Source organism: Coprococcus sp. AM97-35, assembly GCF_027697525.1.
Classification (GTDB): Bacteria; Bacillota; Clostridia; order Lachnospirales; family Lachnospiraceae; genus Allocoprococcus; species Allocoprococcus comes.
The window spans coordinates 1-57,671 of the sequence record NZ_JAQESL010000008.1 but is presented as its reverse complement, the minus strand read 5'-3'; the positions used below and the strand labels follow the sequence as shown (position 1 = coordinate 57,671).

54 protein-coding genes and 2 pseudogenes (1 of these 56 running past the window's edge) are annotated in these 57,671 nt (G+C 41.9%); 54 read left to right on the top strand and 2 right to left on the bottom strand.

Translation table 11 applies throughout. The features are described 5' to 3' along the window. On the top strand, positions 1-534 hold the final stretch of the coding sequence (locus PG840_RS08360) for a sensor histidine kinase (RefSeq protein ID WP_270613507.1). The gene continues 1,551 nt to the left of window position 1, outside the view; the window shows 534 of its 2,085 coding nt (coding positions 1,552-2,085); its start codon lies off the left edge, out of view; the stop codon is at positions 532-534. 96 nt (positions 535-630) lie between these two features. Here the strand turns inward: PG840_RS08360 and PG840_RS08355 are convergent, their stop codons facing one another. Then, the gene (locus PG840_RS08355) at positions 631-1,617 is read right to left on the bottom strand and encodes an FAD:protein FMN transferase (protein ID WP_270613506.1); all 987 of its coding nucleotides are present in this window, start codon (positions 1,615-1,617) and stop codon (positions 631-633) included. 411 nt (positions 1,618-2,028) lie between these two features. Here PG840_RS08355 and PG840_RS08350 point away from each other — a divergent pair, with 411 nt between their 5' ends. The 46 genes from PG840_RS08350 (at position 2,029) to PG840_RS08125 (ending at position 47,535) form a co-directional block, all read left to right on the top strand. After that, positions 2,029-2,433, top strand: coding sequence for a NusG domain II-containing protein (locus PG840_RS08350; RefSeq protein ID WP_117823227.1), 405 nt, complete (start codon positions 2,029-2,031; stop codon positions 2,431-2,433). Positions 2,434-2,436: 3 nt separating this feature from the next. After that, entirely contained in the window at positions 2,437-2,940 is a 504-nt protein-coding gene (locus PG840_RS08345) for a Gx transporter family protein (RefSeq protein ID WP_055155576.1), read from the top strand. Positions 2,941-2,954: 14 nt separating this feature from the next. Next, positions 2,955-3,566, top strand: coding sequence for a Holliday junction branch migration protein RuvA (gene ruvA / locus PG840_RS08340; protein WP_270613505.1), 612 nt, complete (start codon positions 2,955-2,957; stop codon positions 3,564-3,566). Positions 3,567-3,576: 10 nt separating this feature from the next. Next, positions 3,577-4,578 (top strand): Holliday junction branch migration DNA helicase RuvB, encoded by a 1,002-nt coding sequence (gene ruvB, locus PG840_RS08335; protein WP_270613504.1) that lies wholly within the window; start codon positions 3,577-3,579, stop codon positions 4,576-4,578. A gap of 14 nt (positions 4,579-4,592) precedes the next feature. Further along, positions 4,593-5,390, top strand: a complete 798-nt coding sequence (locus PG840_RS08330; protein WP_270613503.1) for an FAD binding domain-containing protein — start codon at positions 4,593-4,595, stop codon at positions 5,388-5,390. Beyond that, a complete protein-coding gene (locus PG840_RS08325; RefSeq protein ID WP_117556023.1) occupies positions 5,380-5,847 on the top strand; it encodes a (2Fe-2S)-binding protein in 468 nt (155 codons plus the stop codon). The genes PG840_RS08330 and PG840_RS08325 overlap by 11 nt, the downstream gene beginning before the upstream one ends. Beyond that, positions 5,844-8,126 carry a xanthine dehydrogenase family protein molybdopterin-binding subunit gene (locus tag PG840_RS08320; protein WP_195501826.1) on the top strand — a complete coding sequence of 761 codons (2,283 nt, stop codon included), beginning with the start codon at positions 5,844-5,846 and terminating at the stop codon, positions 8,124-8,126. Before PG840_RS08325 ends, PG840_RS08320 begins: the two co-directional genes overlap by 4 nt. Further along, positions 8,116-9,540 carry a selenium cofactor biosynthesis protein YqeC gene (yqeC, locus tag PG840_RS08315; RefSeq protein WP_270613502.1) on the top strand — a complete coding sequence of 475 codons (1,425 nt, stop codon included), beginning with the start codon at positions 8,116-8,118 and terminating at the stop codon, positions 9,538-9,540. Before PG840_RS08320 ends, yqeC begins: the two co-directional genes overlap by 11 nt. Before the next feature lie 136 nt (positions 9,541-9,676). Then, positions 9,677-11,008: a uracil-xanthine permease family protein gene (locus PG840_RS08310; RefSeq protein WP_055155574.1), complete on the top strand. Its 1,332-nt coding sequence runs from the start codon at positions 9,677-9,679 to the stop codon at positions 11,006-11,008. After that, positions 11,009-11,797, top strand: a complete 789-nt coding sequence (yqeB, locus tag PG840_RS08305) for a selenium-dependent molybdenum cofactor biosynthesis protein YqeB (RefSeq protein WP_330663225.1) — start codon at positions 11,009-11,011, stop codon at positions 11,795-11,797. A gap of 128 nt (positions 11,798-11,925) precedes the next feature. Beyond that, complete coding sequence (locus PG840_RS08300; protein WP_117834130.1) at positions 11,926-12,963, top strand: molybdopterin-binding protein; 1,038 nt, start codon at positions 11,926-11,928, stop codon at positions 12,961-12,963. A gap of 4 nt (positions 12,964-12,967) precedes the next feature. After that, the gene (gene modA, locus PG840_RS08295) at positions 12,968-13,864 is read left to right on the top strand and encodes a molybdate ABC transporter substrate-binding protein (protein ID WP_055247201.1); all 897 of its coding nucleotides are present in this window, start codon (positions 12,968-12,970) and stop codon (positions 13,862-13,864) included. A 12-nt stretch (positions 13,865-13,876) separates the two neighbouring features. Next, positions 13,877-14,581 (top strand): molybdate ABC transporter permease subunit, encoded by a 705-nt coding sequence (modB, locus tag PG840_RS08290; protein ID WP_270205268.1) that lies wholly within the window; start codon positions 13,877-13,879, stop codon positions 14,579-14,581. Continuing rightward, complete coding sequence (locus tag PG840_RS08285; RefSeq protein WP_270205269.1) at positions 14,575-15,624, top strand: sulfate/molybdate ABC transporter ATP-binding protein; 1,050 nt, start codon at positions 14,575-14,577, stop codon at positions 15,622-15,624. The genes modB and PG840_RS08285 overlap by 7 nt, the downstream gene beginning before the upstream one ends. Before the next feature lie 55 nt (positions 15,625-15,679). Beyond that, positions 15,680-16,354 carry a Crp/Fnr family transcriptional regulator gene (locus PG840_RS08280; RefSeq protein ID WP_117556007.1) on the top strand — a complete coding sequence of 225 codons (675 nt, stop codon included), beginning with the start codon at positions 15,680-15,682 and terminating at the stop codon, positions 16,352-16,354. A 94-nt stretch (positions 16,355-16,448) separates the two neighbouring features. Further along, complete coding sequence (gene zapA, locus PG840_RS08275) at positions 16,449-16,862, top strand: cell division protein ZapA (RefSeq protein WP_008375194.1); 414 nt, start codon at positions 16,449-16,451, stop codon at positions 16,860-16,862. A 101-nt stretch (positions 16,863-16,963) separates the two neighbouring features. Then, positions 16,964-19,378 (top strand): U32 family peptidase, encoded by a 2,415-nt coding sequence (locus PG840_RS08270; protein WP_270205271.1) that lies wholly within the window; start codon positions 16,964-16,966, stop codon positions 19,376-19,378. A gap of 8 nt (positions 19,379-19,386) precedes the next feature. After that, positions 19,387-20,919, top strand: a complete 1,533-nt coding sequence (locus PG840_RS08265) for an FtsW/RodA/SpoVE family cell cycle protein (RefSeq protein ID WP_117556003.1) — start codon at positions 19,387-19,389, stop codon at positions 20,917-20,919. A 76-nt stretch (positions 20,920-20,995) separates the two neighbouring features. Further along, positions 20,996-22,333, top strand: a complete 1,338-nt coding sequence (locus tag PG840_RS08260) for a peptidoglycan D,D-transpeptidase FtsI family protein (RefSeq protein ID WP_270205284.1) — start codon at positions 20,996-20,998, stop codon at positions 22,331-22,333. A 20-nt stretch (positions 22,334-22,353) separates the two neighbouring features. Then, the gene (locus tag PG840_RS08255; RefSeq protein WP_270205273.1) at positions 22,354-22,680 is read left to right on the top strand and encodes a hypothetical protein; all 327 of its coding nucleotides are present in this window, start codon (positions 22,354-22,356) and stop codon (positions 22,678-22,680) included. Continuing rightward, positions 22,677-23,792 (top strand): DUF2953 domain-containing protein, encoded by a 1,116-nt coding sequence (locus PG840_RS08250; protein WP_195250243.1) that lies wholly within the window; start codon positions 22,677-22,679, stop codon positions 23,790-23,792. The genes PG840_RS08255 and PG840_RS08250 overlap by 4 nt, the downstream gene beginning before the upstream one ends. Positions 23,793-23,828: 36 nt before the next feature. Further along, positions 23,829-24,236 (top strand): GerW family sporulation protein, encoded by a 408-nt coding sequence (locus PG840_RS08245; RefSeq protein ID WP_055155563.1) that lies wholly within the window; start codon positions 23,829-23,831, stop codon positions 24,234-24,236. 53 nt (positions 24,237-24,289) lie between these two features. Then, a complete protein-coding gene (locus PG840_RS08240; protein WP_008375213.1) occupies positions 24,290-24,427 on the top strand; it encodes a hypothetical protein in 138 nt (45 codons plus the stop codon). A gap of 187 nt (positions 24,428-24,614) precedes the next feature. Further along, a complete protein-coding gene (gene rpsB / locus PG840_RS08235) occupies positions 24,615-25,358 on the top strand; it encodes a 30S ribosomal protein S2 (protein ID WP_044999249.1) in 744 nt (247 codons plus the stop codon). A 45-nt stretch (positions 25,359-25,403) separates the two neighbouring features. Then, entirely contained in the window at positions 25,404-26,336 is a 933-nt protein-coding gene (gene tsf / locus PG840_RS08230) for a translation elongation factor Ts (RefSeq protein ID WP_044999250.1), read from the top strand. A 576-nt stretch (positions 26,337-26,912) separates the two neighbouring features. Then, a complete protein-coding gene (locus PG840_RS08225) occupies positions 26,913-28,133 on the top strand; it encodes a hypothetical protein (RefSeq protein WP_195484239.1) in 1,221 nt (406 codons plus the stop codon). A 120-nt stretch (positions 28,134-28,253) separates the two neighbouring features. After that, positions 28,254-29,081, top strand: a complete 828-nt coding sequence (locus PG840_RS08220) for a ParA family protein (RefSeq protein ID WP_195484238.1) — start codon at positions 28,254-28,256, stop codon at positions 29,079-29,081. After that, complete coding sequence (locus PG840_RS08215) at positions 29,035-29,970, top strand: ParB/RepB/Spo0J family partition protein (RefSeq protein ID WP_195484237.1); 936 nt, start codon at positions 29,035-29,037, stop codon at positions 29,968-29,970. The genes PG840_RS08220 and PG840_RS08215 overlap by 47 nt, the downstream gene beginning before the upstream one ends. Positions 29,971-30,235: 265 nt before the next feature. Next, on the top strand, positions 30,236-33,304 hold the full coding sequence (locus PG840_RS08210) for a VaFE repeat-containing surface-anchored protein (protein WP_207733046.1): 3,069 nt from the start codon (positions 30,236-30,238) through the stop codon (positions 33,302-33,304). Continuing rightward, the gene (locus PG840_RS08205; RefSeq protein WP_082432805.1) at positions 33,276-33,590 is read left to right on the top strand and encodes a hypothetical protein; all 315 of its coding nucleotides are present in this window, start codon (positions 33,276-33,278) and stop codon (positions 33,588-33,590) included. Before PG840_RS08210 ends, PG840_RS08205 begins: the two co-directional genes overlap by 29 nt. Before the next feature lie 98 nt (positions 33,591-33,688). Continuing rightward, positions 33,689-34,165 carry a JAB domain-containing protein gene (locus PG840_RS08200; RefSeq protein ID WP_195484236.1) on the top strand — a complete coding sequence of 159 codons (477 nt, stop codon included), beginning with the start codon at positions 33,689-33,691 and terminating at the stop codon, positions 34,163-34,165. A gap of 241 nt (positions 34,166-34,406) precedes the next feature. Further along, positions 34,407-35,798, top strand: coding sequence for an AAA family ATPase (locus tag PG840_RS08195; protein WP_195484235.1), 1,392 nt, complete (start codon positions 34,407-34,409; stop codon positions 35,796-35,798). Then, the gene (locus PG840_RS08190; protein ID WP_055181143.1) at positions 35,791-36,471 is read left to right on the top strand and encodes a hypothetical protein; all 681 of its coding nucleotides are present in this window, start codon (positions 35,791-35,793) and stop codon (positions 36,469-36,471) included. The genes PG840_RS08195 and PG840_RS08190 overlap by 8 nt, the downstream gene beginning before the upstream one ends. An 82-nt stretch (positions 36,472-36,553) precedes the next feature. Beyond that, a complete protein-coding gene (locus tag PG840_RS08185) occupies positions 36,554-37,747 on the top strand; it encodes a DUF4062 domain-containing protein (protein ID WP_195484234.1) in 1,194 nt (397 codons plus the stop codon). Positions 37,748-37,868: 121 nt separating this feature from the next. Further along, a complete protein-coding gene (locus PG840_RS08180; RefSeq protein ID WP_207733044.1) occupies positions 37,869-38,861 on the top strand; it encodes a DUF3991 and TOPRIM domain-containing protein in 993 nt (330 codons plus the stop codon). A gap of 8 nt (positions 38,862-38,869) precedes the next feature. After that, on the top strand, positions 38,870-39,181 hold the full coding sequence (locus PG840_RS08175) for a hypothetical protein (protein ID WP_006426180.1): 312 nt from the start codon (positions 38,870-38,872) through the stop codon (positions 39,179-39,181). Positions 39,182-39,350: 169 nt separating this feature from the next. After that, positions 39,351-39,458, top strand: a complete 108-nt coding sequence (locus PG840_RS08170) for a DUF3789 domain-containing protein (protein ID WP_006426179.1) — start codon at positions 39,351-39,353, stop codon at positions 39,456-39,458. 120 nt (positions 39,459-39,578) lie between these two features. Continuing rightward, complete coding sequence (locus PG840_RS08165) at positions 39,579-40,565, top strand: DUF5688 family protein (RefSeq protein WP_270206080.1); 987 nt, start codon at positions 39,579-39,581, stop codon at positions 40,563-40,565. Continuing rightward, positions 40,562-40,900, top strand: coding sequence for a plasmid mobilization protein (locus PG840_RS08160; protein ID WP_195484232.1), 339 nt, complete (start codon positions 40,562-40,564; stop codon positions 40,898-40,900). The genes PG840_RS08165 and PG840_RS08160 overlap by 4 nt, the downstream gene beginning before the upstream one ends. After that, positions 40,891-42,336 carry a relaxase/mobilization nuclease domain-containing protein gene (locus PG840_RS08155; protein WP_195484231.1) on the top strand — a complete coding sequence of 482 codons (1,446 nt, stop codon included), beginning with the start codon at positions 40,891-40,893 and terminating at the stop codon, positions 42,334-42,336. The genes PG840_RS08160 and PG840_RS08155 overlap by 10 nt, the downstream gene beginning before the upstream one ends. After that, positions 42,311-43,192, top strand: a complete 882-nt coding sequence (locus PG840_RS08150; protein ID WP_021740714.1) for a DUF3801 domain-containing protein — start codon at positions 42,311-42,313, stop codon at positions 43,190-43,192. The genes PG840_RS08155 and PG840_RS08150 overlap by 26 nt, the downstream gene beginning before the upstream one ends. 5 nt (positions 43,193-43,197) lie before the next feature. Continuing rightward, positions 43,198-44,202 carry a hypothetical protein gene (locus PG840_RS08145; RefSeq protein WP_021740713.1) on the top strand — a complete coding sequence of 335 codons (1,005 nt, stop codon included), beginning with the start codon at positions 43,198-43,200 and terminating at the stop codon, positions 44,200-44,202. Between the two features lie 26 nt (positions 44,203-44,228). After that, on the top strand, positions 44,229-44,432 hold the full coding sequence (locus PG840_RS08140) for a hypothetical protein (protein ID WP_006426173.1): 204 nt from the start codon (positions 44,229-44,231) through the stop codon (positions 44,430-44,432). Next, a complete protein-coding gene (locus tag PG840_RS08135; RefSeq protein ID WP_195484229.1) occupies positions 44,419-46,215 on the top strand; it encodes a VirD4-like conjugal transfer protein, CD1115 family in 1,797 nt (598 codons plus the stop codon). The genes PG840_RS08140 and PG840_RS08135 overlap by 14 nt, the downstream gene beginning before the upstream one ends. Positions 46,216-46,249: 34 nt before the next feature. After that, positions 46,250-46,615 (top strand): hypothetical protein, encoded by a 366-nt coding sequence (locus PG840_RS08130; RefSeq protein ID WP_006426171.1) that lies wholly within the window; start codon positions 46,250-46,252, stop codon positions 46,613-46,615. 83 nt (positions 46,616-46,698) lie between these two features. Next, positions 46,699-47,535: a hypothetical protein gene (locus tag PG840_RS08125; RefSeq protein WP_021740711.1), complete on the top strand. Its 837-nt coding sequence runs from the start codon at positions 46,699-46,701 to the stop codon at positions 47,533-47,535. Between the two features lie 54 nt (positions 47,536-47,589). Here PG840_RS08125 and PG840_RS08120 read toward each other — a convergent pair whose 3' ends face one another. Then, entirely contained in the window at positions 47,590-47,970 is a 381-nt protein-coding gene (locus tag PG840_RS08120; RefSeq protein WP_021740710.1) for a hypothetical protein, read from the bottom strand. An 82-nt stretch (positions 47,971-48,052) separates the two neighbouring features. On the opposite strand from PG840_RS08120, the gene PG840_RS08115 reads away from it, so the two are divergent. The 7 genes and pseudogenes from PG840_RS08115 to PG840_RS08085 all read left to right on the top strand — a co-directional run. Continuing rightward, entirely contained in the window at positions 48,053-48,445 is a 393-nt protein-coding gene (locus tag PG840_RS08115) for a PrgI family protein (RefSeq protein WP_021740709.1), read from the top strand. Further along, positions 48,426-50,486: pseudogene (locus PG840_RS08110) on the top strand (VirB4-like conjugal transfer ATPase, CD1110 family); the annotation flags it as partial. The gene PG840_RS08115 and the pseudogene PG840_RS08110, both read left to right, overlap by 20 nt. Before the next feature lie 564 nt (positions 50,487-51,050). Continuing rightward, the gene (locus PG840_RS08105; protein WP_009296951.1) at positions 51,051-52,841 is read left to right on the top strand and encodes a reverse transcriptase domain-containing protein; all 1,791 of its coding nucleotides are present in this window, start codon (positions 51,051-51,053) and stop codon (positions 52,839-52,841) included. 120 nt (positions 52,842-52,961) lie between these two features. Continuing rightward, positions 52,962-53,237 (top strand): annotated as a pseudogene (locus tag PG840_RS08100) (VirB4-like conjugal transfer ATPase, CD1110 family); the annotation flags it as partial. 88 nt (positions 53,238-53,325) lie between these two features. After that, positions 53,326-53,733, top strand: a complete 408-nt coding sequence (locus PG840_RS08095; protein ID WP_028087880.1) for a DUF6075 family protein — start codon at positions 53,326-53,328, stop codon at positions 53,731-53,733. 25 nt (positions 53,734-53,758) lie between these two features. Continuing rightward, the gene (locus PG840_RS08090) at positions 53,759-55,480 is read left to right on the top strand and encodes a lysozyme family protein (protein ID WP_195484228.1); all 1,722 of its coding nucleotides are present in this window, start codon (positions 53,759-53,761) and stop codon (positions 55,478-55,480) included. A 129-nt stretch (positions 55,481-55,609) separates the two neighbouring features. Then, a partial coding sequence (locus PG840_RS08085) for a penicillin-binding transpeptidase domain-containing protein (protein WP_270613500.1) occupies positions 55,610-57,671 on the top strand: 2,062 nt, incomplete at its 3' end.

The window sequence follows — 57,671 nt, the reverse complement described above, 5'->3', positions numbered from 1 at the left end:
CTGATCGAAGACCTCTTTGAGATCAGCAAAGCAAGCAGCCAGAATGTAAAGCTGAATTTGATGAACGTGGATATCGTCAATCTGTTTAAACAGGTAAAATTTGAGCTGGAAGATAAGTTCGAAGAAAAAGGTCTGGAGTTCAGGATCACTTTCCCGGAGGAAAAGGTGATTCTTCGACTGGACAGTCAGAAGACCTACCGGATCTTTGAGAATCTTCTGAATAACATTGTAAAATATGCACTTCCGGGAACAAGAGTTTATGTGGAAATCGAAAAGACGGAGAAAGATGTATTTATCCGCCTGAAAAATATTTCCGCAACCGAGCTCACCTTCAATCCGGAAGAAATTACAGAACGCTTCGTCCGCGGAGATGAGTCCCGCAATACCGAAGGCTCCGGTCTTGGTCTTGCAATCGTAAAAAGCTTCGTAGGTCTCCAGGGTGGAAGCTTCCACATCGAAACCGAGGCAGACCTCTTCAAAGCCGAAATCCGCTGGGCTTTGCCGGGAGAAGAGACAATGAAGCAGGAAGCATAAGAAAAATAAATGGTACCGGATTCAATTTTTTTTACAACTGAATCTGGTACCATTTATTTTTCTGATTTGTCTCACAACCTACATCATTCAACTTTTTTACTTTGGAAATCCGCTGGAGTAATGAATCTCATAATCATCCGTGATAAAGAGTGCCTCTGCCCCCTTGATTTCTTCGATATATTTCAATCCATCATCTAACCCCATCGCAAAGCAGGTTGTACTAAGTGCGTCCGCTTCCGTAGAAGAGTCACAGACAATACTCACCCCAAGCAGATTATTTTTATAAGGATACCCGGTTTTCGGATCTAAGATATGGTGATAAATCTTGTCGCCCACCTTAAAATACCGCTCATAAATACCGGAAGAAACCACAGATTGATCCTTGATCTTTACACTGGTGATCGCTTCTCCATTCTGTGCAAACGGCTTCTGAATCCCGATATTATAATCCGAGCCATCCGGTTTGCCGCCAAGAGCCAGCACATTTCCGCCCAGATTGATCAGCGCATGGGATACATTCTGCTCTTTCAGATATGCTTTCAGCTGATCCGCAATATATCCCTTTGCAATTCCGCCAAGATCAATAGCCGCCTTCGGATCCAGAAGCTGAACCGTATTTCCATCAACCCTCACATTCTCATATCCGATATGACTTTTCGCTTCCTGAATCGCCGCATCATCCGGAACGGTCCCCGTATTATTCTTAAAATCCCACAAGTCACTAAGTGGAGCGATCGTAATATCAAACTTTCCATCTGCCAGACGGCTGTATTCCACGCCTTTCTGAATCAAATCCACCGTATCACCCGAAAGTGTCACAGGTTCCCCGTTTGCATGGTTCAGCTCATAAATCTCGCTTCCTTCCGAAGTTCGGCTAAACCGCGCATTATAATCCTCGCATTTCGCCACACAAGCATCCAGAACATCCTCTGAATCCTTATCATAAACCGTAATCGTCACCACCGTATCAAACACCGTCACCGTCCGCGACACCGGCTGCGGCGAACTCACAGAACATCCCCCCAGACAAAAAGTCCCAAACAAACTCAAACAAATACCAATTCCCAAACTTTTTATTTTCATCGCAAACCTCCTCAAACCATAACCTACAGCATTGTTTTTTTCATAAACTTCCTAAAAACGACATAATGAAAATTTACGAATCTCAGGTCTGTGCAATCAGCCAATGCACAGCCGTGAGGGAAGCGAAAGTCCTGCACGCCTCTATTTTGTGCAATGGAGATGAAACACAAAAATCGTGGAAGCCATTGCTGAACACGATTTTCGCCCTAAGTGGTTCATCGGAATGGTTTGCACAACTTGAGGCGTGCAGGACTTTCGCTTCCCTCACGGCGTCCCCATTCTCTTCTTCCACAAACCGTCCCATTCGTCAATTACCACATTATACGTTCCCCTATGAAAAAAATCAATCGAACACTTGATTGCATTAGATAAAATGATGTGTTAGAATAAACAAAGAAAAAGGAGAACCCTATGAGCCATAAAGAAAATAAGAGCCATGAGGAGAAAGCATCCGGTTTCAAAAAGAATGATCTGATTCTTGTCCTCCTTGTATTTGCTGCGGCAAGCATTTTTTTTGCAGGACATCTATTCACGAGCCAGAAAAGCGCAGGCGTTGTAGAAATACAGATTGACGGGAAAGTGGTAGAGACACTGGATCTACAGAAAGAGCGTGCATTTAAGATCAATGGAGGAACGAACACCGTGCAGATCGAGAACGGAAAAGTGAAAATGGCAGCGGCCAACTGTCCGGATCAGATCTGTGTGCACCAGAAAGCAATTTCAAGGAACGGAGAGAGTATTATTTGCCTTCCGAATAAGATCGTTCTGAAAATTGTCGATGGAGAAGAAGCCGAACTGGATGCGGTGACGAATTAAGATATGAAGAAAAATACAGTCAGAATAGCGTGGTTTGGTGTATTTACTGCCCTTGCGCTGATATTTAGTTATGTAGAGACTCTGATCCCGTTTCAGATCGGGATTCCGGGGGTTAAGCTTGGACTGGCGAATCTGATCGTTGTGGTGGCACTGTACAAGATGGGTGGAAAGGATGCCCTGTTGCTTTCGGTGACGCGTATCGTGCTGTCCGGATTTATTTTTGCCAGTCTGTTTAGTATTTTATACAGTCTGGCAGGCGGACTTTTAAGCCTTGCAGTGATGGTGATTTTGAAAAAGCGGGGATCATTCAGTGTTTTTGGAGTCAGCATGGCAGGTGGTGTCTTTCATAATGTCGGTCAGCTGATCGTAGCGATGCTGGTCGTGGAGACATTCAGCGTCGCCTATTATGTGCCGGTGCTTCTGATCGCAGGAGTGATCACCGGATTTATTATCGGAGTTGTGGCAAATGAAATGCTCAAAAGACTTGGCAGCATCGTATTGTCATAGCATGGGAGGAAGAGATGATTTCATATATAAGAGGGGAGCTTGTAGCTCTCGAAGAAGATAAAGTGATCGTAGATGTAGGCGGCATGGGCTACGGGATTTTTATGTCCGGACAGGCGATGGGACAGCTTCCGCCGGTTGGGAGTAAAGTGAAGATCCACACCTATCTGAATGTCAAAGAAGATGCCATGCAGCTGTATGGATTTTTAAACCGTGATGCGCTTTCTGTGTTCAAGCTTCTGATCGGTGTCAGTGGGATCGGACCGAAAGGAGGTCTTGGGATTCTGGCGCAGCTTACACCAGACGAACTTCGATTTGCCGTGATGTCGAAGGACATCAAGGCAATTTCAGCAGCACCGGGAATTGGCAAGAAGACGGCGGAGAAGCTGATCGTGGAACTGAAGGATAAGCTGAAGATTGAGGACGTACTGGATCACCAGGTGGAAGCGGCAAATGGAGCCGCTGAAGATACGGTAAATGCACAAGGACTTCAGGCAGATGCGGTACAGGCACTTACGGCGCTTGGCTATGGAAGTACTGAGGCACTGCAGGCAGTACGAAAAGTGGAAATGGATGAGAGCACGACGGTGGAAGATCTGCTGAAGGGTGCACTCAAATATTTGATATAAGAGGATTAGGATGGGAAGAAGAATTATTACCACAGAGAATCTGGAAGAGGATGTAAAAATTGAGAGCCATTTAAGACCTCAGCTTCTGGAAGATTATATTGGACAGGCGAAGGCAAAAGAGACTCTTAAGATTTATATAGAAGCGGCAAAAAGCAGGGGAGAGGCGCTGGATCATGTGCTGTTTTACGGTCCGCCGGGACTTGGAAAGACAACCCTCGCCGGGATCATTGCGAATGAAATGGGCGTAAATATCAAGATCACGTCAGGCCCTGCGATCGAGAAACCTGGGGAAATGGCGGCAATCCTTAATAATCTCCAGGAAGGAGATGTGCTATTTGTAGATGAGATCCACCGACTGAACCGGCAGGTGGAGGAAGTACTTTATCCGGCGATGGAAGATTTTGCAATCGATATTGTGATCGGAAAAGGGGCTTCGGCAAGGTCGATCCGTCTGGATCTGCCGCATTTTACACTGGTAGGGGCAACCACCCGTGCCGGAATGCTGACAGCTCCGCTCCGGGATCGTTTCGGGGTTGTGAACCGTCTAGAATTTTATACGGAAAAAGAACTGCAGACCATCATCATCCGTTCAGCAGGCGTGCTGGATGTGGAGATCGATGAAAAGGGAGCCCTTGAGATGGCAAGACGTTCCAGAGGAACGCCAAGGCTTGCCAACCGGCTTTTGAAAAGAGTCCGGGATTTTGCCCAGGTCAAATACGAGGGGGTGATCACCGAAGAGGTGGCAAGGCAGGCACTGGATCTTCTGGATGTGGACCGGCTTGGACTTGATCATGTAGACCGTAATCTTTTGACGACCATGATTGAAAAATTTCAGGGAGGTCCGGTAGGACTGGATACCCTTGCGGCAGCGATCGGGGAAGATGCCGGAACCGTAGAAGATGTCTATGAGCCATATCTTCTGAAGAATGGCTTTTTACAGAGAACACCAAGAGGAAGGGTGGTCACAGATCTTGCGTATACCCATCTTGGATTTGACAAGAACGAAGAATAGAAAGGAAAGAGACGATGCTGAAGATAAAACAATATGTGAAAGCAGAGAGTCTGGAGCAGGCGTATGAACTGAATCAGAAAAAGACGAACCGGATCGTCGGTGGAATGCTTTGGCTGAAAATGAGTACTGCGCAGATCCAGACTGCGATCGATCTGTCCGGACTCGGACTGGATCAGATTGAAGAGACGGAGGATGCATGGAAGATTGGATGTATGGTATCCCTTCGTGATCTGGAGTTACACGAAGGATTAAATGAATTGAGCTGCAACATGATCAGAGAAAGTGTGAGAAGTATTGTCGGTGTACAGTTCCGGAATCTTGCGACGATCGGCGGAAGTATTTTCGGACGGTTTGGATTTTCGGATGTACTGACCTGTTTCCTTGCACTGGATACAGAAGTAGAACTTTATAAAGGTGGGATCATTTCTCTGGAAGAGTTTGCAAAGATGGAGAGAGATAATGATATCCTTGTCCGTGTGATCGTAAAGAAAACACCAGGAAAGGGAAGCTATCAGTCACACCGTAATACCAAGACGGATTTTCCGGTACTGGCGGTTGCTGCTGACCGTTATGGAGATGAACTGAAGGTGGCAGTTGGGGCAAGACCGATGAAAGCAGTCTGTATTCACGTTCTGGCAGAACAGCTGGATGCGTGCACAGATCTGAAAAAATTTGCAAAAGAGCTTGCAGCCCAGGTGCCGATGGGAAGCAATATGCGTGGAAGTGCAGCGTATCGTACCCATCTTGCAGAGGTTCTGATCCGCAGAGCATTAGAGAGAATCACAAACGGAGGTGAAAAGAATGCAGATTAGTCTGACACTGAATGGAAAAAAGATTACAGAAGAGATCGCAGCTGATCTGCTTCTGATCGATTTCGTGAGAAATCATGGATGTTACAGCGTAAAGCGCGGCTGTGAGACTTCCAACTGTGGACTTTGTACCGTATTTTTAGATGAGAAGCCGGTACTTTCCTGTTCCGTGCTTGCTGCAAGAGCAGACGGGCACAAGGTAGATACGCTGGAAGGACTGCAGGAGGAAGCAGAAGAATTTGGCTCTTTTATCGCAGGACAGGGGGCGGAGCAGTGCGGATTCTGTAATCCGGGTATGATCATGAATGCAATCGCACTTTTCCGCGAGAATCCGGATCCAAGTGATGACGAGATCCGGGAATACCTTGCGGGGAATCTCTGCCGCTGTTCAGGCTACGAGGGACAGCTCAGAGGAATCCATGATTTTCTGGACTACAAAAGAAAAGGAGGAGCCAGATGAAAGCAGTAGGAGTACCATTTGTAAAAAAAGATGCGAAAGCACTGGTGACTGGAAAGCCGGTATATACAAATGATCTGGCACCAAAGGATTGTCTGATCGTTAAGCTTCTAAGAAGTCCGCATGCCAATGCGATGATCCAGGAGATCAAGACAGATGTGGCAATGCGTGTGCCGGGAATCGAAGCAATCTATACCTGGAAGGATGTACCGCAGCAGCGTTTTACAATTGCAGGACAGACCTGGCCGGAGCCTAGTCCGTATGACCGGTTGATCCTGGACCAGCATGTTCGCTTTGCAGGAGATCCGGTAGCGATCATTGCCGGAGAAAATGAAGCCTGCGTAGAACGTGCAATGAAGATGATCAAGGTCAAATACGAGGTCCTTCCGGCAGTATTAGATCCTGAGGAAGCGCTGGATGGTCCAATTCTGGTGCATCCGGAGGACAGCTGGAAGGCATTGTGCCCGGTAGGAGCAGATAACAAGCGGAATCTTTGTGCACAGGCAGAAGATGGACATGGGGATGTAGAGAAAGTTCTTGCAGAATGCGATGTTGTCGTAGAACATACATATCATGTCAAAGCGGCACAGCAGGCAATGATGGAACCATTTCAGACGGTCTGCTTTATGGATATGTATGGAAGACTGAATGTGATGAGTTCTACGCAGATCGTTTACCATGTGCGCCGTATTGTTTCCAATGCACTTGGCATACCAAAATCCAAGATCCGTGCGTTTAAACCGAGGATCGGTGGTGGATTTGGGGCAAAACAGACAGCGGTAAGTGAGGTTTATCCGGCGTTTGTAACCTGGAAAACCGGAAAGCCATCGAAAATTGTATTTACAAGAGAGGAATCCCAGATTGCATCCTCACCGCGTCATGATATGGCGGTGACGGTTCGCATGGGAGCAGATAAAGAGGGAAATATCCGGGCAATTGATCTGTATACACTTTCTAACACAGGAGCATACGGGGAACATGGACCGACAACGGTCGGACTTTCCGGACATAAGGCGATTCCGCTTTATGGTTCATTAGATGCATACCGGTTCCGTTACGATGTGGTCTATACCAACCGGATGGCAGCAGGAGCTTATCGTGGATATGGAGCGACGCAGGGAATCTTTGCGGTTGAGACATCTGTTAACGAACTGGCAGAAAAACTTGGCATGGATCCGATGGAGATCCGTATGAAAAATATGGTCAAAGAAGGACAGTTCATGCCGGCATATTATGGGGAGACAGCGAATAGCTGTGCACTTGATAAATGCCTTGCGAGAGTAAAAGAAATGTCCGGATGGGATGAAAAGTATCCAAGAAAAGTTATGCCGGATGGAAAAATCCGCAGCGTCGGAGTAGCACTTGCCATGCAGGGATCCTGCATTTCCAATGTAGATGTCGGATCTGCAACGATCAAACTGGGCGAGGATGGTGTCTACAATATGTCAATCGCGGCAGCGGACATGGGAACCGGGTGTGATACGATTCTTGCACAGATGGCAGCAGAATGTCTGGACTGTGATCTGAATGATATTGCAGTATCCGGAGCAGATACCGATACTTCGCCGTATGATTCAGGCTCTTATGCATCAAGTACGACTTATGTGACCGGTATGGCGGTGACAAGAGCCAGTGAGGAACTGAAAAAGCGGATCGTCAGACAGGCAGCGAAGATGCTGAAATGTGAAGTGGATGAGGTTGATTTCGATGGACACATTGCAAGAAGCGATAAGACCGGAGAAGAGGTGACACTTGCGGCAATCGGAGCAGGGGCAATGTGCGGAAGTGATATTGCGCTTCAGGTAACAGAAAGCCACAGTTCGCCGGTATCTCCGCCGCCTTATATGGCAGGCGCTGTTGAAATCGAATTGGATCCGGAGACAGGACATGTCGAGATTCTGGATTACTATGCAGTGGTTGACTGCGGAACTGTTATTAACCCGAATCTTGCGAGGGTACAGGCGGAAGGCGGAATCGTGCAAGGAATCGGCATGACTCTTTATGAGAATATTCAGTACACGGAAAAAGGACAGCTTCTGAACAATTCATTTATGCAGTACAAGATTCCGACCCGAATGGATATGGGAAATCTGCATGTGGAATTTGAGAGTAGCTATGAGCCGACTGGACCGTTTGGTGCAAAATCGATTGGCGAAATCGTCATCAATACACCGGCTCCGGCATTGACGCATGCAATCGCAAATGCAACAGGTTTGTGGTTCCGTGAACTTCCGATTACAAGTGAACAGATTGCAATGGGAATTATGGAAAATGAAAATTAAACTGATTTATCTGGCGGCTGGAAACAGCCGCCGTTTTAACAGCCAAAGGATGCAAAATACAGAACCGCCACAATCAGAAGCAGAGAACAAACTGCTTTATCTGTTGGATGAAAAGCCGATGTTCCGCTATTTATTCGACCGTCTGTTAAAAGTCTGTCAAAGGCATCCGGAATGGGAAATGATTGTGGTAACACAGTATCCGGAGATTGAGCATCAGGTAAAAGCACTTCAGGAAAACGAGCAGCAAGGTGAACGTTTCCCGGTAAAAACAGTGATTTCAAAAGACAGCTATAAAGGAGCAGCCTATTCGGTAAAAGCAGGGATCTGTGCGGCAGGAGATGCTGATGCCTATGCATTTTTTGTGGCGGATCAGCCTTATTTTACAGAAGAAAGCGTGGAAGGATTCCTGGAAAAGATGGAGCGGGAGGCAAAAGTTGTACCGGGATGTGTGACCTGGAATGGACAGGAAGGCAATCCGGTCTGGTTTCCGGCAAAGTACGGAAAAGAACTTCTGGAACTGGAAGGAGATGCCGGAGGAAGAAAGGTGTTCCGCAGATACCGGGAAAAAGCAGTATTTTACGAGGTGAGCCTGGAAAAAGAGCTGGAAGATATAGATTATATGCCGGAAATAGAAAAAATGCGGATAACAGAAGGAGGCACAGAGAAAACTTTCCATGTATATGTCATCGAAAATGGAAAGCTTCAAAGGAAAGAGTCGCTGCTTATGGCACTTGGACTTACGGAGCAGATGGTACCGAGAATTGCTGCCGTGGGTGCGGGAGGTAAGACTTCTCTTTTGAAACAGCTGCTTGCTGAATACCAAGAGAAGGGTGCCCTCCCGGTTTTGGTGACTACAACCCATATGAAAAAAGAGACTGCCCCTTATTTTGTAATGGAGGATTCTATCGGAAAAATTCTGGAAGTGCATAAAAGAGAAGGCATGGTGATCGCCGGTCTGGATGCAGGAAGAGGCAGGATCAAAAGCCTTTCTGTACCGGTAATGGAAAAGATCTGGGAGCTTCCTGCGCCGGTTCTTGTGGAAGCGGATGGTGCACGGATGCTTCCGGCGAAAGTGCCGGGGGAGAAAGAACCGGTTATTCCAAAGCAGATCCAGATAGTCCTTTCTGTATATGGACTCGATGCCATCGGACAAAGGATAAAAGACTGCTGTTTCCGGCCTGAGCTTGTGGCACAGGTACTTGGAAAAGCAGTGGAAGAGGTTCTGACGGAGGAGGATCTGGCAGGGCTGGCTGTTTCGGCAAAAGGCGGGAAAAAGAATGTCCTGCCGGAAATGGATTTCTATATTGTGCTAAACAAAGCAGATGATGAAAAACGTCTGAAAATGGCAGAGAGAATCGCCTTAAGAGTAGAACGGGATTCTGGTGAAAAAGTACGGATTACATCGTTTCGTTAATATTTTGGAAAAATAAAGCAATTATGTGTTGAAAAATGGAACATTGCTGAATTGTCATTGAAAACCATTCGTGCTATCATAGATACGATAGCTTTGACAACGAAAGTTGTAAGTGGGTAGAGAAGGAGGCAAAAAAGTGAGTACGAAGAATAGTAATACTTCACAGGAACTATTTAACCTTAACGGAAAACCATCCTTTGGTCAGGCACTTCCGCTGGCATTCCAGCATGTAGTGGCGATGATCATTGGCTGTGTTGCACCGGCGATCATTCTTGCCGGTGTGTCCGGACTTTCAGAATCAGACACGGTTGTCCTGATTCAGGCATCTCTTGCAATGTCAGCGATTTCGACATTCATCCAGCTTTTTCCGTTTATCAAATTTAAGTCTTATCAGATAGGAGCCGGGCTTCCGGTTATTATGGGAATCAGCTTTGCGTATGTGCCGATCATGCAGTCAATTGCACAGGATGCAGATGTTGGAACAATACTTGGTGCACAGATCGTGGGCGGTATTGTTGCGATTATTGTAGGAATATTTATCAAGCAGATCCGTCATCTTTTCCCGCCGCTGGTTACGGGAACGGTTGTATTTGCAATCGGACTTTCGCTGTATCCGACCGCAGTCAATTATATGGCAGGTGGAGCAGGAAGTGCGGATTATGGTTCATGGCAGAACTGGCTTGTTGCGATCATCACACTGGCAGTCGTAACAGGACTGAATCATTTTGGAAAGGGCTTTTTAAAGCTTTCATCCGTTCTGATTGGAATCATAGTTGGATATGTAGTTGCGCTTGGCTTTGGAATGGTGGATTTTTCTTCCGTATTAACGGCAAAATGGGTACAGTTCCCACAGCCGATGCATTTCGGAATTAAATTCGAGCCATCCTCATGTGTTGCGATTGCGGTATTGTTTGCAATCAGCTCTATTCAGGCAATCGGAGACTTTTCAGCAACAACGACCGGAGGAATGGACCGTATGCCGACAGATGAGGAATTAAGCGGTGGTATCATTGGTTATGGAGTCAGCAATATTGTCTGCGCATTTTTTAGTGGACTCCCGACAGCGACCTACAGTCAGAATGTCGGAATCGTAAGTTCTACGAAAGTAGTGGCAAAGAGAGTGTTTGGAATTGCAGCGATGATCATGCTGGTTGCAGGAATCATGCCAAAGATCGCATACATTCTTCTGACTATTCCGTCATGTGTGCTTGGAGGCGCAACAATCTCTGTATTTGCAATGATTTCCATGACGGGTATCAAACTGATCAATAATTCAAAGATGAATTATAGAAATACATCCATCGTAGGACTTGCCATCGCACTCGGAATGGGTGTGACACAGGCAAATGCAGCACTTGCACAGCTTCCTGCATGGGTAACAACCATTTTCGGTAAATCACCGGTTGCACTGTCTACTCTGGTTGCAGTGTTCCTGAATCTGGTTTTACCAAAGGAGAAAGAAGAGTAAATGAAGATCCTGATAAGAGGAGCCGGGGATCTTGCCACGGGAATTGCGGCAGAGCTGTGGGAAAGAGGACATCAGATCCTGATGACGGATGTTGCCATCCCACTCGCCGTAAGACGCGAGGTGGCATTTTCAAGAGCGGTATACGAAGAACATGCAGTGGTAGAAGGAATGGAAGCAGTTCTTGCCGAAAGTTTTGAAGAAGCAGAAGCAATTATGGCAACGCGGAAAATTGCTGTCATGGTGGATGAAAAAGCAGAAGTGCGGAAAGAATATCTGCCGGATGTACTGGTTGACGGGATCATGGCAAAAAAGAATCTTGGGACCCGGATCAGTGACGCTCCTCTTGTTATCGGTATCGGACCGGGCTTTACGGCAGCCGGAGACTGCCATTTTGTGATTGAAACGCAAAGAGGTGAGCATCTGGGCGAGGTGATCCGCGAGGGAAGTGCAATCCCCAACACCGGAATTCCGGGAAATATTGGCGGCTATACGGTGGAACGCCTTTTAAAGGCATCCGCAGACGGAATCATGCATCCGGTCGCGAGAATTGGTGATGTGGTGAAAAAAGGGCAGATTGTTGCAAGGTGCGGAGATGAACCTGTCTATGCGAGGCTCCACGGGATTGTCCGTGGGATGCTCCAGGAAGGTGTACCGGTCAAAAAAGGATTGAAGATCGGAGATGTGGATGCAAGGATAGAGGAAAAACTTTGTTATACGATTTCGGATAAAGCACGAAAGATCGGAAACGGAGTTGCGGAAGCAATCGATCTTGTCTATAAAACAAAATAAAAAGTTGTCTGGACAACTTATTTATCCATCCTTTTTATGGTAAAATATAAAAAGGTTTGGGCAGAATACCTGCCGCAGTGACGGCAGGTATTTTTATGCCATAATCCATATAAAGTGAGGAACAAAAAATGAAACTGGTAAGAACAGAAGATGCAGTGGGGCAGGTGCTGTGCCATGACATTACACAGATCATTCCGGGAGTTGTAAAGGATGCTGTTTTCCGGAAGGGACATATTGTCACCGAAGAAGACATTCCGGTACTTTTATCTGTGGGAAAAGAGAATCTTTATATCTGGGAAAAACAGGAAGGTATGCTTCATGAAAATGAGGCGGCTGAGATCTTGCGTCAGATCTGTCAGGGTGAGCATATGCATCCTTCCGGGGTGAAGGAAGGAAAGATCGAACTGATCGCCGACTGTGAAGGGGTATTGAAGATCAATACCGAAAAGCTGAATGCGGTGAACAGTCTTGGTGAGATGATGATTGCATCCAGACATGGAAATTTTCCGGTGAAAACCGGAGATAAGATTGCAGGAACAAGGATCATTCCGCTTGTGATCGAAGAAGAAAAGATGCAGAAGGCCTGTGAAGTGGCAGGAAAAGAACCGATTTTCCGGATTCTTCCGTACCAGAAGAAAAAAGCGGGAATCGTAACGACGGGAAGCGAAGTGTATTATCACCGGATCGAGGATAAATTTACTCCGGTTGTGATCGAAAAACTGAAAGAATGTGGCGTTACAGAGGTGAAGCAGATCCAGTGCAACGATGATCATGAGATGATCACAGAAGCAATCCAGACTCTGATCGAGGATGGTTCTGACCTGATCGTCTGTACCGGTGGAATGAGTGTAGATCCGGATGACAGGACTCCTCTTGCGATCAAAAATGCCTGTACGGAAGTGGTGACTTATGGGGCACCGGTTCTTCCGGGAGCCATGTTTATGCTTGCTTATTGTGAAAAAGAAGGCAGACAGATTCCGGTCATGGGTCTTCCGGGATGCGTGATGTATGCAAAACGGACGATTTTTGATCTGGTTCTTCCGAGGATTATGTGTGATGAAAAGCTACATGAAAAAGATTTCCGGCTTCTTGGACAGGGAGGACTTTGTCTGTCCTGTCCGGTGTGTACTTTTCCAAACTGTGGATTTGGAAAAGGAGGATATTAAAATCATGAGAAAGAATAACTTATTTAAGAAAACAGTGGCAGCAGGTCTGGTTCTGCTGATGACAGCATCACTTGCTGCATGTGACGGTAAAAAGACCGACACAAAAACAGAAGACAAAAAGACAGAAACAAAGGCTGACAAAGAAGAGGATGTAGAGCTTCAGGTATTTATCGCAGCCAGCCTGAATACGGCAATGACAGATATTGCAGAGCGTTATGAAAAAGAGCATCCGAATGTGAAGATCGTCTACAATGCAGACAGTTCAGGAACTCTGCTGACACAGATCGAAGAAGGATATGAGTGTGATCTGTTCTTCTCTGCAGCACAGAAACAGATGGATCAGCTTGAGGCTGACGGACTGGTAGTAGAAGGAACCCGCCATAATGTAGTGAACAATCAGGTAGTTGTTATCACATTAAAGGACAGTGATACAGCAGTAACCGGGCTTGAAAACTTAAATGAGGCAAAGAGCATTGCACTTGCAGGCGGAAGTGTACCAGTTGGAAAATACACCCGTCAGGCGTTGATGAATCTCGGAATTCTGGACAAAGTAGACGATGCGTCTACCATCACAACAGAACAGGTTTCTGAAGCTCTTGGTGGAGCAGAAATCAGTGAGCAGGCAAATGTAAGCAAGGTGCTGATCGCCGTTACAGAGGGTGCATGCGAAGTTGGAACAACTTATTATTCTGATACATACGGATATGAGGATCAGATCAAGATCCTTCAGACAGTAAGCTATGATCTGACAGGTAACGTGATTTATCCGATCTGCCGTGTAGAAAATAAAGAGGCAGATGATGCAAAGAAAAAAGCAGCCGATGATTTCCTTGCATATGTAACATCCGATGACGCAAAGAAGATCTTTGACAGCTACTATTTCGATACAAACGTAGAGTAAAAGAGGAACGATATGGAAGAAATAAGACAGATCCTTGCAGGACTTGACTGGAGTCCGCTTTTCATTTCAATCAAAACAGGAATCGCAGCAACGATCGTGTCATTCTTCCTGGGAATATGGGCAGCAAGAAAGGTGTTGAAAGCGAAGGCGGGTCTCAGGGCTGTGCTGGATGGGATTCTGACACTGCCGCTGGTGCTTCCGCCGACGGTTGCAGGATTTTTCCTGCTGCTCATTTTCAGTACGAGAAGAACCGTTGGATCGTATCTTTATACGACATTTGATATCAAGATTGTACAGTCCTGGGCAGGATGCGTGATCGCGGCAACTGTGATTGCATTTCCACTGATGTACCGGAATGCAAGAGCAGCATTTGAACAGGTGGATGTGAACCTGATCTATGCGGCGCAGACGCTCGGTATGACGGAGTGGAAGATTTTCTGGAGGGTGATCATGCCGGCGGCAGGTCCTGGAGTTGCATCCGGTACAATTCTTGCATTTGCAAGAGCGCTTGGAGAATACGGTGCGACCTCCATGCTTGCGGGCAATATTCCAGGAAAGACGGCAACCATTTCCCAGAGGATTGCAATGGTCATCCAGGACGGTGATTATCAGACGGCAGGCGTGTGGGTCGGAATTGTAATCCTGATCGCATTCGGAATAGTAGTACTTATGAATCTGGCATTTGGAAAGGGAATGAAACATACAAAGCAATGGTAGAACTAGAGATAAAAAAACAGTATGAAAAATTCAGGCTGGATGTTGCCTTTAAAAGTGAAAAAAAGCGAATCGGAATCCTGGGCGCTTCCGGATGTGGGAAAAGCCTGACCTTGAAAAGTATTGCCGGGATCGAAAGACCGGAAAAAGGGCGGATCGTGATTGACGGAGTTACCCTTTTTGATGCCGGAAAAAAGATTTTTCTGAAGCCACAAAAAAGGAAAGTCGGTTATCTTTTTCAGAATTATGCGTTGTTTCCGAACATGACCGTGGAGCAGAATATCGGGATTGGATTTACCGGAAACAAAGAAGATAAGCAGAAAATGGTAGAACAGCTGATCCATCATTTCCAGCTGGACGGACTGGAAAAGCTTTATCCGTCAAAGCTTTCCGGCGGACAGCAGCAGAGAACGGCACTGGCACGGATTATGGCATATGAACCGGACGTGATCCTTCTGGATGAACCATTTTCGGCACTGGATGCGTATCTTCGGGAGCGGATGCTGACCGAGCTGATGGAAATGCTGAGTGATTATGAAGGTACGGTGATCATGGTGTCCCACAGCAGGGATGAAATCTACAGCTTCAGTGAAGAGGTTCTGGTAATTGAAGATGGACATGGAATCCGCCTGGGTCCGGTAAAAGAAGTATTTAATGCACCGCGCTATAAGACAGCGGCAAGACTTACCGGATGTAAAAATATTGCAGATGTTTGCCGGATGGATGCGCAGACGGTGTATGTGAAAGACTGGGATGTGCAGCTGACTTTTAAAAGACGCACTGTGTCGGAGAATGTGAAGGCGATCGGGATCCGAGCTCATGATCTGATTCCGGTGTATGGAACGATATCCGGTGCTATGCTGAAAGTTAAAGAATGGAAAAGTGTGGATTATCCATTTGAACGAAAATATTTTATCCGATGCGAGTCGGGATGTGAGGATTTCTGCTGGTTTGTCCAAAGAGAGATTTCTGCCACTCTGGAAGAAAAAGGAATGCCGGATGCACTCGCATTTCCGGAAGAAAAAGTGCTGTTCCTTGAAGGATAGCGTGACAGATGCTATAATGGACAAATAAGAAAACGGGCAGAAGGTGGCAGCATAAATGCAGAAAGAACAAGACAGGGAAGCGATTTACCGGAGCATTTTCTTCTGTGATATGGATCGGAAGAAGGCGGATGAGATCATTGACCGGTTAGGCGGCAGAACCGTAACCTATGACAAGGGCGAAATCATCATAAGAGAAAGAGAAAAACTGAACAATATCGGAATCCTGCTTGACGGGGGGCTCTGTAAAGTGCAGTATTACCGGGATGGAACCGAACAACTGGTCCAGAAGCTGGTCAGCTCGTTTGTTGTGGGAGTGGAGATTGCGGTCAGTGAAAAAAAGACGAGTCCTTATGATATTTATGCATCGGAACAGGCGCACATTTTCTGGTTCCCTGTACGGGCGATGGAAGAAGAGGGTGTTCTGGATCTACGTGAGAGGATTGAGTTTTACAAGAAGACGGTTCATTTCCTTGCAAATGAAGATATCCGCAAGTGCAGGAAAATCGAACTGCTGTCAATCAGAGGAATCCGGGAAAGAATCGAGCGGTATCTGAGAGTTCAGCAAAGCCGCCACAAAAGCAGTGCATTTGATATTGAATTTAACAGAGAACAGATGGCGAATTATCTGGGAATCAACCGGAGTGTGCTGTCACATGAGTTGAAAAAAATGGAAAAAGAGGGGATTTTGAAGGTCAGAAAGAATCATTTTGAGCTGACTGATAAAGAATAAAACAGAATTTCTGCTGAAAATATCGAAAAGTGGTTGGTTTTTATCAGAATATAGTTTATAATGAAAAAAGGATTAGGCGGCAAGGAGGTTCTTTATGGCATCGTCAAAAAATTATACAGAAGTTTTGATAGGCGGCAAAGTATTCACCCTGAGCGGATTTGAAAGTGAAGATTATCTGCAGAAGGTATCCACTTATCTGAACCATAAAATCGAGGAATGTACAAGCAGCGATGGATATCGCAAGCAGAGTGCGGAAGCCAGAAGTGTGCTTCTTGCTTTAAATATAGCAGATGATTATTTTAAAGCCAAGAAACAGGGCGGCGCATTAGAAAGCGACATCGAGGCAAAAGACAAAGAGATGTACGATTTAAAGCATGAACTGATCTCAGTACAGATCAAGTATGAGAATGCTGAAAAAGCACTGGATAAACTCAAGGCAGAGAATCAGGAGCTTCAGATGAAGATCGTACAGCTTGAAACAGAAATGAAAAATCACCGTACAAAATAGACTGTCCTGAGGCAGTCTATTTTTGATACTCCGGTATACAAAGAGAAATGTCTGCAACACAGGGGCTTTGTATACAGGTTATTTAAAGATAGAGGAGTTATATGAAAGACAGAGTTGAAATCCTTGCACCGGCAGGGAGTATGGAGTGCCTGAAAGCGGCAATTGCAGCAGGAGCTGATGCGGTATATACAGGGGGAGCCCTTTTCGGGGCACGTGCTTATGCACATAACCTGACGGAGGAAGAACTTTTAGAGGCAATTGATTATGTGCATTTGCATGGAAGAAGACTGTATCTGACCGTGAATACACTGATCAAAGACCGTGAGATGGAAAAACAGATGTATGATTATCTGCTCCCTTATTACCGGCAGGGGCTGGATGCGGTGATCGTGCAGGATATTGGACTGTTCCGTTTTATCCGGAAGCATTTTCCAGATCTTCCGATCCACGCAAGTACCCAGATGACGCTTACGGGAGTGGATGGGGCGAAGTTTCTGGAAAAGGAAGGTGCACAGCGGATTGTTACATCCAGAGAACTGAGTATGGCAGAGGTGAAGAAGATTGCCGATGAGACAGAGCTCGAGATTGAAAGCTTTGTACATGGTGCACTCTGCTATTGCTATTCCGGTCAGTGCCTGTTCAGCAGCTTTATCGGTGGCAGAAGTGGCAACCGTGGACAGTGCGCACAGCCGTGCAGACTGCTTTACCAGACACCGGAAGCAAAGAAACCACAGTATCTGCTGAGTCTCAAGGATATCTGCACACTGGAACTGATCCCGGAGATGATCGAGAGCGGGATTTATTCCTTCAAAATTGAAGGACGGATGAAGAAGCCGGAGTATGCGGCAGCAGTCGCTTTCCAGTACCGGAAATATGCCGATCTTTATCTGAAATATTATGAAGAATGTCCGGCAGGAGAGGATCCGGCAGCGTATGCGATGAAGAAATACCGTGTCTGCGAGGAGGACCGGCAGATGCTGTTGGATCTCTACAACCGTGGCGGTTTCCATACGGGTTATTATCATACACAGAATGGACGGGAGATGGTTTCTTTAAACCGTCCGAACCATGCAGGAGTGCCGGCAGTAAAGGTACTTGCTAAAAAAGGCAGAACTGTGACTGCAAAAGCAATGACAGACCTGTCTCCGCAGGATATTATTGAGCTCCCGATGCGCAGAGGCAGGGAAAAAGCAGATAATTATACCTGTAAGGATGCAGTCAGAAAAGGAATGAATGTGCAGATCCCGGTATTTGCAGATACCCCGTTCAAGAGGGATGAAATCTGGATGCGTACAAGAAACAGCACATTGATTGACACGCTGCGTGAAGAATTTGTAAATGGAAAAATAAAAGAACGGATCTGCGGAACTTTCCGGTTGTATCCGCAGGAAGCGGCAACGCTTACAGTGAAGTGCCGGGATGCCGAGATTACGGTTACCGGTGAAAAAGCACAGGAAGCACTGAGCCAGCCGATGAGCAGAGAGCGAATTGAAAAGCAGCTGCGCAAGACGGGAAATACGGAATTTGAATTTTCTTTTTTAAAGGCTGAGATCGGAGAGAAAGTATTTCTTCCGATGCAGAGCCTGAATGAACTTCGAAGGGAAGCACTGGAGACACTGGAAAAAGTGATCTGTGAGAAATACAGAAGAAGTGGTGAAGTGAAAGAACCGGAAGAAAATAAGACAGAGCTTTCAATGGAGGAAGAGGTAATTTCCGGATGGACGGCATCGGTAAGAACCGCAGAACAGATGGAAGTGATCCTGGAAGAAGAAGCAATCGGAAGAATCTATGTGGATTGTACCATGTTCCCTCGCATCTGGGAGAAGGACAGCTATGTGGAGTGGATTACAAAAGTACATGCAGCAGGGAAAGAAATTTATCTGGTCATGCCTTATATTTTCCGGGAAAGAACCCGAAAACAGTATGAAGCTGCATATAACCGGATATTCGGAGCCGGATGGGACGGCATTCTGATCGCAAATTATGAAAGTTTTGCGTTTCTGAAAGAGCATGGTTATACCGGAAGGATTATGACCGATTACAATCTGTATGAATTTAATCAGGAAAGCAGGAAATTCTGGAAGGAAAAGGGAGTTTTTGAATTTACAGCGCCCGTGGAACTGACAGAAAGAGAACTCCAGGATCTCCGGGTAAAGGATGGAGAAGTGATCGTATATGGTTATCTTCCGATGATGGTATCTGCAGGATGTATTCAGAAAACGACCAGAGGATGTCAGAAAAAATCCGGACAGATGACAATAACTGACAGATATCGTAATTCATTTGTGGTAAAAAATGAATGTGATTACTGTTATAATATCCTTTACAATTATGTACCATTATATCTGGGAGACCGGATGGAAGAGGTATATCAGATCGGTCCTGGGCGGATCCGACTGATGTTTACTACTGAAAGGCAGCAGGAGGTAAGGCAGATTTTAAGTGCGTATTTTGAAGGAAAAGAACTTCCGGAGGGAACGTACACCAGGGGACACTGGAAAAGAGGAATAAAGTAGGTGGAATTTTGGTCAATATAATTGTAGAGCTGTCAAAATATCTGATGATAGCCCTGATGCTGGTCTATACATTTGAATGTTTTGCAGTATTTAATTACGCAGATGAGTATACACAGAGAAGTATTTTCAGAAAGCAGAATGTGCTGATGTTTCTGCTTCATATGATTGCATTTCTGGTGATGTATCTGCAGAAAAATGAAACAAAAATGATCGGATTTTACGGGATGCAGGTGGTACTGTTTCTGGCAGTTATTTTGCTGTATACAAAAATTTACCCGCGGGTGTCGCGGCTGGTTGTAAACAATATGTGTATGCTGATGGCAATCGGTTTTATTATGATCACCAGACTTTCGTATTCGCTTGCGGTAAAGCAGTTTATCATTGTCAGTGCATCCGTAGCGATAAGTCTTGTGATCCCGGTCATCATCCGGAAGGTAAAAGCTCTGTCAGAATGGAAAATATTCTATGCAATTGCAGGTGTTGTAATGCTTGGGGTCGTTATCATTGTAGGACGTGTGACTGGAGGAGCGATGCTGAATGTTGCAATCGGAGGTTTTACCCTTCAGCCATCTGAGCTTGTGAAAATCATTTTTGTATTTTTCGTTGCGGCGAGTCTGAAGAATGACACTTCATTTAAGAATATTGTGATCACAACGGCAGTGGCAGCAATGCATGTACTGATCCTGGTTGTGTCAAAAGACCTTGGTGCGGCGCTGATCATCTTTGCTGTATATCTGGTGATGCTTTATGTGGCAAGCAGACAACCACTTTATGTACTTGCCGGACTGATTGCAGGAAGTGGGGCATCAGTTGTGGCATATAAGTTATTTAACCACGTCCGTGTGCGTGTACTGGTATGGAAGAATCCATTTGCCGTTTACAATGAAGGTGGTTATCAGGTGGCACAATCCTTGATGGCGATCGGTACAGGAAGCTGGTTTGGAATGGGACTTTTTCAAGGGGCGGCAGATCAGATACCTGTTGCAGAGTCAGATTTCATTTTTTCAGCAATTGCGGAGGAAATGGGACTGATTTTTGCACTTTGTCTGATCCTGGTATGTGTCAGTGTTTATATGATGTTTCTGAATATTGCGATGCAGCTTCGGGACAGCTTTTATAAACTGGTGGCACTGGGACTTGGAACCTGTTATATTTTTCAGACATTTCTGACGATCGGAGGTGTGACAAAGTTCATTCCGTCTACCGGAGTGACACTTCCGCTGGTAAGCTACGGTGGAACCTCCGTTCTCAGTACGATCATTATGTTTGCGATCATTCAGGGACTGTATGTATTAAGAGAGGACGAGGAAGAAGACATTGAAAGAAAAAAATTACAGAGAAGACGAACTTCCAGATCTGGATCAGCAGCTGGAGAGCCTGCCAGACGAGAGCGGGTATCACGACCAAAAGAAGAAGGCAGAAGGAAAAAGCCGCAGCAGACGAACGGATGGCGAACCGAAGAAAAAGGCCGAACGCAGCAGCCTAAAAAACGGACAGCGGCGTCCGAAAGAAGCACAGGCAGAAAGAAGCGGAGCCAGTAAGAAAAAAGAGAAGCAGATGACCAATAAAGAACTGACGAGAGTTACTTATATTTTTGTAACACTGTTTTTGGTACTGATGGGATATCTGGTTTATTTTAATGTGGTAAAAAGTAAAGAGGTTGTCAACAGCACGTACAATATCCGTCAGGATCTTCTTGCGGACCGTGTGCTGCGTGGCAGTATTACAGATAAAAATGGAGAAGTGCTTGCACAGACTGTGACAAATGACGATGGATCGGAAACACGGGAATATCCGGAGGGAGAAGTGTTTTCACATGTTGTCGGATATGCCGCAAAAGGAAAATCCGGACTGGAATCCTCACAGAATTTCAATCTTCTGACTTCAAATGCCTTTTTCCTGGAAAAGCTGGCGAATGAATTTAAAGACCAGAAGAATACGGGAGATACGGTGGTCACAACCTTGGATGCGAACCTGCAGAATGCAGCATATAATGCACTGGGAGATAACAAAGGTGCAGTTGTCGTGATGGAGCCAAGTACAGGGAAGATTCTGGCAATGGTATCGAAGCCGTCATTTGATCCGAATAATGTTTCGGAAAACTGGGATGCATTGAACAATGACGAGAACAGTTCGCTTCTTAACAGGGCTACACTTGGACAGTATACACCGGGGTCGACATTCAAGCTGGTGACAACACTTGCTTTTATGCGGCAGAATCCAGATTATAATAATTATTCGTTTGAATGTAATGGAGAATTTTCACAGAATGGGGCGACGATCCACTGTTATAACAGCACTGCTCATGGGGAAGAGAATCTGACGGATTCGGTTGCAAATTCCTGCAATTCTTCGTTTTCAAATATCGGGCTGCAGCTGGATAAGGCAGAATGGAGAAAGACTGCCAAACAGATGCTGTTTAACAGCAAGCTTCCGGGTGATGTGAAATATAATGAAAGCAGTTTCCGCCTGAAAACAGATGCAGGAGATGCAGATACGATGATGACTGCAATTGGTCAGGGAGAGACACAGGTCAGTCCGTACCATATGGCGATGATCGTTTCGGCGATCGCAAATGGTGGAAAGCTGATGAAGCCGTATCTGGTGGACAAGATTACAAATTATGCAGGCACAACGGTGAAGAAATATATGCCGGAAAGCTACAAAGAGCTTATGACATCATCTGAAGCTGCACAGCTTACGGAATACATGAAGGCGGTTGTGGATTATGGTACCGGAGCTGCGCTTTCAGGTGCGTCTTATACAGTGGCAGGGAAAACCGGAACTGCCGAGGTCAGTGAAGATGGAAATACAGTACATTCCTGGTTTGTCGGATTTTCCAATGTGGATAATCCGGAGCTGGCGATCAGCGTTTGTGTCGAGGATGCAGATACAGCGACCATTACTGGTGTCAGTGTCGCAAAGCAGGTGTTTGATTCTTACTATAATAATTAAAGGTCGGGGAGACAGCGCACATGAGGTTTTACAAAAATCTTTATGTCAGTGAGAGCATGGCAAAAAAGAAAGAAAAAGTGATTGCAAAACTGAATAAAAAAAAATATCCGTTGAAAACTTATGTGATCGCACTGATCGAAGAAGGGGAAAATCAGCTGGAATTTTATTCGACGTTGATGTTCCGCCAGGGAAGTGTGATCGATGATGATATTTTCGCAGTTGGTCTTGCAAGCGGATATGATGATGCGCTGTATCTGGTAGAAGAGATCGCAAAGGAAGTTTATGAAAAAACAGGGGATCTGGATATCCGGTCCTACATCAGAGAGCGGGAGAGGGAAGAAGCATGATTCTACATATCATTGGATTGATTTTGAAGATTATCGGGATTCTTCTTCTGGTGATTCTTGGAATCCTGCTACTTGTGATCGGTGTCCTTCTCTTTGTACCGCTGAGGTATGAACTGCGTGCCGAGTTTCCGGGAAAGCTGGAAGATGCAGAGGGGAATCTTAAGATTTCATGGCTGCTTCATCTGATTGCAGGAAGAGTGGAGTATCGGAACGGTGATGTGAAATGGCAGGGGCGGATTGCCTGGAAGAAGTTGGGAGATGTTCTGGAAGCGGAAGATAAACCGACGAGAAAGAAGGAGAAAAAGCCGGATGGCGGAAAAAAAGCCGGTGCGGAGAATGCCAGTGAGAGAACGGCAGAAAGAAATGATGCGGCAGATGTAAAGAAGCCGCAGACGCTGCCGGAAAAGAGAGCCGAAAGCGGAACGTATGCAAAGCCAGAGCATGCGGACGTGAAAGATGAGAAGTCCAAAACAGAAACACAGGGAAGTCCTGACACGAAGGTGAAAACATTTTCAGAAAAAAAAGAAGAGAATGCTACACCGGAAAAGGAAAGTGAATCCAGAGAAAAAAAGGATGTTCATGACGAGAGAGGATCCGGAAAGGCTCACAAAACTCCACGAAAGCGGAAGAAACCAGTCAAAGCATTTGGAAAACTGATCCGGAAGCTCAGTCAGAAGCTTCGGGAAATCCTGGAAAAGATCAAATGTACATGGAAGAATTTATGTGATAAAATAAAAAATATCGCAGATAAAAAAGATAAAATTCTGGAGTTCCTGGAACAGGAAAATCATAAAGCAGCTTTTGCACGTGGCAAAAAGGAACTGGTCTGGGTGAAGCATTTTCTGAAGCCGAAAAAGCTTCGCGTAAAACTGCATTTCGGTTTTGAAGATCCTTACCATACCGGACAGGTACTGGCACTTTGTGGAATGTTTTATGCATTTATCGGAGAAAATATGGATCTGGAACCGGATTTTGAAAAGCGGGTACTGGAAGGTTCCGTTTATGTAAAAGGAAGACTAAGAACAGTTCATATGGCAGTATTTGCAGCAAAGATGCTGCTGGATAAGAATATTCGCAGCACTTATCATGATATCAGGGAGTTTAAATGGTAAAGCATTCGATAGAAAATAACAGGAGGAATCGAAAAAATGGCAGTAGATAATCAGTTTAAAGAGACAGTAGATGCATTGTTTAAAGGGATGAACGGCGTGGTATCATCCAAAACCGTTGTAGGAGATGCGATCCACATCGGAGATACGATCATTCTTCCGCTTGTTGATGTATCTTTTGCAATCGGGGCAGGGGCATTTCATGCGGACAAAAAGGACAGAGGAGCCGGCGGACTTGGCGGCAAGATGATTCCAAGTGCAGTGCTTGTGATCCAGAACGGAACAACCAGACTGGTCAACATCAAGAATCAGGATACCATGACCAAGATCCTGGATATGGTCCCGGATGTGATTGACCGTTTTAAATCCCCATCTGAGGATAAAATGACCGAAGAGGATGTGGCAGATCTGTTAAATGAAGCAGATTCTCCGGAAAATCAGGAATAGACGTAGGTTTCTGGCATATATTTATTGTAAAAGAGGAAAAAGCAGGAACGAAGATGAAACGGGTATTTGGTTTTGCACTGTTTTTTGTGGCACTTGGTATGGTGATCATGATGTTTATTCCGAGCATATTTATCGGAATTCTGATCGTTCTGCTGTGCCTCCTTGTCGGATATCAGCTTTTTTGCTGCTGATTTTGAAAAAATATGAGAACCTGTAGGGGAAACCCTGAAAAAAGCCTTGCGTATGCAGGGCTTTTGTGATACAATGCTAGCGTTGCAAAAAAACACGTGTGTGGTTTATCCCGGTGGTGCCAAAGCTGACAAGCATGGTTCGCGGACATAAGCACACGGAAGTAAAAAACCAATGGAGGAAAGAAACATGAGCGTTATTTCAATGAAACAACTTTTAGAAGCAGGTGTTCATTTCGGACATCAGACAAGAAGATGGAACCCTAAGATGGCAGAGTACATCTACACAGAGAGAAATGGTATCTACATCATCGACCTTCAGAAATCTGTAGGAAAAGTAGATGAAGCTTACCAGGCAGTATCTGACATCGCAGCAGAAGGTGGAAAGATCCTTTTCGTAGGAACAAAGAAACAGGCTCAGGATGCAATCAAGACAGAAGCAGAACGTTGCGGAATGTACTATGTTAATGAAAGATGGCTTGGAGGAATGCTTACAAACTTCAAGACAATCCAGAGCAGAATCGCTCGTCTGAAAGAAATCGAAGCTATGTCAGAAGACGGAACATTCGATGTACTGCCGAAGAAAGAAGTTATCGAAATCAAGAAAGAATGGGAAAAGCTTGAAAAGAACCTTGGCGGAATCAAAGAAATGAAGAGAATCCCGGATGCTATCTTTGTAGTAGATCCTAAGAAAGAAAGAATCTGTGTTCAGGAAGCTCACACACTCGGAATCCCGCTGATCGGTATTGCTGATACAAACTGTGATCCGGAAGAACTTGATTATGTAATTCCAGGAAATGATGATGCTATCAGAGCTGTAAAACTTATCGTATCTAAGATGGCTGATGCTGTAATCGAAGCAAACCAGGGCGAAGCAGAAGAAGTTTACGAAGGCGAAGACGTAGAAACAGCTGAAGAAACAACAGAAGAATAATTCGAACAATCCAAAAGATCATATTGAAAGATGGAGGAAAAAATCATGGCAATCACAGCAAGCATGGTAAAAGAATTAAGAGAAATGACAGGCGCTGGTATGATGGACTGCAAAAAAGCTCTGAACGAATCTAACGGAGATATGGATGCAGCAATCGAATACCTCAGAAAGAACGGCGAAGCTAAGGCTGTTAAGAAAGCCGGACGTATCGCAGCTGAAGGTATTGTTATGGCAGACGTTAAAGAAGATAAGACAGCAGCTATCGTAGAAGTTAACTCTGAGACAGACTTCGTTGCTAAGAACGCTGATTTCCAGGCATTCGTAAAAGCAGTTGTTAATCAGGCACTTACTACAAAAGCTACAGATATGGAAGGATTCATGGCTGAAGCTTGGAACGAAGATGCTTCTAAGACAGTTAACGATGCACTTACAGAAAAGATTTCTGTAATCGGAGAAAAGCTCAGCATCAGAAGATTCGAAAAGATCGTTACAGATGGCTGTGTAGTATCTTATATCCACGGTGGCGGACGTATCGGTGTTCTTGTAGAAGCTGATACAGCAGTTGTTAACGATGCTGTTAAAGAAGCTCTGAAAAACGTAGCTATGCAGGTAGCAGCTTTAAATGCTAAGTATGTAAGCCAGGCAGATGTAGATGCTGATTACATCGCACATGAGAAAGAAATTCTTCTTGCTCAGATTATGAACGACCCGAAAGAATCTCAGAAACCGGAAAAGGTTATCCAGGGAATGATTTCCGGACGTATCAACAAAGAGATGAAGGAAATCTGTCTGTTAGATCAGGTATATGTAAAAGCTGAAGATGGAAAACAGTCTGTAGCTAAATACCTTGACGAAGTTGGAAAAGCTAACGGAACAACTATCACTCTGAAGAAATTCGTTCGTTTCGAGACAGGTGAAGGTCTTGAAAAGAAAAATGAAGATTTCGCAGCTGAAGTTGCAGCTCAGATGAACGCATAATCTTACAGTTCGCATAAGAATTTGAACCGTATTATTATCATGTAAATCAACGAAAAACCTTGAATTTCCTATGAAAATGGGATGATTCAAGGTTTTTTTGCGTATTGGGGAATAAATTTTGACTTATCGTAAATTATCGCTATTTATGCATGGAATTGGGTAAAAGTTGGGGAGTGAGTTGGGGAATTTCAATTCCCCAACTGTCGTATGAAACTTCGCCTCATTCTTCTGAAATAAGTAGGCGAAGATTGCCTGTTTTATTTTGTTGGGGAGTAGTGTAATTACCCAATATTTACCCAACTTTTAACGTATGATAGCGTAAGATTCCCCAACTTTTCATAAACTATCGTGGAAATATTTTCCGATTAATGAAAAGAGAAATTGAGATTATAATAGAGAAAAGTTAGATGGTGAGGTATATTATAGAATACTTTGTTTCCTAGCATGAGAAAGTCACAAAACAGGTGGTATAATTAAAAATGAAGAGCAAAAAGGCAGAATTGTGATATATTATATACGTTGAAAAAGTGTTTAATAAATTTGGAATCGTTGACTAAAGAATAACGAGGTAAAAGTATGGAAAAAGATGTTATATCAGAAGCTGATGATACAATAGTTATTGATGTTCCAGAGCAAAAGGAATATGTAATATCGATAGCAAATAATAGCTATAAGATAAAACCAATTTTTTCGATTTATGTTTATGAACAGTTAATAGAAGATATAAATGAGGAAAATTGGAAAAATAAAATTGCAAAAATTCTACAATTGGAAATAAATAAAACAGGGGAAGGTAGTCCAAGTATCAATGATATTTTAAACGATCCAACAGAACCATGTAAAAAATATATAAAGGTATTATTAGAACAAAATAGAAAGTTGAAAGAATTCTATGACGAAGATCATGACGAAAACGATGAATATAAAAAAATTGAAAATGCGGTAAAACAGTATAATGAGTACACTTTTGAAAATATGAAAAGTGGAATGTTAGAAATACAGAAAAAAATTACGACAATGAGAAATAATCTGTTTGACCAAATTCCAAAATATGATTTTTCATCAGCTTTTTCAGATTTTAATGATATCGCTAGAGGCATTCAAAATCAGATAAGAGATTCTTTGGAAAAATTTAAAAGCTCATTACCAGAATTTAATTGGGATGATTGGAATGAGGGAATAAAGTATTGGGGTGAAAATGGATGGACAATAATTCCGCATGCACCTGCAGGTTTATTTAAAACAAAAATTGCTGATAAGTCGGAAAGAGATAAAATAGCTTTACGATATTTGAGAAAAAATGATATGGAAGATTTGTTTGCGGATTTACAAGAAATGCGACTAAATCATAAGGATTTGAACGAAGCTATATATTGTTATGATAATAAGTGTTATAAGGCTTGTGCGATGATATTGTGTTCTATGATAGATGGAATGATATATAAACGTCAGCCAGTTAAAAAGGACAGTAGGAGAAAAGGAGATAGTAAATTTTTTAAAAAAATAAAAGAAAGTGGATTAAAGGAAGATCTTTTACAACAAAGTTTTTTCTTACTTCAAATGAATAATCTTATAGCATATTTAACGAAATTGTTTGAAAATGGTAACGATTTTCAATTAGATACAAAAGTGTTAAACAGAAATTTTTTATTACATGGAATGAGTAAAAAGAGTGTTAGTCAAAAAGAATGTAAGCAATTATTTTTGGCGGTTTATAATACGAAATTAATTATAGAAGGCGTAAATGGTAGGTTGAAAAAGAAAAATGTTAATATAACTCAAATGCTATCGAATTGAGAATACATAGCCGATTGGTTTAACCAAGAATCAGTCGGCTTTTTTTATACTCATTTTTATACATAGCCAGTCCCGTAAAACGGATTGGCTATTAAATTTTTCGAGGAAGGAGGAATCCACATGACCAAGTGTAAAGTAATCGCCCTTGCAAATCAGAAGGGAGGAACAGCTAAGACCACAACAACATTGAATCTAGGAATCGGTCTTGCACATCAAGGGCGAAAAGTATTATTGGTCGATGCTGATCCACAGGGAGATTTAACAACCGCATTGGGGTGGACTGATGCAGATAATCTTCCGATTACGTTGGATACACAGATGAAGAAGATATTACAAGACGAACCGTTTGTGTATAATGAAGGCATTTTGCACCATGAAGAAGGAGTAGACGTTATTCCAACCAATATCGAGCTATCGGGCATGGAAATCTCACTGGTAAATGCCATGAGCAGAGAGCAGACTTTAAAGCTGTATCTGTCAGATTTGAAAAAGGATTATGATTATATCCTGATTGATTGTATGCCTAGTTTGGGAATGTTGACTATCAATGCATTAGCTGCCGCAGACAGTGTAATTGTTCCAGTTCAGGCTCATTATCTTCCATTAAAGGGTATGACGCAGTTAATGAAAACAATCGGTAAGGTACAAAGACAGCTAAATCCTAATCTGAAGATTGATGGAGTATTGCTGACACTTGCAGATATGAGGACAAAACTGGCAAGGACAACAGAGAATAGCCTTCGAGAAAATTACGGGAAACGTATCCGAATTTTCAAAACGGTTATTCCAGTGGCTATCACAGCGGCAGAAAGCAGTGCAGCAGGACAGAGCATTTATGAGTATGACAAGAATGGAACTGTTGCAAAGGCGTATGCAGAATTTACGAGGGAGGTGATTCAGTGTGGCGAAAAGCAAAGAAATAAACATGAATCTTCCCTCAGCCGATGACCTTTTTACCACGCAGGAAGAAAGAGACCAGAAGAATCAGGAGCATGTAAAAAATATTTCTGTTTATGAAATCAGTGATTTTCCGAATCATCCATTTAAAGTAAAAATGGATGATAAAATGGTGGAGACCATTGAAAGTATTCGAGAACATGGTGTATTGGTTCCTGCTCTTGTCAGAGAGAAGCCAACAGGTGGGTATGAAATGATTTCTGGACACCGTAGAAAAATGGCAAGTGAACTGGCAGGGTTAGAAAATATACCTTGTATTGTAAGAAATCTCAGTGATGACGAAGCAGTTATTGTCATGGTTGACAGCAATCTTCAAAGGGAAGAAATATTACCATCAGAAAAAGCATTTGCTTACAAAATGAGGTTAGATGTCATGAAAAGACAGGGACAAAGAACTGATTTAACTTCGTCGCCACTGGCGACAAAGTTAAAAGGAAAACGTTCTGATGAATTATTGGGTGAGGAGGTTGGAGAAAGTAAAGACCAAATCAGAAGATATATTCGATTAACCTACTTGATACCGGAAATTCTTGATATGGTCGATAACAAGAAAATTGCCATGCGTCCGGCGGTGGAGCTGTCTTATTTGCCAAAAGAAGAACAGGAGATATTGTACGATACCATGGAATCGGAAGATTGCACTCCAAGTCATGCACAGGCAATCAAAATCCGCAAATTTTCAGCAGAGGGCAGGTTGAATGAAGATGTTTTGCTGTCGATTATGTCAGAAGAGAAGCCAAATCAGGTAGAGCAGTGGAAAATCCCGAAGAACCGACTGAAAAAATACTTTCCATCGGGAACTACACAGCAGAAAATGGAAGAAACCATTATCAAAGCACTGGAATTATACCGGAAACGGGAAAAAAGCAGGGAACGATAGGCATTTTGACACCAAGGGAGAAGTCTATCTGTTGGCGGTCAATGAGAAATCAGCCTTTTTCTGTTTTCCCCTCCCCACACCCTACCCCTTTGGTTTACCAGCAGATTACCAGCCGAAAAGACAATAAGGAGCCGGGAACCTCTTTTCTTTCGGCAGGTCAGAGATTCCCATACCCTGCATGAAAGCAGGGAGTAAACAGCATAAAGCAACAACAGGCGTTCCAGATGGACGTCTTTTTTGATTGAAAAGAAAGGAATTGTAGAAAATGAAGAAGATATGGAAACGAGTGTGTACAGGACTTCTTACCCTGACCACGATTTTAACCGCATTACCGACTACATCGGTTCAGGCAGCGGAAACACAATACTGGACGGAATCCTCAGAGAGAGTCGGATATATTGAACATGTGATGAATGATGGAACCATTCATTCGACATTCAATGAAGGTCACATGCGAGTAGAGGGCGAAACAGCCTATTGTGTAGATATTAACACCGGATTTAAAAATGGGTATAAAACCAGACACGATGCGAGTTCCAGTATGAGTGCTACACAGATCGAAGATGTGGCATTGTCACTGGAGTATGTAAAGCAGTATAGAGGCAGTCACAGCAACCTGAATGCGAATCAGGGATATCTGTTGGAACAGTGTGTAGTATGGCAGAGACTGAGTGAGTATTTAGGCTGGCAGTGTGATAATGTCCGAGCTGCATATTCTGAGATTTCACAGGATATTCAGAATGAAGTGTATACAGGAGCGAGAGCATTTGTACAGGCAAACAAAGGTCGTTATAAATGTGGCGGATATATCTATACTGGAGAGGGACAGGATCTCGGACAGTTTTGGGCAGAACTGAATGTCGGAAATGCAAAAGTAAAAAAGACAACCGCAAATGAGAGTGTCACAAATGGAAATGCGATGTATTCCATTGCAGGGGCAACCTTTGGCATATTCTCAGACCAGAATTGCAGTAATCAGATTGGAACACTTACGACAAATGAGAATGGAGATACAAATGAGGTTGAAGTGACTGCAGGGACTGTTTATATCAAAGAGCTTTCTGCACCGAAGGGATATAAGCCGGATACGACAGTACGCAGTCTGAAAGTTGAAGCCGGAAAAACAGTTACATTAAATGTTTCAGATGTTCCGAAAGTAACAGAGACACTGGTAGACCTGTTCAAGATTGATATGGAGATAGGAAAAGCAACTGCACAGGGGAATGCAGCACTGGCAGGAGCAGAGTTTACCTGGCATTATTATGACGGACTTTATACAAAAGATAACTTACCAGAGAAAGCAACACGTACCTGGGTTACAAAAACGGTGGCAGAAAAGAGCAGTGACGGAAGTATTCATTATGTGACAAAACTGTCAGATGCTTACAAAGTATCCGGAGATGCATTTTACACTCAGAATGAAAAAAGTGTATTACCACTTGGAACACTGACTGTTGAAGAAACCAAAGCACCAGACGGATATTTACTTGATGGAGCTTATATGCAGGCAGGAGACAGTACAGAACAGATAAAAGGAATGTATCTGACACAGATCACAGAGGACGGAGAACTTGCAGTTCTTTCCGGAAGCAACCAGTATTCCGTATCTGACCAGGTAATCCGAGGTGGTGTGAAGATTCAAAAACGTGATTTAGAGACAAAAGATACCAAAGCACAGGGAAGTGCCACATTAAAAGATGCAGCATTTGCAATTATTTCTCTGAACGAGAATCCGGTTCTGGTAGAAGGAAAACTGTACAAGAAAAATGAGACAGTTAAGACAATTCAGACAGGGATTGACGGAGTAGCAACAACATCGGCAGATTTACTTCCATATGGTAAATACAAACTGGAAGAAACCAAAGCACCGGAAGGTTATCTGACTGACGGGGCAAAAGCGATTGAATTTTCGATTACGGAAAATGGAAAAATAGTGGATTTAACAGGCGAAAGCCATTCCATTTACAACCAGATTAAACGTGGAGATTTGGAGGGAGTAAAGATTGGAGCAGGCACACATAAGAGACTTGCCAATGTTCCTTTTAAGATTACGAGCAAAACAACCGGAGAGAGCCATATCGTAGTAACAGATAAAAACGGTCAGTTTTCAACTGCTTCCGATTGGGCGTCTCATAAGAAAAATACAAATGCCGGAACATCCAGTGAGGACGGTATCTGGTTCGGAATTTCTGAGCCGGACGATAGCAAAGGTGCATTACTTTATGACACTTATGAGATTGAGGAGTTAGCTTGTGAATCTAACAAAGGTATGAAGCTGATTCCTGCATTTGAAGTTGTTGTAAGCAGAAATAAAGTGAAAATAGACCTTGGAACACTGACTGATGAGTATGAGAAAGAGATTACCATTCATACCACAGCAACGGATAAAATAACAGGTGAGAAGGTAATTGTTGCAGGAAAGAAAGTAACGATTGTGGATACAGTTACTCTGGACGGTCTGGAAGAAGGCAGAAAGTATCAGTTAAAAGGCTGGCAGATGTTGAAAGAGGAAAATGCAGAACTGCTCATTGATGGAAAGCGTGTGGAGAGTGATTACACTTTTGTTGCTGACAGCGAGAAAATGAAAGTAGAAGTTTCTTATACGTTTGATGCATCAGAACTTGGCGGACAGAATCTGGTTACATTTGAAGAATTATATGACCTGAAGAATCCGGAAGAACCTGTAAAAGTTGCAGAGCATAAGGACATTGACGATGAAGGTCAGACAGTCCTGATTACAGAGCGAAAGATTTCGATTCATACCACAGCAACGGATAAGAACGGTAAGAAAGAAATTGAAGCCGGAAAAGATCTGACGATTGTGGATACAGTTACATTAGAAGGATTGGAAATCGGTACAAAGTATAAATTGTCTGGTTGGCAGATGATTAAGGAAGAAAATGCAAAGCTGATCATTGATGGCAAAGAAGTTACCAATGATTATGAATTTACAGCGGACAAGGAAAACATGGAAGTGCAGATTGAGTTTACTTTCGATGGCAGCACTCTTGGAAGAAAACAGCTTGTAACCTTTGAAGAACTGTATGATATAACAAATCTGGAAGAACCGAAAAAGGTAACAGAGCATAAGGAAATCAACGATGAAGGTCAGACTGTAACCATCAAAGAAGTACCGGAAACACCAACCCCAGAGACACCGGGTACTACTACAAAAACCAGTAACCCTCCGAAAACAGGAGACACTGCAAATGCAATTTTATGGATAGCCATTCTGGTATTATCAGCAGCCGGAATCATAGGAGTTCGTATCTGGAATAAAAAGAAACAGGTTAAGAGATTAGGAATTGAAGAAAAGAAAGAAGAGGAGGAGTAAAACAGAGGGCGGCGATAAGCTGCCCTTTGATGATGAAATGGGAAAAAATCAGAAAGCAATAAAAGTATTACAGCGTTTATTTGATGCCGGATACGGAACGGAAAAAGAGATTGTCAATATGGCGATGGATGAAATGCTTGCTTTGCCGGGAGTGAATGTAGCAGATCTGTGCATTATCAGTGAGCTGCAGAAAAGCATTAAGGCAAACAAAGTGATAAGCTATTTGTCAGGAAAAAAAGAAGTAAAGGAAGAAACGAAAGGAGCAGATTATGGTGGAACAACCTAAATATTTGGAAATGACATTATCACAATTGAAATCATATGTGGAATCTTCAGAGAGTAATATTTTTTTTGTTGTAGAATTTCCAAAAGGAGATCAGAAGGATGGAGAATGAATTGGAAGTTGTGAATATCCGTCTGGTAAAAGAGCCATCTCTTTATAGTGAGCAGACATTGGACAGTCCACAGGCTGTTGTAGAATTAATGGCGAAGGAGTTATCCCAATATGACAGAGAGGTATTTTGCATCTTGAATATGAAAAATAATGGACAGGTAATCAATATGAATCTGGTCAGTGTTGGAACGATTAATGCATCTTTGGTAATTCCCAGAGAAGTTTTTAAGAGCAGTATTCTGGCAAATGCTTCTGCAATCATTGGACTTCATAATCATCCCAGTGGTAATGTGAAACCGTCAAAAGAGGATATGATTGTTACGAGAAAGTTGCAGAAGTGTGGACAGCTATTGGGAATAGAATTGTTGGATCATATTATTGTCGGTGGAACTAATGGAAAGATGCTCAGCTTCCGAGAAGAAAAGATGTTGAATGTGATAGGAAGGATGGGAGAGATGGAAAGATAAAACATATATATAATATAGAAGAATCAATCTAATAAAGTAATTGATTTGAGTGGTATTATTTGGATAATATCGCTCAAATCAATAATTCTAGCGAATAAATAATGAAAAAATGAACACAATATAAATAATATTATAATTTAAAAAATAGAATAAAAAATACCAAAATGTAAAATGAAATTGAAAAATCAAATGTTTTGTGTTAGAATATAGATGCGATTTTAATGGATTATAGGAGGCAATTATGGGAAATATTGTTGTTCGTTTATCATCATTAACTTTAAAAAATATTAAAAATGTAAAGAATGGTATTATTATAATGCCGCTTGCTAATGAAAGAAAATTTGAATGTAATAGAGCTGAGATTTTGGGAATTTATGGACAAAATGGATCTGGTAAAACAGCAATTGTCGATGCACTTTATTTTTTACAAGGTATTATTACTGGTGAGGAATTAGATCAAAGGATTATAGATTATATCGATACAGATTCAACAAATGCAGAGATAAATGCTGAATTTAAAATATTTGGAGATAACGTACTGTATGAGGTAGGGTATCATATTATTTTTTCGAAAATAGATGATGGCGTTATTATTGAAAGAGAATATTTGAATTGTGCAATAAATAAAGATGGCAATAGAACGAATAAGAATGTTTTTATGGATTATCAAAGAACTCAGACAGATGTTGTTTTTAAACCATTGAAAAGAGTTGAAGAATTAGTTGGGAAAGATAAAAATGTAAAAATGGATCTTATTGTTGCACGAAAAATAGCAGAAAAGAGTAATTGCTCTTACATTTTTGGAAAAGATAGTAGAGAAATTTTCTTTAAAAAAAATAGTGAATTTAAGAATTATTCCATTGTTATTCATGCATTGTTTGATTTTGCACTTAAAGATTTGTTTGTTATTAGAAGTTCTCATTCCGGTTTGATTTCTGCAAATTTCTTGCTCCCAATGGCTTTTCGCATTGAAAAGGAAAAAACAGGAATGAAAGGGGATTTTGCAGTTCCATTAATGGAACCAGTTATTTTAGATATTAAAAAGAAAGATATTCTTAATGAGATTGTAGATCAAATCAATACTGTTTTATATACAATTATTCCGGGAATGAGTATTGAAATAAAAGATTATGGAAAGCAAGCAATGGATTCTGGTGAAGAAGGCTGGAAAGTTGAGCTTATGTCGAATAGAGAAGGAAAAAGAACGATTCCGATTCGTATGGAATCTGAAGGTATTATTAAGATAGTATCTATTTTAAATGTTCTAATTCAAGCATTTGGAAATTCTTCTATCTGCTTAGTTATTGATGAATTAGATGCTGGAATTTTTGAGTATATGTTAGGAGAATTATTAGATATTTTCAATAAGAGTGCAAAAGGACAATTGATTTTTACATCTCACAATCTACGTGCATTAGAGATGTTGGATAAAGATAGTATTATGTTTTCTACTGCCAATCCAAATAATAGATATATTCACATGAAAAATGTGAAAGGATCTAATAATCTCCGAAGTATGTATATTAGAAGTATTACTCTTGGTGGACAGGAAGAAAAAATATATGAAGAAACTGACAGCTTGAAAATTGCGAGAGCATTTAGAAAAGCAGGAAGGAGACTGCGAAGTGAATGAAAAAAAGGTAGTTACGGTTATTGTTGAGGGGCCTAGTGATGAAAATGCTATAGGTGGAATATTGAAAGAGTTTTTTTCTTCGGAAGAAGTGCAATTTGCAGTTGTTCATGGAGATATAACATCTAATTATAGTACAACAAAAGAAAACGTAGTGTCAAAAGTAGGTGCTTTAATAGAGACTATCAAAAGTAAGTACGGATATAATTGGGGAGATTTTGTAAAAATTATTCATATAGCTGACACAGATGGTGCATTTACTAAAAATTGCATTAAGGAAGCAGAAGTTGAAAATATTCAATATTATGAGGATCATATGGAATATTTTGACATTGAAGAGGTTGAAAAAAGAAATGCACATAAATCAGAGATTATGTTTAAGTTGTACACAACTGGAAAAATCCGCAATATTCCGTATAGGTTATATTTTAATTCATGCAATTTAGAACATGTTTTATACAATGAACTTAAAGACTTTTCAGATGATGAGAAAGAAATACTTTCGGATGAATTTGCTGAAAAATATGAAGGAAAAGTTTTGGAGTTTATAGATTTTATTTCAGATAAATCAGTTTCCGTTGAAGGAACATATAAAGAAACGTGGAAATACATAGAAAAAGATATAAATTCACTTCAACGTCATTCAAACATGCATTTGATTTTTAAAACAGATTAGTAAGCACGTATATATTGATATTTTATCAATAATTTTACTAATAAAAAATAGAAAAAAGTCATAATAGAAAGAGGGCGTGAAAATGCAATATATTTCAGGAGAGGCACGTAAACCATCAATATTTGTAAGTTCTACATGTTATGATTTAAAACAGATTAGGCAAGATATTAGAGAATTTATTGAAGCGGATTTAGGATATGAAGCCATATTATCTGAATACAATTCTTTTCCAATAGATCCGGATAAAGATACTATAAATAACTGTCTTCGAGTCGTAGAACAAAGAGCTGATATAATGGTACTAATCGTTGGCAGTCGATATGGGTACATAACAGATCATGGAGAAAAATCAATTACTAATTTAGAGTATTTACGGGCAAAAGCAAAAGGTATCCCGATTTTTGTATTTATAGATCAAAAAGTAAGTAATATTTTGCCTGTTTGGAAGAAAAATAAAGAAATGAATTTTTCAGATATTGTAGATTCGAAAAAAATATTTGAATTTGTAGATACTTTAAGAAACAAAGATAGTAATTGGGTATACGAGTTTAACGCAGGTCAAGATATTATAAAATGTCTGAAAAATCAATTGGCTTATTTGGTTAATGATAGTTTATGTTTAAGAAAACATTTTTCAAAAGAAGGGGTATCGCCTAAGGTGTTAAAATATTCCGGGCGTGTATTTGAATTAGTAGTTGAAAAACCGGCTTTGTGGGAGTACTTATTATTTGCAGAGGTATTAAAAGATAATTTGAATAAACTGGATGATTTGCGATATGATATGAAATACGGTATTTCATTTGAAAGAACAGTTTGTTTTGAAAATCCTATAGAAATTTTTGATTATGTTCAGGCAAAAAGTAAAGAACTTATTCGGAAAAATGATATTCTTTGTGTTATACTTAATAAGGCTCTTAAAGAAGCACTTGGTGAACGTGGAACGCCAGGAAATGCTGAGTATATAATTTATGTAGCAGAAAAATTGATTGAAGTATATAAAAGCGATCATCTTTGGGCATTAGATTTTAAATGTATTAGTGTTCCAGAAATGTTCGAAAAATTGATAGAATATACATCAGAGTTGAGCAAATCTATAATAGAAGATATTGAGAATTTTATAGATGATTATGATAAACGAATTAATGAATTAGCTTATGGTTTAGAGGATATTTCTGGAGAAAAAGTAGTATCTTTTAACCTTGAATTACGCAGTCCAGATATGAATAAGATTAATGCAGAAATTAAGCGGTTAGAAGAAATATTATTAAATAATTAAAAAAGAATATACGTGCCTTACATAGCCAGATGGTTCCAACTCAAGGAATCACCTGGCTATTTTCATGCCCGGATATTATCCCCAATAATATCAATCTAAGGCAAGAAAGGAGATGAAAATTATGCCATATATACCACCATCGGTCGTGCGGGAGGTCAAGCGGATGGATTTGCTTACGTACTTGAAAAATTATGAACCATACGAATTAGTTCACTTTTCTGGCAACACCTACACTACCAGAACACACGATAGTTTGAAAATATCAAATGGGAAATGGATGTGGTGGAGTCAGAGAACCGGTGGCAGATCAGCATTGGATTATCTGATTAAAGTAAGAGGATACAGTTTTTTAGAGGCGGTTGAATTGCTTGCAGAACGGGCAAATATTCAGCCGCCTCTTTTTGTATCTGAGAATGTTCCGATGGAGAAACAGTTACTGTTGCCAAAGAAAAATCAAGATGATCAGAAAGTGATTGCGTATCTTTTAGGACGTGGGATTGATAAGGAAATCATTCAGTTTTGTTTGGAGTCCGGAAGAGTTTATGAAAGTGCATTTCATCATAACGTAGTGTTTGTAGGGATGGATGAGAAAGATAATCCGAAATATGCAGCTCTTAGAGGAATCGGAACCAGCTTTATAGGAGAAGCAAATGGAAGCGATAAGAATTATTCTTTTTCCATTTTTGCAGAGAAATCCAATGATACGGTGCATCTGTTTGAGTCAGCCATTGATTTGTTATCCTATGCGACGTTGCAGAAATTAGACGGGAAAGAGTGGAGGAGAGAACATTTATTGTCACTGGCAGGTGTCTATCAGCCAGAAAAAGAAATTGAAAAAAGTAAAGTCCCTGCAGCGTTGACCAGGACATTAAAAATGCATCCAGAGGTGAAGACAATCGTTCTGCATTTGGACAATGACCGTATTGGGAGACTTGCCACAAAAGCAATTTCTGCAGTGCTTCCAAAGCAATATCAGGTAAAAGATGTACCGCCAAAACAAGGAAAAGATTACAACGATCTGCTCTGCATCAAGTTAAATCTGGCAATTACAAAGCGAGAAAAAAGCACGAAAAAGAGTATGTCTGGTCATGAAAATATGAGAGATAGAAGGTGAAAAAGAACATGAAAATTGCAAAATATGAGCTGAAGGTCGTGCATAAGAAAAAGCTGATTTTGACGATGGAAGACGATGTGGACAGTGAAGAACTGTTGAAGATTTTTCTGAAAACACAGTTGAAAGAAGAAAAAGAACAGAGTGAATTACTTGGAATTATTGCTGAGAAAGTGTCAGAAGAAAGCTGTACAGAGCAGTGTGAAAGTTGTCAAAAGTATTGTCCGGCAAGTGAAGAATGTATGGCAACTGATGAAAATGTACGATGCACAAAGTGTGAATACTTGTGTGAAGCTTGCGGGATTTGTGAACTGAAAAAATAAAAAAAGCAAGTGCTTTTTCGGCAAGTAAATCTTCTGATACCCGGAACAGTGAGACGGGTGCAGAAGAATACACAATACCAGCAAGCAACGCCTTTGGATTACCACACAGTTTTCCTGTCTGGCAGTCCGGCGGCAGCTTGTCAGGGAGAATCCCTGAAACCCTCAGAAAATGAAAAAGGAGAAAGTAACAATGTTGAAGTTTATTTGTGGAGTATTAGTAGGTGGCATTATAGGAGTAGTGTTGATGTGCCTATTACAGATTAACAAGATTCAGTAGACAAAAAGAAAGGAGATACAAGATGCTGGTTGAAGTATCAATGAAAGACAAGAAGAAAGCAGAAAGACGATATCAGGAATATTTAAAGAAAATGAACAAGAAGAAGGGAGAACAGAAGAAATGATTGCAAAAGAAATGATAGCAGAAAAGGTATTTGCGGAAGGTGTAGCAAAAGACATCCGGAATTTTCTACCAGCTAAATATGAGAATGCAGAATTTCAGGTAATGCAGATGAATAAAAATAATGGAGTCCAGATGGTAGGAGTCCAGGTAAGACTGCAGGAAGAAAATGTGTGCCCAGTTGTCTATGTAGAACCGTTCTTCAATGAAATACGTTTGGGTGAACCCGTTGAGAAAGTGATGAATGAAATTGCAAGATGCATGGAAGAAGCAGGCAATGTTCCGTTTTTGCACAGTGGTATTAACCCAATGGATTATGATTCAGTGAAGGAGCATCTGGCAGTGATGCTTGTGAACACCCAGGCAAACAAACGAATGTTACAGGAAATGCCTCATGAAAATATGGAAGATCTGTCGGCTATCTGTTATGTGGATTTTCCGGTAGAGTCTAACGATGGAAAAGCGACTATGAAGGTGAAAAATGAACATCTTAAGATGTGGAATGTGGATGCAAAGGAAATGTTCCAGCAGGCCAGAGCAAATACACAGCCTGTAAATACACCGATTCTTCAGTCAATGGACGAAATGTTGTTGAGTATTTTTAATGAAGAAGGACATGCAACAAACCTGTTAGATGAAAATGTTGATTTTGGACTTCGTTCACATGATATGCTGTATGCACTTACGAATGTAGAAAAGCAATATGGAGCATCTATGATCACGCAGCCAGAAGTTTTAAATAAATTGGAACAGCTTTTTCCAGAAGGATTTTATGTGTTACCGTCATCTGTGCATGAAGTTCTGATTGTTCCGGATAATGGAGAGATGGAACCGAAAATGCTTGGTGAAATGGTACGGGAAGTAAATAAAAATGAAGTGGAACGGCAGGAGGTTCTCTCAGACAGAGTTTACAGTTACGATAAAGAAAAACACCAGATTCACCAGGAACCAGATTCTATACAGAAAGTAAAGGAGATGGAGCGTTGAGAAAACGTAATGTAGCAATCCTTTTCCGATTGAACAAAAAAGAAGCAGAGGCATTGGATAAGAAAGTAAAGAGAAGCGGACTGAACCGGGAAGCTTACCTGAGACAGTTGATTTCTGGTGTTGTTCCAAGAGACGCACCGCCGCCAGATTATTATTCTATGATGCGGGAGCTGCATAAGATTGGAAATAACTTAAATCAGATCGCACAGAAAGCACATGTGTTAAATGTGGTAGATGTGCAGCGTTACGATAAGGAAGTGCGGAAGTTCAATGAAGCAGTCCGTAAGATTACAGAAGCAGTGATACTTCCGGGGAAAAATAAATCATGGCAGTGACATCAATCTGGAGCATCAAAGGTTGGATTGGAAAAGTCATCAATTATGCGGAAAATCCAGATAAGACCAAAGAACAGACGAACCAAGAACTGATTTCAGAAAGTGAAACTGGGCAATTACAGGGATTTAATGATGTGATTACCTATGCGGTGAATGCCGAAAAGACCAGACGGGAACAATCCGAATCCGTAGAAACAGAGCTTGTCGGAGAATCGGAAGAACTGATGGAACAGTATGTATCGGGAATTAATTGTGCACCGACAACTGCCAGAGAAGAAATGATTGCAGTCAAAAAGCGTTTTGGAAAGGAAGGCGGGATTGTTGCATTTCATGGATATCAGTCTTTTGCACCGGGAGAGTGTAATCCGGCAATGGCACATGAGATTGGAAAGAAGCTGGCAGAAGAATTGTGGGGTAGTCAGTATCAAGTGCTGATTGCAACTCATTTGGATAAGGCAAATCATTTACACAATCATTTTGTGGTGAACTCAGTTTCATTCCTTGACGGGAAAAGATACCACAGGACAAATCAGGATTATCGGGATATGCGAATGGTGTCGGACCGGTTATGTAAAGAATACCAGTTATCGGTTGTCGGGCAGCCGGAACAGGGAAAAGGAAAACATTATGCTGAGTGGCAGGCAGAACAGCAAGGAAAGCCGAGTTATCATAGCATGGTAAAAGCAGATGTTGATGAAGCAATCCGAAAAGCGAGGACTGAAAAACAGTTCTTTTTTTATTTGCGGGAAAAAGGATACTTGTTTAAGTTTGGAAAAGACATCACTATTCGTCCGGAAGGGCGAGAGCGAGGTCTGAAGCTAAAGCGGAACTTTGGAGAGAATTATTCGCTGGAAGCAATCCGGGTTCGGATTCTGGAAGAAAATGAATTACCTGCCGAGAAAAAAATTTCAGTTGGGAAGTATTACCGGATTCAGGTATCCGGCAACTTTAAGCAGACAAGAAAAATCAGAGGGCTTCGGGGATTGTATCTGCACTACTGTTATCTTTTAGGAATCCTGCCGAAGAACCGCCTGTCAATATCTGCCAAACAGGTGCATGTATTGTTCCGGGAGGATTTGTTAAAACTGAATACCATTTCAAAAGAGACGAAGCTGCTCTGCCATTATCACATTGATACTGCGGAGCAGCTTTTTTTGTTGAAAGAAAGTTTGCAGAAGAAAATGGAGCAGTGTGTGGAGGAGCGGAAGCACCTGCGTTATAAGATCCGGGCAGACAGACCGGAAGAAGAAATACAGGAAATGAAGGAGCAGATAAAAGTTCTGACAGAGAAAATTGGAACGCTCAGAAAGGAGGCAGTACTTTGTGATGGAATCGCCGCACGTTCCAAGGTAATCGAAGAAAAATTTAAGATGGTGCGGGAAGAAAAAGAGAAGAAGGAGGAACAAAGCCATGAACACATCAGGCGAAGCCGCTGATCAGGTGGTCCGAATGTCGTTGGAAGTCGGTGAAGCAGCATTGAAGATCAGTGGCACAGGAGCGAAGCATCTGGCAGTGATGCTGTATGCAGTCTTAAAAGAGAAGAAAAAGACAAAAGGCAGAGTAAGACTTGAAACACTGGTCAAATCAGGTAGACCACTGACGGTATTTTCAGTGAAAGAAAGTGATCTGAAACAATTTGTTCAGGAAGCAAAACGATATGGCGTGTTGTACTGTGCAGTCCGAAATCCAAGAGGAAGCAGTGACGGATTGATAGATGTGATTGTAAAGGAAGAAGATGCACCAAGAATCAACCGTATCGTAGATAGATTCCAGTTTGCATCTGTAACAGAAGCAGCGAAGATTAAGACGGAAATTGAGCGGACACGTGCAGAAAAAGCAAAAGCCGGAAAATCAGAGAAGCAGGAAAAGAAGCCGGAAAAAGTACAGGTTCAGCAAGAAAAACAGGGACAGGCAGAGCCGGAAAAAGATTATCCGCAGAAATCCAAGGAGGATCAGCTTATGGACGAGTTGTTTGGAGAGTCGGTGAAGAAAGAGGGTAAGGAGCAAAACCCTTCTTTGGCAAAGACGACCAAATCCCGTCTGTCCGAGCCTACCTCAAAGAAGCAAGAGAAAACCGCAGAGGGTACTTCTAAGTTATTTACCCCGGAAAAACCAGAGAAACCATCGGTCAGAAAGGAACTTCGGGAAATACAGAATGCAAGGAAGAAAGAAGCGGAGCGGCGTGAGAATAGAAATGATCCGGTGAGAAATCAGGGAAATAAAGACCCGAATCAGATTCGCCACCAGCAGCCACAACAGAAACGAAAACCAAGGAAAGGGAAAGAGAGGTAAATTTTATGGATAATAGTTTTGATTCTTTATTAAATGCATCGGCTGTACCACAGGATGAAAAGGTACAGGCATTTATTGCGGAAAGCAAAAATAACAGGAATCGCTGCTATGAGTTGTCAGAGCAGGTAACCGCACAAGTGGCAACGGATGGGAAAATGCTGCAGAAGTATCTGGATGTACAGAGTACCTTTGATCGATATACTACCAATAATGCACTTCTGATTCTGGCACAAAGACCAGATGCACAGAAATTAGGTGACTATGGATACTGGAGAGATCATGGATTTTATTTAAAACGTATGGAACAACAGAATCCAGTTCTGATTTTAGAGCCAGGAAAAACATATAAGCGTGAAGATGGTACAGTTGGAAATTATTATAATGCGAAAAAGCTATATGATATTTCTCAGACAACAATGTCCGATACTACAATTCAAAAGTCAGAATATGAAGAACATGATTTAATCCGGGCGTTAGTCAGTACCCCTCCGGTAAATATTGTTGCAGCAGAACCAGAACAGATGCCGGATGAAAAAGGAGCATTTTTTAAACCGGAAGAAGGTTGTATTTATGTAAGAAAAGGGATGAGTGCACAGGAAATCTTTCAGAATCTTGTGCCGGAATTGGTATTTGCCGGATATGCGGATGGAAATCCACACTATGATAAAAATGAAGATGCATTTCATGTATCGTGTGCGTCTTATATGTTGTGTAAAAAATATGGAATGGATACCAGTCGATATAATTTTTTACATGCACCAGAGTTTTTTGAAAAAATGGAGACTCAGGAAGTGAGAGTGGAACTTTCCAGAGCCAGAGATGCAGCGAATACAATTTCTGCAAGAATGGCAAAGGTACTGGATCAGAATCGGAATGCAACTTACCGACAGTCAGAGGCTGAAAAAAACGGGCAAGACAGTTCTGAAAATGTGAAAGATAAGAAAGAAAATCCAGAGCCTGAAAAGAAAGAACAGAAATCCAGAGGACAACATAGAAAAGAAGCACGCTAGAAAAATTCGGGAAAGGAGAATGCAAAATGAGCAGTGATACGATTACGTTAGAACTGGATAAATATGAGAGTGGCGTAGTGTTCCATTCCCTAAAGGACAAGCGGAATCAGATGCTGAAAGAGGGAAAAGATACGGAGCTTGTCGATGACGTTTTAATGAAAGTCATTGAGAAAATCGAAGTACCGTCGGAGAAGGAAAAGCGAGGACGCAGAAGCCATGAAGAACGATGATGAGCAGAGCAGTCTGATGTTGGCGGTAATTGGAATTATCCCGGTTATCTGGTTTGCGTTACTTGTCGCACCTTATCTTTCGTCTGGTCTTATGGGGATTCTGGATGGAGTCCCGGAAGCAATGAACCATCCGTTTTCGATTCGGTTATGTGGGGACAGTGTAAAAACTGTCCTTATTTTTTTGCTGTCTTACGGCATGGGAATCGGGATTTATATTTCTACCAAGAAACATTACCGACGAGGTGAAGAACATGGTTCTGCTAAATGGGGAAATGTGAAGAAAATAAATCGCAGATACAAGGAGAAGCGGTTTACAAAAAATAAGTTGCTGACCATGCATGTGCAGATCAGTTATAACATGAGGAAACATTTGCGAAATGTATTGACGGTTGTGATTGGTGGTTCCGGTTCAGGGAAGACCAGATTTTTTGCAAAGCCGAATCTGATGCAGGCGAATACTTCTTTTGTGGTTTTAGATCCAAAAGGAGAAAATCTAAGAGATACTGGGTATCTTCTGGAAGAAAAAGGATATGAGGTAAGAGTGCTTGACCTGATCAACATGGAAAAGAGCCATTGCTATAACCCGTTTGTATATCTGAAGGACGATAACGATGTGCAGAGATTGGTAACGAACCTATTCAAAGCGACTACACCCAAGGGAAGTCAGTCAAACGATCCGTTTTGGGATACTGCAGCTTCCATGCTGTTGCTGGCACTGATTTTCTATTTACAGTATGAAGCACCAGAGGAAGAACAGAATTTTCCGATGGTAATGGAAATGTTACGTGCCGGAGAAGTCAGAGAAGACGATGACCAGTATCAGTCACCACTTGATGAATTATTTGAGCGGTTGGAAATGAAAAATCCAGAACACATTGCAGTGAAGTATTACAAAGATTATCACTCTGGTAGTGCAAAAACATTAAAGTCCATTCAGATTACACTTGCAGCAAGACTTGAGAAATTTAACTTATCCAGTCTGGCAGCACTGACCGCAACGGACGATTTAGACCTGCCATCACTGGGAGAGCGAAAAATGGCTTTATTCGCGTTAATCCCGGACAACGACACCAGTTACAACTTTCTGGTGTCAATTTTGTATACCCAGTTATTTCAGCAGTTGTTCTATCTGGCAGACCATAAATATGGAGGGAGACTTCCGGTTCATGTGCATTTCCTCATGGACGAATTTGCAAATGTTTCACTGCCTGATGACTTCGATAAGATTCTGTCTGTGATGCGTTCCAGGGAAGTGTCAGTCAGTATTATTTTGCAGAATCTGGCGCAGTTAAAAGCATTGTTTGAGAAGCAGTGGGAAAGCATTATGGGAAATTGTGATGAATTTTTATATTTAGGCGGCAATGAGCAGGGAACACATAAATATGTCAGCGAACTTCTTGGCAAGGCAACGATTGACACGAACACCTATGGAAAGTCAACGGGACATTCCGGGAACTATTCCACCAATTATCAGAATACAGGGCGGGAGCTGATGACACCCGATGAAGTTCGCATGTTGGATAACCGATATGCGATTCTTTTTATTCGTGGAGAAAGACCAATTTTAGACGAGAAATTTGATATTTTAAAGCACCCCAATGTGGGACTTACAACTGACGGAAACGGAAAACCATATCTGCATGGAGCAGTTGACCGGGCAGTGGCAAGTATTTCACTGGGAGACAGCTTGGAAGGCGAGTTCACAGATGATTCTCTGGAAGTGGAAGATTATGAATTATTATCCGATGAAGATCTGGAAGAAATCATTCAGAAATATCAGTAAATCCAAGAAAAATATATAGGAGGCTATCAAAAAAATGAAGTTAGATATGCGAAAGAAGCAGGAGAAGAAAGAAACAACAAAATCAACGAAGAAGCTGCCAATGACAGCAAAAATGAAACGTGCCATGGCAGTGTATATTGCAATGGTACTGATTATGACAGCAGGAGCAAGTACCGTATTTGCGGCAGACGATCCACTGACCGTTATCAATAATCTGTCCACGTTTATCTTTGGACTGATTCGTGCCATCGGAATGATTTTGTTGGGATTTGGAATTGTGCAGGTCGGTTTATCACTGAAATCTCATGATCCAAGCCAGAGAGCGAATGGATTCCTGACACTTGCAGGCGGTGTTATTATTACATTTGCAAAAGAAATCCTGAATCTGATTACAGGTTAAGAAGAATAGGAAATAAGGAAACGGGACGGTGCAGGTCCGAAAGGAATCGCACCGCCCAGGCTAAGACAGGAGGTGTTTAGAAGGTGTCAGATAACTGGGTAGTACAGAACTTGCAAAATGCCTTGGATACCTGGAACAGCAAACTTGCAGAAATCTGGCAGATACTCACACAGTCACCGGAAACCTTTAAGGGTGGCGGTATCTGGCAGGTGATTGTGCAGATCCATGGAGCATTGCAGGCAATCGGCTATGCTTTGTTAGTGCTTTTCTTTGTAGTCGGAGTGGTCAAGACTTGTGGAAGTTTTACAGAGGTAAAAAGACCGGAACATGCATTGAAAATTTTTATCCGTTTTGCGATTACAAAAGGCGTAGTCACGTATGGACTGGAGCTGATGATGGCATTATTCAATATCATACAAGGAGTGACCAGTACGATTATGCAGACCGCAGGATTTGGAAGTACGGAAGATACCGTTTTACCGGACGAAATCATAGAAGCGGTAGAAGATTGTGGATTTTTTGAAAGTATTCCTCTATGGGCGGTGACGTTGATCGGTGGACTTTTTATTACAGTTCTGAGCTTCATTATGATTATGAGTGTATATGGAAGATTTTTTCGATTGTATCTTTACACAGCGATTGCACCGATTCCATTATCTTCATTTGCAGGAGAGCCGAGTCAGAATATCGGAAGAAGTTTTTTGAAGTCATACGCAGCAGTGTGTCTGGAGGGAGCAATCGTGGTACTTGCCTGCATTATATTTTCATTGTTTGCATCATCACCGCCAGTTGTCAATCCAGATGCAGCAGTAGTCACTATGGTGTGGAGCTATATTGGAGAGTTGATTTTCAATATGCTTGTACTGGTCGGTGCGGTGAAGATGTCAGACAGGGTAGTGAGGGAAATGATGGGATTATAAAAAACAGAGTATGTATGGTAAGAAACCGTACATACCCTGTTGTATGTTATGAGCCTATTCTACAATATCTTTGCTGTCATTATATCTCATATTTCCCTGAGAATCGAAATGAACAGAATCTAATGGAATCCCTCTTTGTCTGGCACGAGAAATCTGGAAGGACATATCGTCTTTCATAACTTTGTAGTATTGATGTTCCTGCCATTTGCGTCGCAGAGCAAAAATCCAGCTGAGAACAGAAAAGGCAGTCAGCAGATAGAGGATTGCAAATGCAAGTTTCTCATGAGTTGCTGCCCATGGATTCAGAATTGTGGAAACAGCAAGAAAGTATAACAGCGGTAAGGTCAGATTTAATCTGGCAGCAATCCGAAACAGCAGAGAAATCAGGAATAGAGCAACGGTAACAACAAGTGAAATCATAACAGTGATTGGCATAGGTCAGTCCCCCCTTTCATTTACCCAAAGTGTAACAGAACAGAAAAAATATAACAAATGTGCGATTTGGAGGTGTATCGTTTTGGAAGTAAAAATTAACAAGGAAATCAGGGATTACACGGAAGCAATCTTTTTCGGATTGTCCCTGAGACAGTTTATCTTTTCAGGATTAGCCTGCGGGATTGCCGTTGGGCTTTATTTTTTGCTTCACCCATACATGAGCATGGAAACAGTGAGCTGGATTTGTGTACTGGGAGCTGCCCCATGTGTAGTGTTCGGGTTTGTAAAATATCATGGAATGACAGCGGAGCAGTTTATCTGGGCATGGATAAAATCAGAAATCCTGATGCCGAAAAAACTGGTGTTCCGGTCAGAAAATCTTTATTTTGATGCGGTAGAACCAGTCATTAAAAAATATGAGAAAGAAAGTCTGAAGAAGGAGGGACGCAAGAAGAATGATAAAAACGCTGAGTAATATTTTCAAGCAGGATAAAGAAAAATTTGTAATTCCAAGAAGCGTACAGCAGGTAATTCCCATCGAGACTATCTGGTCAGACGGGATTTTTAAAATCGGGAGAAATAAATTTGCACGTACTTATAAATTTACAGATATCAACTACGCGGTGGCAAGCAAAGTAGATAAGGAAACCATGTTCCTGGAATATATGGATTTATTAAATTCTTTCGATTGCGGTGGAACAACAAAAATAACGATCAATAATCGCCGCTTGAATAAGGTGGATTTTGAAAAAGCAATCCTGATTCCGATGCAGGAGGACGGACTGGATTTATATCGGAAAGAGTACAACAATATGCTTTTAGATAAGGCAACCAGTTCCAACAGCATGGTGCAGGAAAAATATGTGACAGTATCCTGCTATAAGAAAACAATCGAAGAAGCCAGAACGTATTTTGCACGAGTGACAACAGAGCTGAACAGTCATTTTGCAAGATTGGGTTCCAAATGTGTAGAGATAAATGGAGAAGATAAGTTACGGATTCTGCACGATTTTTACCGTACAGGAGAAGAATCTGGTTTCCATTTTGATATTCAGGAGAATATGAGAAAAGGACACAGCTTTAAAGATTATATCTGTCCGGATACCTTTGAATTTGAAAAAGATTATTTCCGCATGGGAGATCGTTATGGAAGAGTACTTTTTCTTCGTGAGTATGCTTCTTACATCAAAGACGATATGATAGCAGAACTGACCGACATGAATCGAAATCTGATGTTGAGCATTGATGTGATTCCGGTTCCGACTGATGAAGCAGTACAGGAAGTGGAAAAACGTTTGTTAGGTGTGGAGACTAATATAACAAACTGGCAACGACGCCAAAATGCCAACAATAACTTTTCCGCAGTGATTCCTTATGATTTGGAACAGCAGAGAAAAGAAAGTAAAGAGTTCATGGACGATTTAACCACACGTGACCAGCGTATGATGTTCGGTATACTGACTATGGTGCATACGGCAGAATCGAAAAAACAGCTTGATGCAGATACGGAAACACTTCTGACAATCGGACGGAAAAAGTTATGCCAGTTTTCTGTTCTGAAATTTCAGCAGATGGACGGACTGAATACAGCACTACCCATCGGACACCGGAAGATTCCGGCAGTCCGCACACTGACTTCGGAGAGTGTAGCAGTGTTGATGCCATTCCGGGTGCAGGAGATTATGGACGCAGGTGGAATCTATTGCGGTGAAAATGCAATCTCCCATAACTTAATCATGTGTAATAAAGAAAAACTGTTAAATCCAAACTCATTCCTTTTAGGAGTACCGGGAAGTGGAAAATCCTTTAATGCAAAAATGCAGATTGTATTCCTGGCACTGGCAACGCAGGACGATATCCTGATTTGTGATCCAGAGCGAGAGTATGCATCATTAGTTGAAGCAATGGGCGGAGAAGTGGTTCGCATTGCTGCAGGAAGCCGGGACCATATCAATGCAATGGATATGGTAGACGGATATGGAGATGGCGGTGATCCAGTGATTGAGAAGTCACAGTTTATTTTATCTCTGTTTGAACAGTTGGATAAAAAAGGAATCAATGCAAAGGAACGTTCCATTATTGACCGATGTGTGGGAGAAGTTTATGAGGAATATCAGCATGGCGGAGCAGTGCCGACTTTGCGGGTGTTGCGTGAAAAATTTTTAGAACAGGAAGAACCGGAAGCACAGGATTTGGCACTGGTATCAGAATTATTTACCAATGGAAGTCTGGACGCATTTGCACATGAAAGTAATGTTGATGTGAATAACCGTATCATGGTATACGACATTCTGGATTTAGGAAAACAGTTAAAGACCATGGGACTTCTGGTAATCACTGATGCAATGTTGAACCGGGTAACGGAGAACTGGAAACAGGGAAAGCGAACCCATATTTTTTTAGACGAGTTTCATGTAGTATTTGAAAATGAGTATTCCGGAGCATTTTTTAACTCTGCATGGCGAAGATTTCGTAAGCGTAATGCATTCCCGACAGCAATCACACAGAACGTGGAAGTGCGCCCAGATAGGGCGCTGTGCAAAGCAGTTTAAGGTACTGCCGCACACGGCAGTGTGCGAAACAATCTGCCTTACCGACTAAGGAGAAATCCTTTACGGGAACAGCGCATGGCAGAAAAAGGAATAGTCACCAAAGGACTTAGGTGCGACTGTTTCCTAATGTTAAGAAGATATGAGGATAAGATTGGGTTTATCGAATGCAAGGTTCCAGTTCCTGTTTTTTGCAGGTGTGGGAAAAGTCCTGAAACCCATGTCATAACGCTGTCACGTCATCTTTCACGGCGGGACAACTGCCAACACGTTATGAAACAGGCGTGAGAACACGTCACAAAGAACCGAAAGCATATCCGACAATCTTCATTAACCTATGCACAGTGCTAACTGGGGATTGCCTAAGTTCGGCTCATTTGCCGGATATGGTAACGGAGGCTCCATAGTAGTTTGAGAACCCTGAATTGACAGGGAATGCCGTAAATTCGGATGCGGGAAAGCCGCTTACATGGCGAAGGGAGCCAGTTAGTAACATCTAAAATGTAGGAATGAAAGGGAGGAGAAACCTCAATGAAACCAACATCTGAAATTTTAGAGCGTATTGAAAAGTGTTCCAGCGAACACAAAGACGGCGTGTTCACAAGGCTTTACAGATATTTGCTTCGTGAAGATATTTACTACGCCGCCTACCAGAAACTTTATGCAAACAAAGGCGCAACAACACAGGGTATCGACGACGATACCGCAGACGGTTTCAGTGACTTCTATGTAAAAGAGTTAATCCAGTCATTAAAGGATGGAACCTACAAGGCTAATCCTGTAAGGCGTGAGTATATTCCAAAGAAAAATGGAAAACTCCGCCCTCTGGGTATCCCGTCTTTCCGTGACAAACTCCTGCAAGAAGTTGTCAGAATGATTTTGGAAGCTATCTATGAACCTGTCTTTGACAGTCATTCCCACGGTTTCAGACCGGGCAAAAGCTGTCATACCGCACTCCGTCAGATTTCTTCTGACTTCACGGGCGTGGTTTGGTTTATCGAGGGCGATATTCAAGGTTGTTTTGATAACATCAATCACGAAAAACTGATTGAAATTTTGAGCAGGAAAATCAAAGACAGTCGTTTTCTGAACATCATTCGCCAGTTTTTGAAAGCTGGGTATATCGAGAATTGGAAGTACAACGCCACTTACAGCGGTTCTCCGCAGGGTGGTATCTGCTCTCCAATACTTGCAAATATCTATCTGAATGAGCTGGACAAGAAGTTTCGGGAAATCGCAGAACGCTTTGATAAACCGAGGTCTGCATATCAGACACCGGAATATCATGCGGCAAGCAAAGAATTAAAAAGACTGTCCTATTGGATTGACCATACCGCTGATGAAGCGGCAAGACAAGAACTGATTGACCAACATAGGGCGCAGAAGAAAGCTATGAGAAATCTGCCCTGCAAACCTGCCGACAACAAGAAGTTTACTTTTGTCCGTTATGCGGACGATTGGCTGGCAGGCGTGTGCGGCACAAAAACGGAATGTGAGGAATTGAAAGCCGAAATCGCTGAATTTCTAAGCACAGAGCTGAAATTAACTCTAAGCGAGGAAAAGACGCTGATAACGCACAGCTCCGAAAAAGTCCGCTTCATTGGCTATGATATTTGTGTCCGCAGAAATCAGGAAGTCAAAGGTCACAGAATGAAAAACGGAACGTGGAGAAAATCCCGTACCCTGCACATGAAAGTCGCCTTGTCTATTCCCCATACGGAAAAGATTGAAAAATTCATGTTTGCAAAGAAAGTCATTCGCCAGCAGGAAAACGGGGAGTTTCAGCCGATACACAGAGCCGGACTTCTCAACCTTGCGGATTACGAGATTGTGGAACAGTACAATGCCGAAGCAAAAGGATTATGCAACTATTACAATCTGGCTTGTGATTATCACACGCTGGACTACTTCTGCTATCTCATGGAGTACAGTTGCTTAAAGACGATTGCCAATAAGCATAAAACCAGTATCCGCAAAATCATTCGCCAGTATAAAGACGGGAAAACATGGTCTGTCCCTTATGAAACTAAAGCAGGGACTAAACGTGTTCGCCCTGTTAAAATCGCAGACTGCAAGCGTGGCGAAGCGAGTGACATTATTTATCAGAGAAAGAAATTTAGCTGGAAAACCACTATCAGACAACGGCTCAATGCCAGAGTTTGTGAATTATGTGGGTGTAAAGAAGCCGATTTGTATGAAGTTCACGTCATACGGAACTTAAACGAGTTGGGTAATTCTGATTGGGAAACCGTGATGAAAAAGAAGCGGAGAAAAACGCTTGTTGTTTGCAGCAAGTGCCATGAAAGAATACACAGACACTAATCAATACGTCAATTACTAATGGGGAGCCGGATACTTCGAGAGGAGTAAGTCCGGTTCCGAGGGAGGGTGTAGGAAACCTGCCGCCAGCGGCGGCAAGGCGCCTTTACCCTACCCTACTATCTGTTAGATTCTGTTCTTGCAAGTACGATGATTTCCAACAGTGAGTATATCGTGATGCTTAATCAGGCAGAGCCGGACAGAGCAAAGTTGGCGACACTTTTGAATATTTCTACAGAGCAAATGGGATATATCACAAATGCAGATGCCGGTTGTGGTCTGGTGAAATATGGAAGTTCGCTTGTACCGTTCGTCAATAGATTCCCAACCAATACAAGGTTGTATAAACTGATGACCACAAAGCCGGGAGAGGACAGTATCAACCGGGGAAGAATGTAAAATTAAAAATATTTTGAATAATGAAAAGCAAGGCACTGAAAATCGTCACAATTTGTGGCGTTTTTTAGTGCCGGAAAAGGAGCCAAATATGTCAGAAATCAGATTTTCATCAAAGGAACACGAAAAGTTTTTTTATCAGATGTTAGCTAAATGCGGAAAGCACGACAGTTATTACAGTTCATTTTTCTATTGTGTGGGAATTTCTGAAGATACCAGAAATCATGTTGATCGCATGTTTGATTTTAAAGAGCGTTTGATTAAACCAGAAGCATTGCATGAAGGGTGGCAGACAGGCGGTTCGGCACGATTGACCAGACTGGCTTTCAACTTGTGGAATGGATATGTGGAGAAGGGAGAAGAAAGTCTGTCTACCCCATACGAGATGTTCGATTGTGGCTATGCATCATATTTTTATGAAGCAATCCGCATGAAATACCCGGAATACTGCCGGGAACTGCCACAGGTGAGCAAAAAAGAAACTAATCATGAACGCTAGATAAAGATTCAAATGGAGAAAAGCGATGGATCGTAAGATAAAAACACGCCAAGTCCATAAGGATATTAAAGTATTAGATAAGACAGTTACAGTGACAGACCATGTTAAGCAGTCCTATGTCAGAACAAAAGAAAATATCATGCAATCGACGGAGAAATCTAGTGATAGAGAGAATAATCCGGTAGGTTATGCAGAAGATGCGGCCAGCAAGTATGCTGACCGCATCTTTCACGAAACAGGGCATCAGGTACGCAGACAGGCAGGAAAGATTATTGAACGGAAGAAAGAGAAAGCTTCTGTTTCTTCGACAGGCGAAGAAACAGTTTACCAGCCGAAAGAAGAAATTCGACCAGTACCGCCTTCAGGCGGAGAAACGGCACAGGAGCAGGGAAAAGAACTTGCTGTCAAAAAAATTAAGACCATTGAACGGGATAAAAGAACCATCAAGACCGGGAGAGCATCGGAACAGGTTGTAAAGAATACTGGAAAAGGTACTATCAAGACCTCTGGAAAAGCGGTCAAGACTGCAGAACAGACGGCAAAGACCAGTATTAAGACATCGGAGCAGACAGCAAATGTTTCTGTCCGGGCAATGCATTATTCCATGAAAAAAGCAGAAAAAGCAGTGCAGGCAGCAAGACAGACAGCACAGAATACAAAGATTGCAGTGAAAACGACAGCAAAGGCAGTAACACATGTAATAAAAGCGTTGATGGAAGCTATAAAAGCATTGTTAAGTGGATTGACCGCAGGCGGTTGGATTGCAGTGGTGATATTGATTATCGTCATTTTATTTGGTGGATTTCTTTGCATGACAGGCGGGGATAATTCCAGTACGGTTTCTTCTGTCAGTGCAGAAGTAGAAGCATATGAGCCACTAATTCGGCAGTATGCAAACCAATATGGAATTGGTGAATATGTGGAATTGATTAAAGCGATTATGATGCAGGAATCCGGTGGGAGAGGACTTGACCCGATGCAGTGTTCAGAGGGCAGTTTTAATACAAAATATCCCAAACAGCCGAATGGAATCACAGATCCGGAGTATTCGATTTCTTGCGGAGTGCAGGAAATAAAAAGCTGTCTGGAACGTGCAGGAGTAAAAAATCCTCTGGATATGGAAAATATTAAACTGGCATTGCAAAGCTACAATTATGGAAATGGATATCTGGAATGGGCGAAAGCTAGAGGTGGATATACCCTTGCCAATGCAGCAGAATTTTCTGATATGATGGCACAGAGAATGGGGTGGAGCAGTTATGGGGACAAGCAGTATGTACCACATGTGCTTCAGTATTATGCATTTGGAAGAATCCCGACAGGTATCGGCAATCAGGCAATCGTTCAGGTGGCAGCATCGCAGGAAGGAAAAGGCGGAACGACTTATTGGAGATGGTATGGATTTGGAGGCAGGGTAGAGTGGTGTGCCTGCTTTGTGTCCTGGTGTGCAGACCAGAGCGGTTATATTCAGAGTGGAGTCATTCCGAAATTTTCTCTTTGTTCGGACGGTGTGAAGTGGTTTGAAAGCAAAGGTAGGTTCCGTGACGGAAGTTATACCCCGGTGGCAGGAGATATTATTTTCTTTGACTGGGGAAATAATGGGACGATTGACCACGTTGGAATTGTAGAGAGTGTCAGCGGTGGAACCGTCAATACCATAGAAGGCAACAGTGGGGATAAAGTGGCAAGACGGAGTTACCGTATCGGAAGCAGTAATATCTATGGATACGGTGTCCCGGCATATTAAAAGGCAGGAGAAAAAGTGTGATAGTCTAATGGTGAATCTGGAGTATACAATTCCTGAAAATAGACTTGACTTTTAAATATTACAAGCGTAAGATTTAAGAAACAAAAAAATTAGAAGAAAGGAATATCTATGAAAAATAGACGAAAAAAGCAAAATATCCAAAAATCTTACGCTTGTAAGATTTTTGGGCTGATAGTAGCTATAACAGTAATTGCTGTTTCAGGAGGTGTTTTATTAAAAAGGACGATAACGGAATCACCAGAAGACACACTTGTGGAATATATGAACCATATTGAAAAAAAGGAATATGAAGTAATGTATACTATGATAGATTCAGATGAAAAAGTTTATCTGACAAAAGAAGAATACATACAACGAAATTCTAAGATATACGAAGGAATAGAGGTCAGTGACATTAAAATCAGTCATATAGCTGTGAAAGAGAAAAAAGCAGATACAGTTACGCTTTCGTATGAAACATCATGTAATACAATTGCCGGAACAATACAATTTGACAATATGGCGGAACTGAAGAAGACGAAACAGGGATATAAATTAGTATGGCAGGATAGCCTGATTTTTCCAGATTTAGAGAGTGATGATAAAATAAGTGTTACTACATCAAAAGCGGAGAGAGGAGAAATATTAGACCGAGATGGTAAAATGCTTGCAGGAAAAGGAGTAGCAACATCAGTTGGCATTATACCGGGAAAGCTGGAAGACAGGAATGTATCTATTGAAAAAATAGCGGAGTTATTAGAGATAGATGTAGAAACAATAAATAACAAACTCACAGCAAAGTGGGTAAAAGAAGATTCTTTTGTACCAATTGAAACTATTCCGAAAGTAGAAGAAATAGATTTAATGAAAATACAGCCAGAAGAAAAGACACTTGAGGAGCAGGATTGTCAGAATAAACTTTTGGAAATTCCAGGGGTTATGCTATCAGATGTGGAAGTTAGAACCTATGAGTTAGGGGAAGCAGCAGCTCATTTAATTGGTTATGTACAGTCTGTAACAGCAGAAGATTTGGAAAATCATCCAGGGGAAGGATATTCAGCTGAAAGTGTAATCGGAAGATCTGGGGTGGAAAAGTTATACGAAAAGCAATTAAAAGGAAAAGATGGTTGTGATATAAAGATTTTGGATAGTGATGGGGAAGTAAAAGAGGTTCTTGCAAGTATTTTTAAAGAAGATGGTATGGATATAAGATTAACGATAGATTCCGATTTGCAAAAATCATTATACGAGCAGTTTAAAGAAGATCCGGGGTGTTCTGTCGCAATGAATCCTTATACGGGAGAAGTATTGGCTTTGGTAAGTACCCCATCTTATGATAATAATGAATTTATACGGGGCTTATCATCAGAGAAATGGACATCATTAAACGAAGACGAAAAGAAGCCATTATATAATCGTTTTCGTCAAGTATGGTGTCCTGGCTCAACATTTAAACCAGTTGTGGCAGGAATTGGGTTGAAAACGGAAAGCATAGATCCAAAAGAAGATTTTGGAAATGAAGGTTTGGCATGGCAGAAAGATTCGTCTTGGGGATCTTATCAAGTGACAACACTTCATGAATATGAACCGGTTATTATGAAAAATGCAATTATCTATTCTGATAATATTTATTTTGCAAAGGCAGCTCTTAAAATTGGTAGTGAGAATTTTATGAATACTTTAAATGAAATAGGATTTAATCAGGATATGCCGTTTGAGATTGCGATGCAGGAATCAACATATTCCAATACAGATAAAATAGAAACAGAAATACAATTGGCAGATAGTGGTTATGGGCAAGGGCAGATTCTTGTAAATCCATTACATCTGGCAAGTATTTATACTTCATTTTTAAATGAAGGGAATATGATAAAACCGTATTTGAAATACAAAGAAGAAGCATCCGGTGAAACATGGATAGAAAATGCGTTTAGCAAAGAAAATGTAGAAGAAATTATGCAAGGGGTGGAAGGTGTTGTAAATGATCCGGAAGGAACCGGATATGCTGCACATCGTGACGATATTTTGCTGGCTGGAAAAACAGGGACAGCCGAGTTGAAGGCAACGAAAGAAGATACTTCTGGCAAAGAAATCGGGTGGTTTTCGGTGTTTACGGCAGATAAAAGCGTGGACAAACCAATTCTTCTTATCAGTATGGTTGAGAATGTGAAAGGAATCGGTGGAAGTGGTT

Bases quoted from the DNA above. Each gene is read 5' to 3' on its own strand.
- yqeC (WP_270613502.1), top strand. From the start codon at position 8,116: ATGAAAATTAAACTGATTTATCTGGCGGCTGGAAACAGCCGCCGTTTT.
- PG840_RS08245 (WP_055155563.1), top strand. From the start codon at position 23,829: ATGGCAGTAGATAATCAGTTTAAAGAGACAGTAGATGCATTGTTTAAA.
- PG840_RS08140 (WP_006426173.1), top strand. From the start codon at position 44,229: ATGAGCAGTGATACGATTACGTTAGAACTGGATAAATATGAGAGTGGC.
- PG840_RS08220 (WP_195484238.1), top strand. From the start codon at position 28,254: ATGACCAAGTGTAAAGTAATCGCCCTTGCAAATCAGAAGGGAGGAACA.
- PG840_RS08355 (WP_270613506.1), bottom strand. From the start codon at position 1,617: ATGAAAATAAAAAGTTTGGGAATTGGTATTTGTTTGAGTTTGTTTGGG.
- PG840_RS08170 (WP_006426179.1), top strand. From the start codon at position 39,351: ATGAAAAAGGAGAAAGTAACAATGTTGAAGTTTATTTGTGGAGTATTA.
- PG840_RS08250 (WP_195250243.1), top strand. From the start codon at position 22,677: ATGATTCTACATATCATTGGATTGATTTTGAAGATTATCGGGATTCTT.
- PG840_RS08350 (WP_117823227.1), top strand. From the start codon at position 2,029: ATGAGCCATAAAGAAAATAAGAGCCATGAGGAGAAAGCATCCGGTTTC.
- PG840_RS08175 (WP_006426180.1), top strand. From the start codon at position 38,870: ATGAAAATTGCAAAATATGAGCTGAAGGTCGTGCATAAGAAAAAGCTG.
- PG840_RS08255 (WP_270205273.1), top strand. From the start codon at position 22,354: ATGAGGTTTTACAAAAATCTTTATGTCAGTGAGAGCATGGCAAAAAAG.
- ruvA (WP_270613505.1), top strand. From the start codon at position 2,955: ATGATTTCATATATAAGAGGGGAGCTTGTAGCTCTCGAAGAAGATAAA.
- PG840_RS08345 (WP_055155576.1), top strand. From the start codon at position 2,437: ATGAAGAAAAATACAGTCAGAATAGCGTGGTTTGGTGTATTTACTGCC.
- modB (WP_270205268.1), top strand. From the start codon at position 13,877: ATGGAAGAAATAAGACAGATCCTTGCAGGACTTGACTGGAGTCCGCTT.
- PG840_RS08145 (WP_021740713.1), top strand. From the start codon at position 43,198: ATGGATAATAGTTTTGATTCTTTATTAAATGCATCGGCTGTACCACAG.
- PG840_RS08270 (WP_270205271.1), top strand. From the start codon at position 16,964: ATGAAAGACAGAGTTGAAATCCTTGCACCGGCAGGGAGTATGGAGTGC.
- PG840_RS08285 (WP_270205269.1), top strand. From the start codon at position 14,575: ATGGTAGAACTAGAGATAAAAAAACAGTATGAAAAATTCAGGCTGGAT.
- PG840_RS08280 (WP_117556007.1), top strand. From the start codon at position 15,680: ATGCAGAAAGAACAAGACAGGGAAGCGATTTACCGGAGCATTTTCTTC.
- PG840_RS08180 (WP_207733044.1), top strand. From the start codon at position 37,869: ATGCCATATATACCACCATCGGTCGTGCGGGAGGTCAAGCGGATGGAT.
- rpsB (WP_044999249.1), top strand. From the start codon at position 24,615: ATGAGCGTTATTTCAATGAAACAACTTTTAGAAGCAGGTGTTCATTTC.
- PG840_RS08095 (WP_028087880.1), top strand. From the start codon at position 53,326: ATGTCAGAAATCAGATTTTCATCAAAGGAACACGAAAAGTTTTTTTAT.
- PG840_RS08260 (WP_270205284.1), top strand. From the start codon at position 20,996: ATGGGATATCTGGTTTATTTTAATGTGGTAAAAAGTAAAGAGGTTGTC.
- PG840_RS08135 (WP_195484229.1), top strand. From the start codon at position 44,419: ATGAAGAACGATGATGAGCAGAGCAGTCTGATGTTGGCGGTAATTGGA.
- PG840_RS08320 (WP_195501826.1), top strand. From the start codon at position 5,844: ATGAAAGCAGTAGGAGTACCATTTGTAAAAAAAGATGCGAAAGCACTG.
- tsf (WP_044999250.1), top strand. From the start codon at position 25,404: ATGGCAATCACAGCAAGCATGGTAAAAGAATTAAGAGAAATGACAGGC.
- PG840_RS08150 (WP_021740714.1), top strand. From the start codon at position 42,311: ATGAACACATCAGGCGAAGCCGCTGATCAGGTGGTCCGAATGTCGTTG.
- PG840_RS08195 (WP_195484235.1), top strand. From the start codon at position 34,407: ATGGGAAATATTGTTGTTCGTTTATCATCATTAACTTTAAAAAATATT.
- PG840_RS08200 (WP_195484236.1), top strand. From the start codon at position 33,689: ATGGAGAATGAATTGGAAGTTGTGAATATCCGTCTGGTAAAAGAGCCA.
- PG840_RS08185 (WP_195484234.1), top strand. From the start codon at position 36,554: ATGCAATATATTTCAGGAGAGGCACGTAAACCATCAATATTTGTAAGT.
- PG840_RS08240 (WP_008375213.1), top strand. From the start codon at position 24,290: ATGAAACGGGTATTTGGTTTTGCACTGTTTTTTGTGGCACTTGGTATG.
- PG840_RS08130 (WP_006426171.1), top strand. From the start codon at position 46,250: ATGAAGTTAGATATGCGAAAGAAGCAGGAGAAGAAAGAAACAACAAAA.
- PG840_RS08090 (WP_195484228.1), top strand. From the start codon at position 53,759: ATGGATCGTAAGATAAAAACACGCCAAGTCCATAAGGATATTAAAGTA.
- ruvB (WP_270613504.1), top strand. From the start codon at position 3,577: ATGGGAAGAAGAATTATTACCACAGAGAATCTGGAAGAGGATGTAAAA.
- PG840_RS08165 (WP_270206080.1), top strand. From the start codon at position 39,579: ATGATTGCAAAAGAAATGATAGCAGAAAAGGTATTTGCGGAAGGTGTA.
- yqeB (WP_330663225.1), top strand. From the start codon at position 11,009: ATGAAGATCCTGATAAGAGGAGCCGGGGATCTTGCCACGGGAATTGCG.
- modA (WP_055247201.1), top strand. From the start codon at position 12,968: ATGAGAAAGAATAACTTATTTAAGAAAACAGTGGCAGCAGGTCTGGTT.
- PG840_RS08300 (WP_117834130.1), top strand. From the start codon at position 11,926: ATGAAACTGGTAAGAACAGAAGATGCAGTGGGGCAGGTGCTGTGCCAT.
- PG840_RS08325 (WP_117556023.1), top strand. From the start codon at position 5,380: ATGCAGATTAGTCTGACACTGAATGGAAAAAAGATTACAGAAGAGATC.
- PG840_RS08225 (WP_195484239.1), top strand. From the start codon at position 26,913: ATGGAAAAAGATGTTATATCAGAAGCTGATGATACAATAGTTATTGAT.
- PG840_RS08330 (WP_270613503.1), top strand. From the start codon at position 4,593: ATGCTGAAGATAAAACAATATGTGAAAGCAGAGAGTCTGGAGCAGGCG.
- PG840_RS08155 (WP_195484231.1), top strand. From the start codon at position 40,891: ATGGCAGTGACATCAATCTGGAGCATCAAAGGTTGGATTGGAAAAGTC.
- zapA (WP_008375194.1), top strand. From the start codon at position 16,449: ATGGCATCGTCAAAAAATTATACAGAAGTTTTGATAGGCGGCAAAGTA.
- PG840_RS08120 (WP_021740710.1), bottom strand. From the start codon at position 47,970: ATGCCAATCACTGTTATGATTTCACTTGTTGTTACCGTTGCTCTATTC.
- PG840_RS08210 (WP_207733046.1), top strand. From the start codon at position 30,236: ATGAAGAAGATATGGAAACGAGTGTGTACAGGACTTCTTACCCTGACC.
- PG840_RS08105 (WP_009296951.1), top strand. From the start codon at position 51,051: ATGAAACCAACATCTGAAATTTTAGAGCGTATTGAAAAGTGTTCCAGC.